Genomic DNA, 54,384 nt, shown 5'->3' with positions numbered 1-54,384 from the left:
CCACCCTCGTCCGAACGGCCGCTCATGAGCGGCCGTTCGGACGAGGGTGGGGCGGGGGACCGGGACGCGGCGCTCAGACCGCGGCGGCCGGCTGCGCGAACACGGGCCGAGCGGGCGTGCCGGCCGACACGGTCAGCACTTCGTAGCCGGTTTCGGTGACGAGCACCGTATGCTCCCACTGCGCGGAAAGGCTGCGATCGCGCGTCTTGACCGTCCACTGGTCGGGCATCGTCCGGATGTCGCGCTTGCCCGCGTTGATCATCGGCTCGATCGTGAAGATCATCCCCGGCTTCAGCTCGATGCCGGTGCCCGGCCGGCCGTAATGGACGACCTGCGGCTCCTCGTGGAACACCGTGCCGATGCCGTGCCCGCAGTATTCGCGCACGACGCTGTAGCCCTGCGCTTCCGCGTGCTTCTGGATCGCATGGCCGATGTCGCCGAGATGCGCGCCGGGCTTGACCTGGTCGATGCCGAGCCACATGCACTCGTAGGTGGTCTGCACGAGGCGCTTCGCGAGGATCGAGCCCTCGCCGACGATGAACATCCGGCTCGTGTCGCCGAAATAGCCGTTCTTGATCACGGTGATGTCGATGTTCAGCGCGTCGCCGTTCTTGAGCACCTTCTCGCCGGGAATGCCGTGGCAGATCACGTCGTTGACCGAGATGCAGGTGGCCTTCGGGTACGGCGGATAGCCGGGCGGCTGATAGTTCAGCGGCGCGGGGATCGTGCCTTGCTCGTTGACCATGTATTCGTGGCAGAGGCGGTCGAGTTCGGCGGTCGTGATCCCTGCGACGACGTGCGGCGTGATGAAATCGAGCACTTCGCTCGCCAGACGGCAGGCGATGCGCATCTGGGCGATGTCGTGTTCGTTTTTGAGCGTAATAGCCATCGAGGTGAGCCTGGAATGCGGTGAATTGACGGATTATCGCACCTTATGGCGGCCGTCGCAGCCCCTTGCGGCCGCGCCGATGCGGGTTTTCGCCGATTGTCCGGCCGCGCGCCGCACGGCAGGCGGAAGTGGTGCGCGACTTGAGAGCCGACAAATCGGCGTGCTATACTCTCTGGCTAAGTCGACATCCAAATGCCGGATTTCCCGATCGCCGGGAAGCGGCATCGCGGTGGAAGGCTTGCGGCACGCGCAGTTCGCACGTGCCGAATCGCAAGCCGGCGCAACCAGGGTGCCGGCCGCGCGGAGCAGGCGACCTTTCGGGGCGCGTTCGCGCGGCGGGTACGGCAGCCGGCTTAAGACCCAACCCTCGTGGAGAATTTACATGGCAGTCACGATGCGCCAAATGCTGGAAGCGGGTGTCCACTTCGGTCACCAGACGCGCTTCTGGAACCCGAAGATGGCTCCGTTCATTTTCGGTCACCGCAACAAGATTCACATCATCAACCTCGAAAAGACGCTGCCGATGTACAACGACGCACTGAAGTACGTGCGTCAGCTGGCAGCGAACCGCGGCACGATCCTGTTCGTCGGCACGAAGCGCCAGTCGCGCGACACGATCGCGCAGGAAGCGCAGCGTGCGGGCATGCCGTTCGTGAACGCACGCTGGCTCGGCGGCATGCTGACCAACTTCAAGACGCTGAAGGTATCGATCAAGCGCCTGAAGGACATGGAAGCGGCAGTCGAGGCGGGCGAGCTCGAGAAGATGAGCAAGAAGGAAGCGCTGCTGTTCGAACGTGAAATCGCCAAGCTGCAGAAGTCGATCGGCGGCGTGAAGGACATGGGCGGCATTCCGGACGCGATCTTCGTCGTCGACGTCGGCTACCACAAGATCGCCGTCACCGAAGCGAACAAGCTCGGCGTGCCGGTCATCGCCGTGGTCGACACGAACCACTCGCCGGAAGGTGTGGACTACGTGATCCCGGGCAACGACGACTCGAGCAAGGCAGTTGCGCTGTACGCGCAAGGCGTGGCCGACGCGATCCTCGAAGGCCGTGCGAACGCGGTCAACGAAGTGGTCCAGGCGGTGCGCGGCGACGACGAATACGTCGAGGAGAACGCGTAACCGGCCCCGAGCCGGCGCAAAAAGGGGGCTCTCAACAGGCCCCCTTTTTTTAAGCTTGTGCGCCGGACCTGATCGCGCCGTCGCGGCGCGGGTCCGGAAACGAATCTCGGCCGTTCGCGTCCAAGCGGGCGGCGTTGTGAATACAGACTCAAGGAGCGAATGATGGCGGCAATTACCGCAAGCATGGTGGCAGAACTGCGCGCAAAGACCGACGCACCGATGATGGAGTGCAAGAAGGCGCTGACCGAAGCCGACGGCGACATGGCCAAGGCTGAAGAGCTGCTGCGCGTGAAGCTCGGCAACAAGGCGAGCAAGGCGGCATCGCGCGTGACGGCCGAAGGCGTCGTCGCATCGTTCGTCGGCGGCAATGCCGGCGCGCTCGTCGAGCTGAACTGCGAAACCGACTTCGTCGCGAAGAACGACGATTTCAACGCGTTCGCGAAGCAAGTCGCGGAACTCGTCGCGACGAAGAACCCGGCCGACGTCGCTGCGCTGTCGGCGCTGCCGCTCGACGGCAAGACGGTCGACGAAGTGCGCCTCGCGCTCGTCGGCAAGATCGGCGAAAACATCTCGATCCGCCGCTTCGTCCGTTTCGAGACGGCGAACAAGCTGGCGACCTACCTGCACGGCAGCCGCATCGGCGTGATGGTCGAGTACACGGGCGCGGACGAGCAGGTCGGCAAGGACGTCGCGATGCACGTCGCGGCGATGAAGCCGGTTTCGCTGTCGGCCGACGAAGTCCCGGCGGACCTGATCGAGAAGGAGCGTCGCGTCGCCGAGCAGAAGGCGGCCGAATCGGGCAAGCCGGCCGAGATCGTCGCGAAGATGGTCGACGGCAGCGTCCAGAAGTTCCTGAAGGAAGTGTCGCTGCTGAACCAGCCGTTCGTGAAGAACGACAAGCAGACGATCGAGCAGATGCTGAAGGCCGCGAATGCCGCAGTGCAGAAGTTCGCGCTGTTCGTCGTCGGCGAAGGCATCGAAAAGCGCCAGGACGATTTCGCCGCCGAAGTGGCCGCGCAAGTCGCAGCAGCAAAGCAGCAGTAAGCCATTGCAGTATCCGCGGCGGGCGTCCGTTCCGCCGCGGCCGGCGGCGCTGCCGGCGGCCGGGAAGCCCGGTCCGGCCGGCGGCGCTTGCCCGAATCAGTATTTCGCCCCTACAGTTCGTGGTTGTCATCCTCTCGTCGCTCGGAAGCCCCTATGTCCAATGCCTATAAACGCGTCCTCCTCAAACTCTCCGGCGAAGCGCTGATGGGCGACGATGCCTTCGGCATCAATCGCGCGACGATCGAACGGATGGTGGCCGATATCGCCGAAGTCGTGCGTCTGGGCACGCAGCTCGCGGTCGTGATCGGCGGCGGTAACATTTTCCGCGGTGTCGCGGGCGGCGCGGCGGGCATGGACCGCGCGACGGCCGACTACATGGGGATGCTCGCGACGATGATGAACGCGCTGGCGCTGCAGGATGCGATGCGTCACGCAGGCATCGAGGCGCGCGTGCAGTCCGCACTGCGCATGGACCAGGTCGTCGAGCCGTACATCCGGCCGCGCGCGATCCGCCAGCTCGAGGAAGGCCGCGTCGTGATCTTCGCGGCCGGCACCGGCAACCCGTTCTTCACGACGGACACCGCCGCCGCGCTGCGCGGCTCGGAAGTGGGCGCCGAGGTCGTGCTGAAGGCGACCAAGGTCGATGGCGTATATTCTGCCGATCCGAAGAAGGATCCGTCGGCCACGCGCTATACGACGATCAGCTTCGACGAGGCGATCAGCCGCAACCTGCAGGTGATGGACGCGACCGCGTTTGCGCTGTGCCGCGACCAGAAGCTGCCGATTCGCGTGTTTTCGATCAACAAGCCGGGCGCGCTCAAGCGCATCGTGCTGGGCGAGGACGAGGGTACGCTCGTCCACGTGTAAACTCCCGCGGATGCGGGCAAGCGGCGTGGGCAACCGGCTGCGGCGCGCGCTGCGCGCGCCGGGCGGCCCGCGTTCTTTGAAGGTTTGAAGGTTCGGAGGTTGAAATGAGTGTCGCTGATATCAAGAAGGGCGTCGAGCAGAAGATGCAGCGCTCGATCGAAGCGTTCAAGAACGATCTGGCGAAGATCCGCACGGGCCGCGCGCACACCGGTCTGCTCGATCACGTGCAGGTCGACTACTACGGATCGATGGTGCCGATTTCGCAGGTCGCGAACCTGACGCTCGTCGATGCGCGCACGATCGGCGTGCAGCCGTGGGAAAAGAACATGGTCGCGAAGGTCGAGAAGGCGATCCGCGAAGCCGATCTGGGCCTGAACCCGGCGACGGCCGGCGACCTGATCCGCGTGCCGATGCCGCCGCTGACGGAAGAGCGCCGCCGCGAGCTGACCAAGGTCGTGAAGGGCGAAGGCGAGACCGCGAAGGTCGCGATCCGCAACCTGCGCCGCGACGCGAACGAAGCGCTGAAGAAGCTCGTGAAGGACAAGGAAATCTCGGAAGACGACGAGCGCCGTGCCGGCGACGACGTGCAGAAGCTCACCGACAAGCACGTCGCCGAAATCGACAAGCTCGTGCAGACCAAGGAAGCCGAGATCATGACGGTCTGACGACCGTCGTCGCGCGCCGCCTCCTTCCCGCATCCCTGTCTCAACGGCCATGACCTATACCAGCTCTACCGTTCGCGTGCCTGACGTCGGCGTCGTGCCGCGTCATATCGCGATCATCATGGACGGCAACGGCCGTTGGGCGACCGAACGCCGCTTGCCGCGCGTCGCCGGGCATACGCGCGGCGTCGACGCCGTGCGGGCCGTGGTCGAAGGCTGCGCGCGCGCGGGCGTCGAATATCTGACGCTGTTCGCGTTGAGCTCGGAAAACTGGCGGCGCCCGTCCGACGAAGTGTCGTTCCTCATGCGGCTGTTCATCACCGCGCTCGAGCGCGAGATCGGCAAGCTGCATGCGAACGGCATCCGGCTGCGCGTAGTCGGCGATCTCGAGCGCTTCGAGCCGCGCATCCGCGAACTGATCCGCCGCGCCGAGACCAAGACGGCGCGCAACACGCGCCTCACGCTGACGATCGCCGCGAACTACGGCGGCCGTTGGGACATCCTGCAGGCGACGAAGAAGCTCGTCGAGCAGGCGGCGCGCGAGGGTCGCGAGGTCGAAGTGACCGAAGAGTCCTTTGCGCCGCACCTGGCGATGGCGTACGCGCCGGAGCCCGATCTGTTCATCCGCACGGGCGGCGAGCAGCGCGTCAGCAACTTCCTGCTGTGGCAGCTCGCCTACGCCGAGTTCTATTTCACGAACAAATACTGGCCGGATTTCGACGGCGCGGCGCTCGCCGAAGCGCTCGCGTCGTATACCGAGCGCGAGCGCCGCTTCGGCCGCACCAGCGCGCAGCTCGAGCCGCAGTCGCAGAACGCCGACTCCCTTTCATGCTGAAAACCCGTGTGATCACGGCGATCGCGATGCTGGCAGTGCTGCTGCCGGTGACGCTGTACGCGCCGCTTGCCGCGTTCGGCGCGCTGATCGCCGTCGTGCTGGTGTTCGCCGCGTGGGAATGGGCGCGCCTGCTCAAGCTGCCGGGCGCCGGCCCGGTCGTCTATGCGGTGGTCGCGGCGCTGGCGCTCGCGGCGACCGCGCCGCTCGGCATCGATGCGGCCGCATCCCGTCCCCTTTTTGCCGCCGCCGGCGTGTTCTGGCTGCTGGTGGGCGCGTTCGTGCTGCGCCGCAAGCCCGAGCTCGCCGGCCGCGTATGGCGGCCGTTTCTGCTTGCGGCCGGCCTCGTGATTTTCGCCGCGTGCTGGCATGCGCTCGTCGCGGCGCGCGCGCAGGGCGTGCCGTTCGTGCTGTCGCTGCTGCTCGTGGTGTGGCTCGCCGATATCGGCGCATATTTCGCGGGCAAGGCCTTCGGAAAGCGTAAACTGGCCGTCACGATCAGTCCCGGCAAGAGCTGGGAAGGGGCGGTGGGCGGCTGGCTCGCGGTGATGGTCGTGTCCGGCATCGCGATGGCTGCGCACCGGTTCGAGCCGACCCTGTTTTCCGCGTATGCCATGCACTACGGCATGGCCGGCGCGTGGGCTGCGCTGACGCTGCTGGTCGTGTACAGCGTGATCGGCGACCTGTTCGAATCGCTGCTCAAGCGTCAGGCCGGCGTCAAGGACTCGAGCGGCCTGCTGCCGGGGCACGGCGGCGTGCTCGACCGCGTCGACGCGCTGCTGCCCGTGCTGCCGCTCGCGATGCTGCTGCTTGGTTAAACCATTATTTCTGTTATGCAAAAACGTCTGACACTGCTCGGTTCCACGGGCTCGATCGGAGACAGCACGCTCGACGTCGTCGCGCGCCACCCCGAGCGTTTCTCGGTCTACGCGCTGACCGCGCACCGCAACGGCGACAAGCTCGTCGAACAGTGCCTGCGCTTCGCGCCCGAAGTCGCGGTGGTCGGCGACGCGGCGACCGCCGCGCACGTCGAGGCGCGGCTGCGCGCGGCGGGCAGCCGGACGACCGTGCTGTACGGGCCGCAGGCGCTCGTCGACGTGTCGAAGAGCGACGGCTGCGACACGGTCGTCGCGGCGATCGTCGGCGCGGCCGGTCTCGCGCCGAGCCTCGCGGCCGCGCGCGCCGGCAAGCGGATCCTGCTCGCGAACAAGGAATCGCTGGTGATGTCGGGCGCGATCTTCATGGACGCGGTGCGCGATCACGGCGCGATCCTGCTGCCGGTCGACAGCGAGCACAACGCGATCTTCCAGTGCATGCCGCGCGACGCGGCCGAGCACGGCGGGATCGCGAAGATCATCCTGACCGCGTCGGGCGGCCCGTTCCGCACGCGCGAGCCGGCGACGCTCGTCGACGTGACGCCGGACGAGGCCTGCAAGCACCCGAACTGGGTGATGGGCCGCAAGATTTCCGTCGATTCGGCGACGATGATGAACAAGGGCCTCGAGGTGATCGAGGCGCACTGGATCTTCGGCCTGCCGGGCGACCGGATCGACGTGCTGATCCACCCGCAGAGCGTGATCCATTCGCTCGTGTCGTATCGCGACGGTTCGGTGCTCGCGCAACTGGGCAATCCCGACATGCGCACGCCGATCGCGCATGCGCTCGCGTTTCCGGAGCGCGTCGACGCCGGCGTCGAGCAGCTCGACCTCGCGCAGATCGCGCAGCTGTCGTTCGAGAAGCCCGACTACGCGCGCTTCCCGTGTCTCGCGCTCGCGCTGAAGGCGCTGGCCGAAGGCGGTATCGCGAGCGCCGCGTTGAACGCGGCCAACGAAGTCGCGGTCGAAGCGTTTCTCGAGCGCCGAATCGGCTTCATGGCGATCGCGGCGACGGTCGAAGCGGTGCTCGACGCGCTGCCGAACCGCGCGCCCGACGGGCTCGACGACGTCCTCGCGGCCGATGCCGAAGCGCGCCGCCTCGCCGCCGAGATCATTGCGAAAGCGCCTGCGCGACGCGTGGAGCGCACTGTCTGAATGAGGTGCTCATGAACGTGCTGGTCGAACTGATCGCGTTTGCGGTGGCGATCGGGGTGCTGGTCGTCGTGCATGAGTACGGTCATTACCGCGTCGCGCGCTGGTGCGGCGTGAAGGTACTGCGTTTCTCGATCGGCTTCGGCCAGCCCGTCGCACGCTGGGTCAGCCGCCGCACGGGCACCGAGTGGACGCTGTCCGCGCTGCCGCTCGGCGGCTACGTGAAGATGCTCGACGAGCGCGAGCCGGGGCCCGGCGTGAAGCCGGAAGAGCTCGGCCAGGCGTTCAACCGGCAGTCGGTCGGCAAGCGCATCGCAATCGTCGCGGCCGGTCCCATTGCCAACTTCCTGTTGGCGATCGTCCTGTTCTCCGCGGTTTTCGCCACCGGCGTGACCGAGCCGGCCGCGATCCTCGCGCCGCCGGCCGCGGGTACCGTGGCCGCGCGGGCCGGCTTCGACGGCAACGAGACGATCGTGTCGATGCGCGATGCGCAGGGCGGCGAGTCGGAGCCCGTGCGCTCATGGTCGGACCTGCGCTGGAAGCTGCTGTCGGCCGCGTTCGATCGCCGCGAGGTCGTGCTCGCCGCACGCGACGGCGACGCGACGTTCGATTTCCGCGTCGACCTGCGTCACGTTCCCGAAAGCGAGCTCGACGACGATTTCATGATGCATCTCGGCTTCGAGACCGGCGGCGGCACGTTGTCGGTTGCGTCGGTGCAGCCCGGCAGTGCGGCGCAGCAGGCAGGGCTGAAGGCCGGCGACAAGCTGCTCGCGATCGACGGCGCGCCGATCGGCGGCGCCGCGCGGTTCATCGATGCAGTGAAGCACGATGCGGGCAAGACGGTTGCGCTGCAGATCGAGCGCAACGGCGCCGTGCAGACCGTGTCGATCGTGCCGCAGCCGCAGCGCGACGAGGAAACCGGGCAGCAGATCGGCCGCATCGGCGCGGCGCTGTCGATGCACACGCCGAGCGTCGACGTGCGCTACGGGCCGATTGAAAGCGTGCGGCTCGGCGCGCAGCGCACGTGGGACATCGCCGTGTATTCGCTGCGCATGTTCGGGCGGATGATCGTCGGCGACGCGTCGCTGAAGAACCTGTCGGGCCCGGTGACGATCGCCGACTACGCGGGCAAGAGCGCGCGGCTCGGCCCGTCGGCGTTCCTGTCGTTCCTCGCCCTTGTCAGCATTAGCCTCGGGGTGCTGAACTTGTTGCCGATTCCCGTTTTGGACGGGGGGCATCTGTTATATTATCTGGTTGAAGCCGCGACCGGGAAAGCCGTTTCGGAGCGCTGGCAACTGATTCTACAAAGAGCCGGGCTGATCTGCATCGTCGCACTGTCGGCGATCGCGCTGTTCAACGACCTGGCTCGGTTAATCCATTTCTGAAGCATCAGGCGGCCGCCGCAACGCAGCCGCCTGATTTGATGCAGCTACATATTGGGGATGCATGTTGTTCAAACCTCATCGCTTTGTACCTAAGACAGTTGCAGCGGCCGCGCTCGCCGCGCACGGCTTCGCGGCCCACGCAGCGGCACCGTTCGTGGTGCAAGACATCAAGATCGAGGGGCTGCAGCGCGTCGAACCGGGTTCCGTATTCGCATATCTGCCGATCAAGCAAGGCGACACGTTCACCGACGACAAGGCATCCGAAGCAATCCGCGCGCTCTACGCGACGGGCTTTTTCAACGACGTTCGCATCGCCACGCAGGGCAACGTCGTGATCGTGCAGGTGCAGGAGCGTCCGGCCATCGCGTCGATCGACTTCACCGGCACGAAGGAATTCGACAAGGACAACCTCACCAAGGCGCTGCGCGCAGTCGGTCTCGCCGACGGCCGCTACTACGACAAGGCGCTCGTCGACAAGGCCGAGCAGGAGCTCAAGCGCCAGTATCTGACGCGCGGCTTCTACGCGGCCGAAGTGAAGACGACGGTCACGCCGGTCGACGCGAACCGCGTGTCGATCCTGTTCGCGGTGGCCGAAGGTCCGAGCGCGAAGATCCGCCAGATCAACTTCATCGGCAACAAGGCGTTCAGCACGAGCACGCTGCGCGACGAGATGCAGCTGTCGACGCCGAACTGGTTCTCCTGGTACACGAAGAACGACCTGTACTCGAAGGAAAAGCTCACCGGCGACCTCGAAGCCGTGCGCTCGTACTACCTGAACCGCGGCTATCTCGAGTTCAACATCGAGTCGACGCAGGTGTCGATCTCGCCGGACAAGAAGGACATGTACCTGACGGTCACGCTGCACGAAGGCGAGCCGTACACGGTGTCGGGCATCAAGCTGTCGGGCAACCTGCTCGATCGCGAAGCCGAACTGAACAAGCTGATCAAGATCAAGCCGGGCGATCGTTTCTCGGCCGAGAAGCTGCAGCAGACGACGAAGGCGATCGTCGACAAGCTCGGCGAATACGGCTACGCGTTCGCGACCGTCAACGCGCAACCGGACATCGACCAGGCGAACCACAAGGTGAACCTGAACCTCGTCGTCGATCCGAGCCGCCGCGTGTACGTGCGCCGCATCAACGTGGTCGGCAACACGCGCACGCGCGACGAAGTCGTGCGTCGCGAAATGCGTCAGCTCGAAAGCTCGTGGTTCGACTCGAACCGCCTCGCGCTGTCGAAGGATCGCGTGAACCGTCTCGGCTACTTCACGAACGTCGACGTGACGACCGTGCCGGTCGAAGGCACGAACGACCAGGTCGACGTGAACGTGAAGGTCGACGAAAAGCCGACCGGCGCGATCACGCTCGGCGCCGGTTTCTCGTCGACGGACAAGGTCGTGCTGTCGGCCGGCGTGTCGCAGGACAACGTGTTCGGCTCGGGCACGAGCCTCGCGGTCAACGTGAACACCGCGAAGAGCTACCGTACGCTGACGGTCACGCAGGTCGACCCGTACTTCACGGTCGACGGGATCAAGCGGATCACCGACGTCTACTACCGCACGTACCAGCCGCTCTACTATTCGACGAACTCGAGCTTCCGGATCATCAGCGCCGGCGGCAACCTGAAGTTCGGCATTCCGTTCTCGGAAGTCGATACCGTGTACTTCGGCGCGGGCTTCGAGCAGAACCGCCTCGACATCGATTCGAACACGCCGCAGAGCTACCAGGATTACGTGAACCAGTTCGGCCGCGTGTCGAACACGGTGCCGCTGACGGTCGCGTGGTCGCGCGACGCGCGCGACAGCGCGCTGATCCCGAGCCGCGGCTACTTCACGCAGGCGAACATCGAATACGGCGTGCCGGTCGGCAAGATCCAGTACTACAAGGCCGACTTGCAGGCGCAGTACTACTATTCGTTCTCGCGCGGCTTCATCCTCGGGCTGAACCTGCAGGGCGGCTACGGTAACGGTATCGGCAACCCGTACCCGATCTTCAAGAACTACTACGCGGGCGGTATCGGCTCCGTGCGCGGCTACGAGCCGAGCTCGCTGGGCCCGCGCGACTCGAAGACGAACGACCCGATCGGCGGCTCGAAGATGGTCGTCGGCAACATCGAGCTGACGTTCCCGCTGCCGGGCACCGGCTATGACCGCACGCTGCGCGTGTTCACGTTCCTCGACGGCGGTAACGTGTGGGGCAACGCGCCGGGCGGCACGAGTACCGGCGCGAACGGCCTGCGCTACGGCTACGGTATCGGTCTCGCGTGGATCTCGCCGATCGGCCCGCTGAAGCTGAGCCTCGGCTTCCCGCTGCAGAAACACGAAGGCGACCAGTACCAGAAATTCCAGTTCCAGATTGGGACGGCGTTCTGATCGAACGCATGACAACAGCAACGAGAGGGTAATTTTGCTAACCGGTAAGTTTTCGAAACGAGTGATGTGCGCGTTGACCGTTGCGCTGGCGCTGGGCGCCGCGACGGCGCACGCACAGGACGTCGCCCGCATTGCGGCGGTCAATTCGGATCGGATCCTGCGCGAGTCGGCGCCCGCCAAGGCGGCGCAGACGAAGCTCGAAGCCGAGTTCGCGAAGCGCGACAAGGATCTGCAGGACATGGCGGCACGCCTGAAGTCGATGTCCGACTCGCTCGACAGGAACGGCGCGTCGCTGTCGGCGGCCGATCGCGCGCAGAAGCAGCGCGATCTCGCCCAGCTCGACACCGACTTCCAGCGCAAGCAGCGCGAGTTCCGCGAAGACCTGAACCAGCGTCGCAACGAGGAACTGGCCGCCGTGCTGGACAAGGCGAACAAGGTGATCAAGCAAATCGCCGAACAGCAGAATTACGATCTGATCGTGCAGGAAGCCGTGTACGTCAGCCCGCGCATCGACATCACCGACAAGGTGCTCAAGGCACTCGCGTCCGGCTCGACGAACTGACGGAGCAGACGACGAATGGCATTGACGCTTGAGGAACTCGTAAAGCGGTTCGGCGGCGAGATCGCCGGCGACGCGCAATGCAAGGTCGCCGGCCTCGCGCCGCTCGACCAGGCCGGCCCCGGGCAGCTCGCGTTTCTCGCGAATCCGAAATACCTGTCGCAGGTCGAGACGACCGGCGCCGGCGCGGTGCTGATCGCGCCGAAGGATCTGGAAAAGCTGGGCGCGGCCGCAAGCGGCCGCAATTTCATTGTGACGCCGAATCCGTACGCGTATTTCGCGCGCGTCGCGCAGATGTTCATCGATCTCGCCGCGCCGCCGCGCGCGGCCGGCGTGCATCCGAGCGCGACGATCGATCCGGCCGCGCGCGTCGCCGACAGCGCAGTGATCGGCCCGCACGTGACGATCGAGGCGGGCGCCGTGATCGAAGATGGCGTGCAGCTCGACGCGAACGTGTTCGTCGGCCGCGGCACGACGATCGGCGCAGGCTCGCATCTGTACCCGAACGTCGCCGTCTATCACGGCTGCAAGATCGGTCCGCGTGCGATCGTGCACGCGGGCGCGGTGATCGGCTCCGACGGCTTCGGCTTCGCGCCGGACTTCGTCGGCGAAGGCGAGGCGCGCACCGGCACCTGGGTCAAGATTCCGCAGGTCGGCGGCGTGTCGATCGGCCCGGACGTCGAGATCGGCGCGAACACGACGATCGATCGCGGCGCGATGGCGGACACCGTCATCGAGGAATGCGTGAAGATCGACAACCAGGTCCAGATCGGCCACAACTGCCGGATCGGCGCGTATACGGTGATCGCAGGCTGCGCGGGCATCGCGGGCAGCACGACGATCGGGCGCCACTGCATGATCGGCGGCGCGGTCGGGATTGCCGGCCACGTGACGCTCGGCGACTACGTGATCGTCACCGCGAAATCGGGCGTGTCGAAATCGCTGCCGAAGGCCGGCATCTATACGAGCGCATTCCCGGCCGTCGATCACGGCGAATGGAACCGCAGCGCGGCGCTCGTGCGCAACCTCGACAAACTGCGCGATCGCATCAAGGCGCTCGAAACCGCGCTCGCCGCGCAGCGCGGCGACACGGACGCCTGACGCGCGATGCGACCGATGAACCGGGCACGGCCAGCGCATCCGGCCCGGTTCGCCAGACAGGGCCGCGTCGCGGCCCGTTTCAGCTTTTGCTTCACCACCGCGCAGCCTCTGCGTGAGACGAACCATCATGAGCACTGAAAAAATCAATCTCGACATCCACAAGATCCTCACGCTGCTGCCGCATCGCTATCCGATTCTGCTCGTCGACCGCGTGCTCGAACTCGAACCGCACAAAGGCATCAAAGCGCTGAAGAACGTGTCGATCAACGAGCCGTTCTTCCAGGGCCATTTCCCGAAGCGGCCGGTGATGCCGGGCGTGCTGATCCTCGAGGCGCTCGCGCAGGCCGCCGCACTGCTGACGTTCTCCGAAGAGCAGCCGAAGGATCCGGAGAACACGCTGTACTACTTCGTCGGCATCGACGGCGCGCGTTTCAAGCGTGTCGTCGAACCGGGCGACCAGCTGATCCTGAACGTGACGTTCGAACGCTACATCCGCGGGATCTGGAAGTTCAAGGCAGTGGCCGAAGTGGACGGTAAGGTTGCGGCGGAAGCCGAGCTGATGTGCACGGTCAAGACGGCCGACGCGGCGCCCTGAGCGGCGCGGTACGCATCCGCAACGTAACGCGACACATCATTTCGAGAGGCAACGGCGCATGACCAGGATTCATCCCACCGCGATCGTCGAACCGGGCGCGCAGATCGACGAGTCGGTCGAAATCGGCCCGTACGCGATCATCGGCCCGCACGTCACGATCGGCGCGCGCACGACGATCGGTTCGCACAGCGTGATCGAAGGTCACACGACGATCGGCGAGGACAACCGCATCGGCCATTACGCATCGGTCGGCGGCCGTCCGCAGGACATGAAGTACAAGGACGAGCCGACGAAGCTCGTGATCGGCAACCGCAACACGATCCGCGAATTCACGACGATCCACACGGGCACCGTGCAGGATGCCGGCGTGACGACGCTCGGCGACGACAACTGGATCATGGCCTACGTGCATATCGGCCATGACTGCCGCGTCGGCAACCACGTGATCCTGTCGAGCAACGCGCAGATGGCGGGCCACGTCGAAATCGGCGACTGGGCGATCATCGGCGGCATGTCGGGCGTGCACCAGTTCGTGCGCATCGGCGCGCACGCGATGCTCGGCGGCGCGTCGGCGCTCGTCCAGGACGTGCCGCCGTTCGTGATCGCGGCCGGCAACAAGGCCGAGCCGCACGGCATCAACGTCGAAGGGCTGCGCCGGCGCGGTTTCTCGCCGGACGCGATTTCGGCGCTGCGCAGTGCGTACCGGCTGTTGTACAAGAACGGCCTGTCGCTCGAAGAGGCGAAGACGCAGCTGCGCGAGCTCGCGCAGGCGGGCGGCGACGGCGATGCACCGGTCAATGCGCTCGTCGCGTTCATCGACGCGTCGCAACGCGGCATCATCCGCTAAGCGATGCCGCTGCCGACCACTCAGCTCCGGCTCGCGATGGTGGCGGGCGAACCGTCCGGCGATCTGCTCGCGGCGTCGTTGCTCGGCGGATTGCGCGAGCGGCTGCCCGCGTCGACCCACTATTACGGGATCGGCGGCGCGCGGATGATCGCGCAGGGCTTCGACTCGCACTGGCAGATGGACAAGCTGACGGTGCGCGGCTATGTCGAGGCGCTCGGCCAGATTCCGGAGATCCTGCGCATACGCGGCGAGTTGAAGCGCCAGCTGCTCGCGGAGCGGCCCGACGCGTTCATCGGCGTCGACGCGCCCGACTTCAACTTCAACGTCGAACAGGCGGCGCGCGACGCGGGCATTCCGTCGATCCACTTCGTCTGTCCGTCGATCTGGGCGTGGCGTGGCGGGCGGATCAAGAAGATCGCGAAGTCCGTCGACCACATGCTCTGCCTGTTCCCGTTCGAGCCGGCGATTCTCGACAAGGCGGGCGTCGCATCGACGTACGTCGGCCATCCGCTCGCCGACGAGATTCCGCTCGAACCCGACACGCACGGCGCGCGCATCGCGCTCGGCCTGCCGGCCGACGGCCCCGTGATCGCGGTGCTGCCCGGCAGCCGCCGCTCGGAGATCGCGCTGATCGGCCCGACCTTCTTCGCGGCGATGGCGCTGATGCAGCAGCGCGAGCCGGGCCTGCGCTTCGTGATGCCGGCGGCGACGCCCGCGTTGCGCGAGTTGCTGCAGCCGCTCGTCGACGCGCATCCGCAGCTTGCGCTGACGATCACCGACGGCCGCTCGCAGGTCGCGATGACGGCCGCCGACGCGATTCTCGTGAAGAGCGGCACCGTCACGCTCGAAGCGGCGCTGCTGAAAAAGCCGATGGTGATCTCGTACAAGGTGCCTTGGCTGACGGGGCAGATCATGCGCCGGCAGGGCTATCTGCCGTACGTGGGCCTGCCGAACATTCTCGCCGGCCGCTTCGTCGTGCCCGAGCTGCTGCAGCATTTCGCGACGCCCGAGGCGCTCGCCGACGCCACGCTCACGCAGCTGCGCGACGACGCGAATCGCCGCACGCTGACCGAAGTGTTCACCGAGATGCACGTGTCGCTGCGGCAGAACACCGCCGCGAAGGCGGCCGAGGCCGTCGCGCGCGTGCTCGACCAGCGCAAGAGGCGCGCATGACGGCGGGCCGCATCACGTTCGCCGATATGCAGGCGGGCTTCGATTTCAACCGCCCGGACGAGATCGTCTGCGGCGTCGACGAAGCGGGGCGCGGGCCGCTTGCCGGGCCCGTCGTCGCGGCCGCGGTGATTCTCGATCCCGCCCGGCCGATCGACGGGCTCGACGATTCGAAGGTGTTGTCCGCGAAGAAGCGCGATGCGCTGTACGAGTTGATCGTGTCGAATGCGCGTGCGTATTGCGTCGCATCGGCGAGCGTCGACGAAATCGACTCGCTGAACATCCTGCATGCGACGATGCTCGCGATGAAGCGTGCGGTCGAAGGGCTGTCGGTGCTGCCGACGCTCGCACAGATCGACGGCAACCGCTGCCCGACGCTGTCGGTGCGCGCGGAGGCGATCGTCAGCGGCGATGCGCTCGTGCCGAGCATCTCGGCCGCATCGATCCTCGCGAAAGTCACGCGCGACCGCATGCTCGTCGATCTGCACGAACGTTTTCCCGTCTACGGTTTCAACGTGCACGCAGGCTACGGCACCCCGCAACATCTTGCCGCGCTGCGCGAGCACGGCCCGTGCGAAGCGCATCGGCGTTCGTTCGCGCCCGTGCGCGAAGCGCTCGATCTGATTCGATGAAAGTCATTACGTCAAGGGACAACCCGCTCTACAAGCGCCTGAAGGCGCTTGCGGGTTCGACGCCCCATCAGCGCCGCAGCGGGCAGGCGCTGCTCGAAGGATTCCACCTCGCGAGCGCCTATCTCGATACGGGCGCGATACCCGAGCTGTGCGTCGCGACCGAAGGCGCGCTCGGCCATGCGGAAGCGCAGGCGATCGTCGCACGCATCGACGCGCAGCGCATCGTGACGCTGCCCGATGCGCTGTTCGGACAGTTGTCGAACGTCGTCAACGGCGTCGGTTTTCTGCTGCTCGTCGATCGCCCGTCGCAGCCGCTGCCGGCGCGCGTCGCGCACACGTCGGTCGTGCTCGACGGCGTGCAGGACGCCGGCAACGTCGGCTCGATCCTGCGCAGTGCGGCGGCGGCCGGCGTGCGGCACGTGTTCTGCGCGCCCGGCACCGCCTATGCGTGGTCGTCGAAGGTGCTGCGTGCCGGCATGGGCGCGCATTTCCTGCTGTCGATCCACGAGGATGTCGCGCCCGACGCGCTCGCGGCGCGGCTCGACGTGCCGGTCGCGCTGACCGATTCGCACGGCGCGCAGGCGATCTACGACTGCGACCTGTCGCAACCGGTCGCGTGGGTGTTCGGCAACGAAGGCGCGGGCGTGTCGGCGTTCTGGCGCGACATCGCCGCCCATCGCGTGACGATTCCGCAGCCGGGCGGCATGGAGTCGCTGAACGTCGCGGCGGCTGCCGCGGTATGTCTGTTCGAGCAGGTCCGGCAGCAGCGGCGCGCGTGATCTCGCGCGCAGATCGCCCCATCAGGGCGAGAACGAAAAAAGGCCGCGTCGAACGCGGCCTTTTTGCTTCGGGCGGGACGATCCGCCGCGACGATCAGTACGACTGCCGCTCGAGACGGATCTCCTGCAGGATCGTCGTCGCGATTTCCTCGATCGACTTGTGCGTCGACGACAGCCACTTGATGCCTTCGCGCCGCATCATCGCTTCGGCCTCGTTGATCTCGTAGCGGCAGTTTTCGGGCGCCGCGTACTTGCTGCCCGGACGCCGCTCGTTGCGGATCTCCGACAGACGCTGCGGATCGATCGACAGCCCGAACAGCTTGTCGCGGTGCGGCGCGAGCGCCGACGGCAGCTTGCCGCGCTCGAAGTCTTCCGGAATCAGCGGATAGTTCGCGGCCTTCACGCCGTACTGCATCGCGAGATAGAGGCTCGTCGGCGTCTTGCCGCTGCGCGACACGCCGACCAGGATCACGTCCGCTTCCGACAGGTTGCGGTTCGACTGGCCGTCGTCGTGCGCGAGCGAGAAGTTGATCGCCTCGATGCGCGTCTTGTATTCCTCGGTGTCCGCATTCTGGTGGCCGCGGCCCATCGCGTGGCTCGACTTCAGCTGCAGTTCCTGCTCGAGCGGTTCGACGAAGCGCTGGAACATGTCGAGCACGAGCGCGTTCGAGCGCTTGACGATCTCGTTGGACTCGCTGTCGACGAGCGTCGTGAACACGATCGAGCGGCGGCCGTCGTGCACGGCGGCTTCGTTGATCTTCTCGACGGTCGCGTACGCCTTGTCGAGCGAATCGACGAACGGCACGCGCACGAGGCGGAACTTCTGGTCGAACTGGGAGAGGATCGAGTGCGCGAAGGTTTCGGCAGTAATCCCCGTGCCGTCGGAGACGATGAAAACGGTAGGCAGCATGAATCTGGACGTCGAACGTGAAGGGCGGTTGCGCGGGCGGCTCGAGGCCGCCCTCCAGACGCAGTGACAAGGTCGTGCCACATCCTGCAGCCGGCACGGTAGAATAGCGGCAACCTGTTGGATAAGCAATTGCGGGGGCGGGGCGCGTACGGTGCCCGAGGCTTGCCGCGAGCGATTCAAAACTCCCGGCAAGTTCGGCGATTCATCTGCAAAATTCGCCCTTCTGCCGGGATTTTTGTAATCGGGTCGGAAGCTTTCGCGTCGGCGATTGTTTATCTAACAGGTTGCGCAAGACGCGCCGCGCCTTTTTGCAAGCGCCCGCGTTCAAGCCCACTTGCGCGATCGAGCATTTTTTTCACACTTAGGGGCTTGTATGACTAACGCAGCAAACGTCGCAAAGGACCAGGCGTATGTAATTCCGTTCGAGCAGTTGCGGATGACCGATGTGGAAATCGTGGGCGGCAAGAATGCGTCGCTCGGCGAGATGATCAGCCAGCTTGCCGAGGCAGGCGTGCGCGTTCCCACCGGTTTCGCCACGACCGCGCTCGCATTCCGCGATTTCCTCAAGCACAACGACCTCACCGACCGCATCGCGAAGCGTCTCGAGTCGCTCGACATCGACGACGTGAAGGCGCTCGCCGAAGCCGGCGCCGAGATCCGCAAGTGGATCGTCGATGCGCCGCTGCAGCCGCGCCTCGAGCAGGAAATCCGCGCGCAGTTCGAAGTGCTGCAAAGCGGCTCGCCGGGCGAGCTGTCGTTCGCCGTGCGTTCGTCCGCCACGGCCGAAGATCTGCCCGACGCCTCGTTCGCCGGTCAGCAGGAGTCGTATCTGAACGTCGTCGGCATCGAGGACGTGCTCGACCGCATGAAGCACGTGTTCGCGTCGCTGTACAACGACCGCGCGATCTCGTATCGCGTGCACAAGGGCTTCACGCATGCCGAAGTCGCGCTGTCGGCCGGCGTGCAGCGCATGGTCCGTTCGGACGTCGGCGCGGCCGGCGTGATGTTCACGATCGACACCGAGTCGGGCTTCAAGGACGCCGTGTTCATCACGTCGAGCTACGGTCTCGGCGAAACGGTCGTGCAGGGCGCCGTGAACCCGGACGAGTTCTACGTGTTCAAGACCACGCTCGCACAGGACAAGTACCCGATCATCCGCCGCTCGATCGGCTCGAAGCTGATCAAGATGGAATTCACGCAGCCGGGCGAGCCGGGCCGCGTGAAGACGGTCGACGTGCCGCACGAGCAGCGCAACCGCTACTCGATCACCGACGACGACGTGATCGAGCTCGCGAAGTACGCGGTCATCATCGAGAAGCACTACCAGCGTCCGATGGACATCGAGTGGGGCAAGGACGGCCGCGACGGCAAGATCTTCATCCTGCAGGCGCGTCCGGAGACGGTGAAGAGCCAGGCGAGCGGCAAGGCCGAGCAGCGCTTCAAGCTGAAGGGCCAGTCGCAGGTGCTCGCGACCGGCCGTGCGATCGGCCAGAAGATCGGTGCGGGCCCCGTGCGCGTGATCCAGGATCCGTCCGAAATGGAACGCGTGCAGCCGGGCGACGTGCTCGTCGCCGACATGACCGACCCGAACTGGGAGCCGGTGATGAAGCGCGCGTCGGCGATCGTCACGAACCGTGGCGGGCGCACCTGCCACGCGGCGATCATCGCGCGTGAGCTCGGCGTGCCGGCCGTGGTCGGTTGCGGCGACGCGACCGACGTGCTGAAGGACGGCGCGCTCGTCACCGTGTCGTGCGCGGAAGGCGACGAAGGCAAGATCTACGACGGGCTGCTCGAGACGGAAGTCACCGAAGTGCAGCGCGGCGAACTGCCGGAAATTCCGGTGAAGATCATGATGAACGTCGGCAACCCGCAGCTCGCATTCGACTTCTCGCAGCTGCCGAACGCCGGCGTCGGCCTCGCGCGTCTCGAGTTCATCATCAATAACAACATCGGTGTGCACCCGAAGGCGATCCTCGAGTATCCGAACGTCGATCAGGATCTGAAGAAGGCCGTCGAGAGCGTCGCGCGCGGTCATGCGTCGCCGCGTGCGTTCTACGTCGACAAGCTGACCGAAGGCGTCGCGACGATTGCCGCGGCGTTCTATCCGAAGCCCGTGATCGTGCGTCTGTCCGACTTCAAGTCGAACGAGTACAAGAAGCTGATCGGCGGTTCGCGCTACGAGCCGGACGAGGAAAACCCGATGCTGGGCTTCCGCGGCGCGTCGCGCTACATCGCCGACGACTTCGCGCAGGCGTTCGAGATGGAGTGCCGTGCGCTCAAGCGCGTGCGCGACGAGATGGGCCTGACCAACGTCGAGATCATGGTGCCGTTCGTGCGCACCGTGAAGCAGGCGGAACGCGTCGTCGGCCTGCTCGAGAAGTTCGGCCTGAAGCGCGGCGAGAACGGGCTGCGCCTCGTGATGATGTGCGAGGTGCCGACCAACGCGATTCTCGCGGAAGAGTTCCTGCGGTACTTCGACGGGTTCTCGATCGGCTCGAACGACCTCACGCAGCTCACGCTCGGCCTCGATCGCGATTCGGGCATGGAGCTGCTGGCCGTCGATTTCGACGAGCGCGATCCGGCAGTCAAGTTCCTGCTGAAGCGCGCGATCGATACGTGCCGCAAGATGGGCAAGTACGTCGGCATCTGCGGTCAGGGCCCGTCCGATCATCCGGATTTCGCGCAGTGGCTGACCGACGAAGGCATCGTGTCGATCTCGCTGAACCCGGACACGATCATCGATACCTGGCAGGCGCTCGCGAACCGGAAGTAACGGTCGATCGCGTCGCTTCGACGAAAGGGCGGCTCGGCCGCACTTTCGTTGAAGGCAAAATGCAAGGTTCATGCTATAAACACCCCGGTAGATCCGGGGTGTTTTCGTTTGCAGGAGACCGTAATGATGTCGGCGCAGTTGTTCTGGTGGGTCGGAGTCGGCGTGCTCGTCGTGGCCGAGCTGCTGACGGGGACGTTCTATCTGCTGATGATCGCGCTCGGCTTCGTCGCCGGCGGACTGCTGCAGCTCGCCGGCTTTGCGCCGCACGTGCAAATCGGCGCGGCCGCCGCCATCGCGCTTGTCGCGATGATCGCGCTGCGCCGCTCGGGGCTCGGGCGCAAGCAGAAGCGCGATACGTCGACGAATCCCGACGTCAACCTCGATATCGGCGCGACCGTCACGGTCGGCGCGTGGCATGACGGCCGCGCGCGCGTCCAGTATCGCGGTGCCGAGTGGGACGTCGAGCTGGCGGCCGGCGAGCGCGACGATGCGCGCGTCTATCAGGTCAGCGCCGTGCGCGGCAACTGCCTCGTGGTCGTCGCGAAACCTGCGGGCTGACCGTCCGTGCCCATGCATACAACAAGGAGGAAATGTCGATGGATTCGCTGATCATCTGGGTCGTTCTGCTCATCATCGCGATCGTGATCGTATCGAAGACGGTGAAGATCGTGCCGCAGCAGCACGCGTGGGTGCTCGAGCGCTTCGGCCGCTATCACGCGACGCTGTCGCCGGGGCTGAACATCGTGCTGCCGTTCGTCGACCGCATCGCGTACCGGCACGTGCTGAAGGAGATTCCGCTCGACGTGCCGAGCCAGGTCTGCATCACGCGCGACAACACGCAGCTGCAGGTCGACGGCGTGCTGTATTTCCAGGTCACCGATCCGATGAAGGCGTCGTACGGGTCGAGCAACTTCGTACTCGCGATCACGCAGCTCGCGCAGACGACGCTGCGCTCGGTGGTCGGCAAGCTCGAGCTCGACAAGACGTTCGAGGAGCGCGACTTCATCAATCACAGCATCGTGTCGGCGCTCGACGAGGCCGCCGCGAACTGGGGCGTGAAGGTGCTGCGCTACGAGATCAAGGACCTGACGCCGCCGAAGGAAATCCTGCACGCGATGCAGGCGCAGATCACGGCCGAGCGCGAGAAGCGCGCGCTGATCGCCGCGTCCGAAGGGCGCAAGCAGGAGCAGATCAACCTCGCATCGGGTGCGCGCGAGGCCGCAATTCAGAAGTCCGAAGGCGAGCGGCAGGCCGCGATCAATCAGGCGCAGGGCGAAGCGGCCGCGATTCTCGCGGTCGCCGAAGCGAATGCGCAGGCGATTCAGAAGATCGCGAGCGCGATCCAGTCGCAAGGCGGGATGGACGCGGTGAATCTGAAGGTCGCCGAGCAATACGTCGGCGCGTTCTCGAATCTCGCGAAGCAGGGCAATACGCTGATCGTGCCGTCCAATCTGTCCGATCTTGGCACGGCGATCGCGTCCGCGCTGACGATCGTCAAGCGCGCGACGCCGGCCGCGGCCGACGTGCCGCGCGGCAACGGCTGACGCGCACGCATCGTCGCGTCGACAAAGAAATACGGCCCGCTCGAAGCGGGCCGTATCGTTTCAGGCGATGCGCACGCGCCGCGTCAGGCGCCGGCCCGCATGATGCGCGCCTTCTCGCGTTCCCAGTCGCGCTTCTTCTCGGTTTCGCGCTTGTCGTGCAGCTTCTTGCCTTTCGCGAGCGCGATGTCGCACTTCACGCGGCCGCCCTTGTAATGGAAGTTCAGCGGCACGAGCGTATAGCCGCGCTGCTCGACCTTGCCGATCAGCTTCTTGATCTCGTCACGGTGCAGCAGCAGCTTGCGCGTGCGCACGGGATCGGGCTTGATGTGCGTCGAGGCTTCGGGCAGCGGGCTGATGTGCGTGCCGATCAGGAAGATCTCGGCGTTCTTGATCACGACGTAGCCTTCCTTGATCTGCCCGCGCCCGGCGCGCAGCGCCTTGACTTCCCAGCCCTCGAGCACGAGCCCCGCCTCATAGCGTTCCTCGATGTGGTAATCGAAGTGCGCTTTCCTGTTGTCGATGATGCTCATGAAAGGATCGGGCCAACTCGTTTAAAATCACGATTTTAGCAAAGCGGGGCGCGGATCGCCCGGCTTGCTTTCCCACCTTCAGCGATGCCGCGCGATTTATGGCAGATGTCCACAAAACCGTATTGATCCGTCATTCGGCGGAACAGATGTTCGACCTCGTCACCGACGTGGCCGACTACCCCAATTTCCTGCCCTGGTGCGGCGGTGTCGAGATTCGCCGTCAGGACGAGAGCGGGATGGAGGCGCGCATCGACATCAACTTCAAGGGCATCAAGCAGCACTTCGCGACGCGCAATACGCAGCAGCGTCCGACGCGGATCGACATGGACTTCGCGGACGGCCCGTTCAAGAAGTTCACGGGCTCGTGGCGCTTCACCGCGCTGCGCGCCGATGCGTGCAAGATCGAATTCTCGCTGCACTACGAGTTCTCGAGCATCCTGCTCGAAAAGATCATCGGTCCGGTGTTCAACCATATCGCGAACACGTTCGTCGATTCGTTCGTGAAGCGTGCGGACCAGCGCTACGGCAAAGGGTGAGGCGATGCTGTCGATCGAAGTCTGCTATGCGCTGCCCGACCGTCAGACGCTGATTCCGGTATCGCTGCCCGAAGGCGCGACCGTGCGCGCGGCGATCGAGGCGAGCGGCGTGCTCGCGCTGCATCCCGAAATCGATCTCGCGCACGCGAAAACCGGCATCTACGGCAAGCTCGCGTCGCTCGACGCGCCGCTCGCCGATCACGATCGCGTCGAGATCTATCGTCCGCTGATCGTCGATCCGAAGATCGCGCGCCAACGGCGTGTCGACAAGGCGCGCCGCGACGGCTCCGTCGAGGGCCGCAAGTGGATGCACAAGGACGCGCGCTGAGCCGCGTGCGTTTGTTCCATTCGTCCGATCGAAGCGGCCGCGCTCAGTGCGCGGCAGCGTTCGGATCGATCGCGGGGCGCGTCGGCGTGTTGCCGTTGCCGTCCGCATCGCCGTGCCGCCGCACCGACCCGTACACGCCCGCGAGCAGCAGCACGAGCGCCGCGATTTCGAGCACGCGCGGCATGCGCTGATCGAAGATGAACGCATAGAGCATCGCGAACACCGTCTCGAACACGATCAACTGGCCCGACAGCGTGAGCGGCAGCCGCTTCGATGCCGCGTTCCAGAGCCCGTTGCCGAGCCAGGACGCGCCGATCGCGAGGCCGAGGTTCAGCAGCCAGAACAGGTGCCAGCGCGACGCGGGCAGCGCGGCCTGCACGGTGCCGGCCGGCAGCGCGACGATCACGGCCCAGCCGAGTGCGCCGATCGCACCGGTCACGACGCCCCACAGCACGGACCATTCGTTGCCGTCGAAACGATGATGGCGTTGCAGATAGCGCGTGTTGGCGACCGCATACCAGGTCCAGCTCGCGAGCGCGCCGGCCGCGCAAGCGATGCCGGCGAGCTTTTGCGCGAGCGTCGTCGCGTGCGCGGCTTCCGACGTGAACAGATCGACGTTGATGCAGGCGATGCCGGCGACGACGAGCGCGAGCGGTGCGGCAAGCCGCCGCAGTGGCACCGCGCCGCGGTCGCCGAGCCCCGCGAGCGTGACGGTGACGGGCAGCACGCCGACGATCAGCGAGCTCGGCGCGATGCCGATCGAATGCACGGCGGCGGACAGCAGCATGTAGTACGCGACGTTGCCGACGAGCGCGAGCTTCGCGAGCGCGATCAGGTCGCCGCGCGTGAGCCGTGCGAGCAGCGAGCGCGCGGCCGGCAACGCGGCGGCCACCGACACGAGCCCGTACATCGCGTAGCGGCCGACACTCAGCAGCAGCGGCGAGAAGTCGGTCAGCAAACGCGGAACGAGAAAGACCATGCCCCACATGGCGCCTGCGAGGACGCCGTACACCACACCGCGCTGCATTCACTGCTCCGGACGAATCACTGACGAGCGCGCATGGTAGCCGTGCCCGCTCGGTGCGTCTTGTCCATTCCTGCACTCGCGGCGCGGTGCGCGATGCGCGTCAGTCGTCGGTGGATTCGTGTTGCGCGTCGTCCGACGGCGCCGTTCGCGCCGGGCGGCGTACGACGCGCAGCTTGCCGCTGTTGCCGCCGCCGCAGAAAAAGCGCTCGCCGCTGTCCGATTCGAGCCCCGATACGCCGACGCCGTCGGGCAGGTCGAGTTGCTCGAGCACGCGGCCCGACTCGGGATCGATGCGTCGCAGCTCGCTGCGGTCGGCTTCCCAGGTACCGTGCCACAGCTCGCCGTCGACCCAGGTGACGCCGGTCACGAAGCGGTTCGATTCGATCGTGCGCAGCACGGCGCCCGATTGCGGATCGACCTGATGAATCTTGCGTTCGCGGTACTGGCCGACCCACAGCGTGCCTTCGGCCCACGCGAGCCCCGAATCGCCGCCGCCGCCCGGCGCGGGCAGCGTCGCGAGCACGCGGCCCGATTCGGGGTCGATCTTCTCGATGCGGTCTTCGACGATCTGGAACAGATGGCGGCCGTCGAACGCGGTGCCCGCATGCGCGGCGACGTCGATCGTGCGAACCGTCGTGCCGCGCTCCGGATCGAGCGCGTTCAGCTTGTCGCCGGACGCGAACCAGATCCGCTGTCCGTCGAACGTGACGCCGTGCACGCCGTCGACGCCCGGAAACGGGCCGTATTCGCGAAGAATGTCTGCTTTCGATCGTGTCATCGTGATCACCTTGTCGTTCGGTCGGCCGGTCGCCGGGGCGGTTCGTCATGCAGGTCGATCCTAGTCGCCTGCGACCGGCATCGGGAGTAACAACGTCGTCGCGAATCCCGGCAGCGGCGGCGTGGTCCAGCGGCGCGCGCGGCCGCGCCCGAACGCGTGTGCCTTGCCCGCTTCGGCGAGTGCGTCGAGCGCGCGCTGCACGGTGCGCTGGCTCGCGCCGAGCGCGAGCGCGAGGGCGGAGCTCGACCATGCTTCGCCGTCGGCGAGCAGCGCGAGCACGTCGGCATGGCGGTCGTCGACCGGGCGCGCGAGGACCACGACGTCGCGCGGGCCGAGCGGTTCGAGCGCGAATCCGCGCGGCGTCGCGGTGACGTTCGCGAGCGGGCGCAGCAGCCCGCGCAGGCGGCCGATTTCGACGCGCAGCCGCGCGCGATGCGTATCGTCCGGATGCCGTGTGCGAAACGCGGCGGCGATCAGCGCGTCGCGCGGCACGTCGGCCGGCCACGCTTCGCCGAGCGCACGCGCGAGCACGAACAGCACCGGGCGGCGCGCGAGCGGCACTGTCGTGCGCGGATCGCGCACCGTGTATCGGCACGCGTCGACGACGAGCGCGTTGAACGCGAACAGCGCCTCGACGTCGTCGAGCCGCACGGCGCGCGACGTGTGCTGCGCGACGAGCCGCGCGGCGGGCGCGGCCAGCATTCGGCCGGCGGCGTCGATCTCGGCGGTCAGTGCGGCGATGCCGGCAGCGAGCGCGGCCTCGCGTGCGCGTGCGAGCGCCGCGCGTGCCGCGTGCGCGCGTACGCGACGCATTGCGATGCCGGCCGCGATCAGTTCGTGCGCCGCGCGCGATGCGGCCGGCAGCGGCGTCGGGTCGAGCGTCGCGAGCCGGCGTTCGGCTTCGTCGACGCGGCCGATCAGCAGCAGGCGCCGCACGTCGACATGGTGCGCGAGTGCGGCATTGGCGCGATCGCCGTGCGCGTCGAGCGTCGCGCACGCGGCGTCGAGCGCGCGCGACGGCCATCCGAGATCGCGCGCCGCGAGCGCGATTTCCGCTTCCGCGACGACGCAACGCGCACGCGCGACGACTTCCCGCGCGCCGAACGCGCGGGCCGCCGCGCGCACCAGCGCACGCGCACGCTCGAAGTCGCCGAGCTGCGCGAGCGCGATCCCGCGCAAGGCGAGCGCCGGCGCATCGTCGCGCAGCGCGACGCGGTTCAGCGCGCCGAGCGCGTCACCGCCCGCGAGCGCGCGTGCGGCCGCGGTAATCAGCGAATCCATCGGAATCCCGACACACTTGTCACTCCCTCCGGCGATGCGACGGCTCCTAATCTAGCACCACGCACACGGCCGCCGGCCGTGCCCGATACCGATCGACCGGAGGAAGCTGCGATGACGACCCATCTCACCGGAACGCGCGACGAATGGCTGGCCGCGCGCCGTGCACTGCTCGACGCCGAAAAGGCGCTGACGCGGCAAAGCGACGAACTCGCGCGGCGGCGTGCGGCGCTGCCGTGGGTGCGCGTCGACAAGACGTACCGGTTCGATACCGAGGACGGCCAGGCAACGCTCGCGGACCTGTTTCGCGGCCGCTCGCAACTGCTCGTCTATCACTTCATGTTCGGCCCCGACTACAAGGCAGGCTGTCCGTCGTGCTCGGCGCTCGCCGACGGTTTCGACGGATTCGTCGTCCACCTCGCGCATCACGACGTGACGCTGACGGCCGTCTCGCGCGCGCCGCTCGAGAAGCTGCTCGACTATCGGCGGCGAATGGGATGGACGTTTCCGTGGGCATCGTCGGCGGACAGCGATTTCAACTTCGACTTCAACGTGTCGTTCACCGAGGCGCAGCAGCGCACGGGCGACGTCGACTACAACTATGCGCGCGGCACGCACGCGATGGACATGGATCCGCCGCCTGCGCCGGTCGCGCAGTTCGCGGCAACCTGCGGCACCGATGCGCGGACCTACGCGCGCGACCGGCCAGGGATGAGCGCGTTCGTGCGCGAGGACGATGCGATTTATCACACGTATTCGACGTACGCGCGCGGGCTCGACGCGCTGTGGGGCATGTACGCGTGGCTCGATCGTGCGCCGCTCGGACGCAACGAAACCGGCATCTGGTGGCGCCGGCACGACGAGTATGCGCAGCGCTGAGCGCGCGGCGGCGCCGATCGACGACGAGCCCGCGGTGAGCGCGCGCGCGACAGGCCGCGAGCGGCAAGCATTCGGCGCGGTGCTGGCTGCCGTATCGGCAGCGGCCGTGGCCGTGCTGCTGAACCGGCACGCGTCGATGGACGCGATGGGCGGCGGCATCGCGGCGGGCGGCTGGCTTGCGCCGGCCGCGTGGGGCCGCCCGTGCGGATGACGAGCGGACCGTGCGTTCGCCGCGTTCGCCGGAATGTGGGGCGCGATGATCGTCGCGATGATGCTGCCGGTGCTCGCGCCTGCGCTTTGGCATTACCGACAGCTGATCGGCGCGCACGTGCCGGGGCGTGCGCATCGGACGGTGCGCGTCGCAATCGCGGGTGTCGCGTATTTCTCGGTATGGATGGCGATCGGCGTGCTCGTCTGGATCGCGGGCGACGTGCTCGCAGCGGCGGCGCTGCGGTTGCCCGCGCTCGCGTATGCGCTGCCGTTCGCGAGCGGCGCGACGGTCTTCGCGGCGGGCGCGCTGCAGCTGACCGGCTGGAAGCGCCATCGGCTCGATGGTTGCCGCAACGAGCCGGCCGGCACGCCGGCACCGCGTGCCGACGCCACCGATGCATGGCGGCACGGCATGCGCGTCGCGCTGCACTGCGCCGCCTGCTGCGGCAATCTGATGACCGCGGCGCTGGCGGCCGGCGCGATGGACCTGCGCGTCATGGCGGTCGCGACTGCGGCGATCGCGGCCGAGCGGCTGCTGCCGCACGGGCATCGCGTGGCACGGATCGTCGGCGTGGCGATGCTCGTGTGCGGGAGCGCGATGCTGGCGAGCGCGGCTGGCGCGACATAAAGGGGGAGGGGCGTCGCCACGCCTGCGGACGCGACTCGACCGGCGCGCGGCCAGCACGCCGGTCGGTCGATGCGGCCCCGGCCGTCCGATTGCGCGAACGGGGCGATGCGGGGCCGAAACGAAAGGCGATCGAAAACGAAGCGAACGGCGATTCGAACGATTCGGCCCCGGAACGGCGGAAAACGGCTAAGCCGTTGTTCGTGTTGTGAAAATTCGCCGCGCTTCGCGTATAATTCGCTTTTGCGCCCATAGGATTTGCCATGCGTCTGATCCAAAAAGCACTCACGTTCGATGACGTGCTCCTCGTCCCGGCCTTCTCCGACGTTCTGCCGCGCGACACCAGCCTCAAGACCAAGCTGACCCGCAACATCTCCCTGAACATGCCGCTCGTGTCCGCCGCGATGGACACGGTCACCGAAGGTCGCCTCGCGATCGCGATGGCGCAGCAGGGTGGTGTCGGCATCATTCACAAGAACCTCACGCCGGCCGAGCAGGCGCGCGAGGTCGCGAAGGTCAAGCGCTTCGAGTCGGGTGTGGTCCGCGATCCGATCACGGTGCCGCCGCAAATGAAGGTGCGCGACGTGATCGCGCTGTCGCGCCAGCATGGCATCTCGGGCTTCCCGGTCGTCGAAGGTCCGCAACTCGTCGGCATCGTCACGAACCGCGACCTGCGCTTCGAAACGCGCCTCGACGAACCGGTCAAGTCGATCATGACGCCGCGCGAGCGTCTCGTCACCGTCAAGGAAGGCACGCCGCTCGCCGAAGCGAAGGCGCTGATGCACAGCCACCGCCTCGAGCGCGTGCTGGTCGTCAACGACGCGTTCGAGCTGCGCGGCCTGATGACCGTCAAGGACATCACGAAGCAGACCGAGCACCCCGATGCGTGCAAGGACGAGCACGGCAAGCTGCGCGCAGGCGCGGCGGTCGGCGTCGGTCCGGACAACGAAGAGCGCGTCGAGCTGCTCGTGCAGGCGGGCGTCGACGTGATCGTCGTCGATACCGCGCACGGCCACAGCAAGGGCGTGCTCGAGCGCGTGCGCTGGGTCAAGCAGAAGTTCCCGCACGTCGAGGTGATCGGCGGCAACATCGCGACGGCCGCTGCCGCGAAGGCGCTCGTCGAGTACGGCGCGGACGCGGTCAAGGTCGGCATCGGCCCCGGCTCGATCTGCACGACGCGCATCGTCGCGGGTGTCGGCGTGCCGCAGATCAGCGCGATCGCGAACGTCTCGGAAGCGCTGAAGGGCACCGGCGTGCCGTGCATCGCCGACGGCGGCGTGCGTTTCTCGGGCGACGTCGCGAAGGCGCTGGCCGCCGGCGCGAACGCCGTGATGATGGGTAGCATGTTCGCCGGCACCGAAGAAGCGCCGGGCGACGTGTTCCTGTATCAGGGCCGCCAGTACAAGTCGTACCGCGGCATGGGCTCGGTCGGTGCGATGAAGGACGGTGCGGCCGACCGCTACTTCCAGGACAACTCGGCGAACATCGACAAGCTCGTGCCGGAAGGCATCGAAGGCCGCGTCGCCTACAAGGGCTCGGTCAACGCGATCCTGTTCCAGCTGGTCGGTGGCGTGCGCGCGAGCATGGGCTACTGCGGCTGCCGCACGATCGAGGAGTTGCACGAGAAGGCCGAATTCGTGCAGATCACCGCGGCGGGCATGCGCGAGTCGCACGTGCACGACGTGCAGATCACCAAGGAAGCGCCGAACTATCACGTGGACTGATCGCCGATGAAACCGCTGCTGCGAGCCGTGCTGGTCGTCGATGCCGTGCTGCTGCTGGCGTTCGGGCTGCTGTTCGTGCTGACGCCGTGGCATGCGCTGTTCAACGCGCTGCAACTGGCGAACGTCGAACCGGCGATGCTCGGCCAGGCCTTCGGCATTGCGCTGCTCGGCCTCGCGTGGCTCGCGTTTCATGCCGCGGTCAACGGCGATCTGACGGCGCCCGTCGCCCGCGCGATCGGCCATGTGAACTGGCTGACCGGCGTGCTGACGGTCGTCTGGTCGAGCGGCACCGGCAGCGGCCCCGCGCTGGCGGCGGCCGGCAGGGTGCTGTCGGCGATCGCCGGCGTCGTGCTGATCGTGCTCGGCCTCGGCGGTGTGCGACTCGCGTCGGCCGTGCGGCGGCGCGAGCGCGCGCAGGCGCTCGACGCGCGTGCGCCGCAGCGCACGTCGGAGCCCGTCGTCGAGCGCGCGCCGCAGCGGGTCGAGCCCGTCGTCGTCCGGCCGTCCGCGCCGGTGCCGCCGTCGTCGGCCGTTCCGCCCGTCGCGCCGTCGAGGCCCGGCTCGTCGTCCGGCACCGTCGCGTTCGACGAGCGCCCGCCGACGCAGGATTGACCGGCGATGCGTCGCGCGTGCCGTCCGCCGCCCGACGTCGCCGTCCATGCTATTGACGCAGCGCAGGTTCGATCGAACGCGCTGCTTTTCTTATTCTCATCATCCCGTCCGCAGCCATGCACGACAAAATCCTGATTCTCGACTTCGGTTCGCAAGTCACCCAACTGATCGCGCGCCGCGTGCGCGAAGCGCACGTCTACTGCGAAATCCATCCGAACGACGTGTCCGACGAATTCGTCCGCGAATTCGCGCCGAAGGCGGTGATCCTGTCGGGCAGTCACGCGAGCACGTACGAAGACCATCAGCTGCGCGCGCCGCAGGCCGTGTGGGATCTCGGCGTGCCGGTGCTCGGCATCTGCTACGGGATGCAGACGATGGCCGTGCAGCTCGGCGGCAAGGTCGAGTGGAGCGACCATCGCGAATTCGGCTACGCGGAAGTGCGTGCGCACGGCCATACGCGCCTGCTCGACGGCATCGAGGATTTCACGACGGCCGAAGGCCACGGCATGCTGAAGGTCTGGATGAGCCACGGCGACAAGGTCGCCGAGCTGCCGCCGGGCTTCAAGCTGATGGCCTCGACGCCGAGCTGCCCGATCGCCGGGATGGCCGACGAGGCGCGCGGCTACTACGCGGTGCAGTTCCATCCGGAAGTCACGCATACGGTGAAGGGCCGCCAGATGCTCGAGCGCTTCGTGCTGCAGATCGCCGGCGCGAAGCCCGACTGGATCATGCGCGACCACATCGAGGAAGCGGTCGCGAAGATCCGCGAGCAGGTCGGTGACGAGGAAGTGATTCTCGGCCTGTCGGGCGGCGTCGATTCGAGCGTGGCGGCCGCGCTGATCCATCGCGCGATCGGCGATCAGCTGACCTGCGTGTTCGTCGACCACGGCCTGCTGCGTCTGAACGAAGGCAAGATGGTGCTCGACATGTTCGAAGGCCGTCTGCATGCGAAGGTTGTGCACATCGACGCGTCGGAGCAGTTCCTCGGCCACCTGGCCGGCGTGACCGATCCGGAAGCGAAGCGCAAGATCATCGGCCGCGAGTTCGTCGAGGTGTTCCAGGCCGAGGCGAAGAAGCTGTCAAACGCGAAGTGGCTCGCGCAGGGCACGATCTATCCGGACGTGATCGAGTCGGGCGGCGCGAAGACGAAGAAGGCGACGACGATCAAGAGCCACCACAACGTCGGCGGCTTGCCGGAGACGCTCGGCCTGAAGCTGCTCGAGCCGCTGCGCGACCTGTTCAAGGACGAAGTGCGCGAGCTCGGCGTCGCGCTCGGGCTGCCGCCGGAGATGGTGTATCGCCATCCGTTCCCGGGCCCGGGCCTCGGCGTGCGGATTCTCGGCGAGGTGAAGCGCGAGTACGCGGACCTGCTGCGCCGCGCGGACGCGATCTTCATCGAGGAGCTGCGCAACACGGTTGCGACCGCGCAGGATGCGGCGGCCGGCCTGTGCGGCGAAGCGGACGTCGGCAAGAGCTGGTACGACCTGACGAGCCAGGCGTTCGCGGTGTTCCTGCCGGTGAAGTCGGTCGGCGTGATGGGCGACGGGCGTACGTACGACTACGTGACGGCGCTGCGCGCCGTGCAGACGACGGACTTCATGACGGCGCACTGGGCGCATCTGCCGTATTCGCTGCTCGGGCGTGTGTCGAACCGGATCATCAACGAAGTGCGCGGGATCAATCGCGCGGTGTACGACATTTCGGGGAAGCCGCCGGCGACGATCGAGTGGGAGTGAAGTCACGCCCGCTCGAGGACTCTCGCAAAACGCTCGCGACGTGCTGATTCAATGAAAGGCACGTCACGGCTGCTATCGACAACAATCAGCCGCTATCGCCGGCCGGCAGAACAGGCCGGCGATAGCGCTGTCGAAGAACCGAAAGCCGGATCGTCAAGATCGTCCGGTTCACTATCCCCTCAAATCCGTCTTCGACGGTACAGGTCTCCTCTGAGAACCTGTCTCGCGCAATCTCAAGCCCGAGCCCGCGATTGCCCCGGCTTAAGAGGCCAGCGGAACACGCAACGGTCTCACCGACCATTACCTTCCACGTTCGCGATGGCTCCTCCGTTCACCGGCGGCGAGCGGTGTGCCACCAACCCGATCTGCGATGCGATCTTCTCTAGATCGGCCCGCGTCGCCGGGTTGTAGACACACATGCTGAGATCGGTCCGGCCGTCGACCGAGAACGTCGAGTATTCAAACGCAAGCGGCCCGAGCACCGGATGGCGAATGCGCTTGACACGCTCGCCGTGGATTTCGCGGACATCGTTGTCACGCCACATCGCCCTGAATTCGGGACTAAGCCGCGACAGCTCGTCGACGAGCGGTTCCACCTCCGTCGCCGCGCCCGCACGCGCCGCGTCCACGCGGAATGCACCGATGACGTGGCGCGCGACACTCTCCCAGTCATACTGCACGGCGCGCGCACGCGGGTCGAGGAAGATCGTGCGCAGTACATTGCGCTGATGCGGCGGCAGCGATCCATAGTCGCCCAGCATGACAGTCGCCGCCCGATTCCAGGCAAGGACGTTCCAGGTCGCCGTCCGAATCAGGGCGGGGCTCGGATCCAGCGCGTCGAGGACGCGCTGCAGACGCGGCGTGACGCCGTCCGTCTCGCGATAGCGCGCCACCGGAGGCCGCCCAAGCCCGAGCAGGAAAAGATGCTCGCGCTCGACGTCCGTCAGCATCAGGGCCTGCGAAATGCGGTCGAGCACGTCGGCCGACGGCGCGCCGCCGCGACCCTGTTCCAGCCAGGTGTACCAGGTGGGACTGATATTCGCGCGCTGCGCCACTTCCTCGCGGCGCAGCCCCGGCGTGCGCCGGCGCCCCGCGGGAAAGCCGAGCGCGACGGGATCGAGCTTCATGCGCCGGTCCCGTAGATACGTCCCGAGCAGGTTTTCGTTCGCCTGTTCCACGTCGATCCTGTTAATCAATTTAATATGATAACGTCACTACTTTACCAGGATAGTCTCTGCGCCTAGATTTGTCTCCCAAGCAAACCTGGAGAGCAAATCATGCGTGTTTTCGTTACCGGCGCCACCGGATTTGTTGGCCTTCCCACCGTCAAGGAACTGATCGCCGCCGGACATCGCGTCCTCGGTCTGGCGCGTTCGGAGGAGGGGGAGAAATCGCTGGCCGCCATTGGCGCGGACGTCCATCGCGGTTCGCTCGAAGATACCGAGAGCCTGCGGGCGGGCGCAGCGGCGGCCGACGCCGTCCTTCATCTCGGCTTCGTTCACGACTGGTCGAACTTTGCACAGTCCTGCGAGATCGATCGCCGCGCCATCGAAGCGCTGGGTTCGGTCCTCGCGGGTTCGGACAGGCTTCTGATCGTGACGGCAGGCACGGCGGGATTGGCCGCCCCGGGCCGGCTCGCGACCGAGGACGACGATGTACCGCCTGATTTCCCGTTTCCGCGCGTGTCGGAGCAGACGGCGCGCGCGCTGAAGGGTGTGCGCGCCGCGGTCGTGAGGCTTCCGCAGGTCCACGACACGGTGCGGCAAGGGCTTCTGACCTACGCCGTCGCCGTCGCGCGGGAGAAGGGGGTGTCCGCGTACGTCGGCGAAGGACGCAACCGATGGGCAGCGGCGCACATCTCGGATGTCGCGCGTCTTTACCGGCTGGCGCTGGAAAAGAACGAGGCCGGCGCGAAATATCATGCCGTGGCGGAAGAAGGCATACCGATGCGGGATATTGCGGAAGCGATCGGTCGTGCGCTGAAAGTGCCTGTCGCGTCCCTGTCCGCGGAAGAGGCGCCTGCGCATTTCGGTTGGCTGGCGGCATTCGCGGGCCACGATCTCGTGGCCTCGAGCGAAAAGACGCGCAAGGTGCTCGGCTGGAATCCGACGGGGCCTGGGTTGATCGCCGATCTCGAGCGAATTGAGGCGTCCTGACTAGCGTAGGCGTGCGATCGACGCGCAATTGGACGCACATCGTCTCGCAGCAAAAGCAGCACCGGGCGCCGCAGCGCGATGCCGATGGCGCGCGATTTGCCGATGATCGATTGGCGATAAACCCCCGACCATAAGTCCGCATCGCTTACCGATCGTACGTTTCGACGACACCGATGCCCGGCCGCTCAACCGGCCGGGCATCGCTTTTTCCGCCGCAAGCGGCGCGTCGTTCGATTGACGATAATGGACGCTTGTCCATCGGCATATCGCTAATCGCGCCGTGACCCAACTGACTCTGCCGGGCATCGAAGCGCCGCGGCTGCATCATCGGCTGTTTTTTGCGGTGCAGCCCGATTCCGACACCGCTGCGCGGATTGCCGATGCGGCGCGCCGTCTGTGGCCGGACGCCGCTGGCACCGGGCACTGGGTCGATACGGCGCGCCTGCATGTGACGCTGCATTCGCTCGGCGAGTTCATGCACGTACCGCCGGACGTGATTGCCCGTGCCCGCGAGGCGGCACAGCGCGTCCGCGCGCGGCCGTTCGACGTGTCGTTCGACCGCATCGTCAGCTTCAGCGGCCGCACCGACGGTCGGCCCTGGGTGCTGACCGTGTCCGACGTTTCGCATGAGCTGGTCGACCTGCAGCGGCAACTCGTCGAAGCACTGAAAAGGACGGGCCTTCGACCGCCGCGCACGAGCTTTACGCCGCATGTCACGCTGCGCTACGACCGCAGCCGGCGCGCGCCGCACACGATCGAGCCGATCGCGTGGACGGTCGGCGAGTTCGTGTTGATCGACAGTTGGCTCGGCAAGACGCACCATGACGTGATCGGTCGCTGGCCGCTCGATCGAACAACGCCGATCTGACGGCATCACGCAAACGGTCCCGATACCGGTTCAGCGGCGAGGCCGTTCGGCGAGCGCCGATGCCCGCTCGACGGCCCGCCGCGCGACATCGACGACGCCCGCACTCATCGGCAGATCGTTTCGACGCTCCAGTTCATCCAACGCGAACCAGCGCGCATCGAGCGCATCGTCGCCGGCCGACGGTGCGCCGCGCAGCCATCGGCACAGCACCGCGACCATCACGAAGTGCTGGCGCAGCGTGCCGTCGTCGTCGCGACCGAATGCGTCCAGTGCAGTGAAGACGTCGACTGCCTCGACTTCCACCGCCGCTTCTTCCGCCAGTTCGCGCACCACGGCATCGGCGATCGGCTCGCCCGCTTCGATCTTGCCGCCGGGAAAGCCCCAGCGGCCCGCGTCGGGCGGATTCGCGCGACGTACGAGCAGCACGTCGCGGCCGCGGAGAACGACGCCGATCACGGCGGGAACGACGCGCACGTTGTTCGTGGCGTCGGCGGCGGAAGAGGACGATGTCGGCATGATCTGAACCCGATACGAACGCGCAAACGGCCTTCGTGCATTCATCGCGCGCTATAAACGATCGCATGCGGGGCGCGGCGACCGCCACGGGCTCGCGTGTCCGTGTGCCGCGCGCGATGAATGGCCAAGGCCTGCACTCGCCAGTATCGCAGCGTTCGCGCCCGCATGTCGCCGCACGGCGGTGCGATATGCATCGACACATCCGCGCAGCGAAAGGGTCAGACGTCCGCGCACGACGCATCGATCGGCGCGTTCTCCCCGTCATCCCGCAGTTCAGCCAGATACGTCCACGGATAAATGCCGCGCGCATGCCCGTCGCCGAACGCGACGCAGATGCCGTAGCCGACCGGCTCCACGCCGGCCAGCGTCAGATCGGCCGGCGCGACGACGACCATGCCGCGACGGCGCAGCGCGCGGCACGCGGCGCACGGACAGGCACGGCGCAGCCGCGCATAGTCGATGCGCTGCGTGCCGCCGTCGGCCCAGCGCAACGTCAGCGCGCGCGTCGCATGATCGAGCACGAGTTCGGTCGGCGCGGTCATTGCGCGTCCTCGATCTGCCGGATCGCAATGCGCACGGCCTTGCGCACTTCCGGATCGCGATCGTCGAGCGCCGCATGCAGCGCGGGCAGCGACGCCGAATCGCGCAGTTCGCCCAAGGCGAGCGCGGCTTCCTTGCGCAGATTGCTGATCGAGTGCGCGAGCAGCGCCGCGACGGCCGGTGCCGCAGCGGCGTCGCGCAACTGCCCGAGCGCGCGTGCGGCACGCAGGCGCACCTGCCAGTAATCGTCGTCGAGCGCGGCGACGAGCGGCGCGCGCGCGGCTGCGATCCGCAGCTTGCCGAGCGTCGCGGCCGCTTCCTCGCGTACTTGCCATTCGCGGTCGCGCAGCGCGGCAAGCAGCGCGTCGGCAACGGCGGCGTCGCCGGATGCCGCGAAACCGAGCGCGCCGACCGCGAGCCGCCGCACGGCGGCATCGGCATCGGCGGTCGAGATACGCGCGAGCGGCGCGAGTGCGCGCGCATCCTTGAGCCAGCCCAGCACCGCGACGGCCTCGGCGCGCACGGCCGCGGTGCCGTCCTCGAGCGCGCGCAGCGCGGGCGCATACGCGTCGGGATCGCGCAATTCGCGCAGCCCGCGCAGGACGGCCGCGCGCACGGACGGCTCGGGCCGATCGGCCCAGCGGCACAGCACGGCGCCGGACGCGCGTTCCTTCAGTTCGGACAGGCTCTGCGCCGCACTCGCGCGCACGTCGTCGTCGCGATCGAGCAGCGCCGCGCACAGTGCGTCGACGACGTCGGCCCGTTCCCACGCGCCGAGCACGCGCGCGGCTTCGCAGCGCACGTCGGCGGACGGATCGTCGCGCAGCACGGCGACGAACGCGGGCACGAGCGCCGCATCTTCGAGATCGGCGAGTTCGAACAGTGCGACGCGACGCACCGATGCGTCGGAGGCGGCGAGCCGCGCGAGTAGCGCGGCGTGGTCGCCATCATCGGCGTCGTAGGCGTCGGACGGCGGAAAGGCAGAAGCGGAGGAGGTCATGGATGAAAACCGGATCGGTGAAGGGGCGGGCGCCGCGCAATCATCTCGCGTCTCGCAGCAAGGCGAGGCAGCGGCGCTTGATGTCGACGAAGGTGGGTTCGGTCGTGCTGTCGTCGGTGCGCGGTCGCGCGAGCGGCACGCGAATGTCGGCGACGATGCGTGCGGGCCGCGGCGACAGCATCACGATGCGATCGCCGAGAAACAGCGCTTCCTCGATGTCGTGCGTGACGAACAGCACGGTCGTGCCGATGCGCGACCAGATGTCGAGCAGCAGCGTCTGCATCATCCGGCGCGTCTGCGCGTCGAGCGCGCCGAACGGTTCGTCCATCAGCAAAATGCGCGGCCGGTTGATCAGCACGCGCGCGATTTCGACGCGCTGCTGCATGCCGCCGGACAGTTGCGCCGGATAGTGCGCACCGAACGCGCCGAGTCCGACGAGTTCGAGCAGTTCGGCGGCCTCGCGGCGGCGCTCGCGTGCGGGTACGCCTTTCATCTTCAGGCCGAACGCGACGTTGTCGATCACGCGCTTCCATGGAAACAGCGTGTGCTGCTGAAACACGAGCCCGCGATCGGGATGCGGGCGATCGACGCGTTCGCCGTCGACGACGATCTCGCCGCGCGTCGCCGCGACGTGTCCGGCGAGTGCGCCGAGCAGCGTCGATTTCCCGCAGCCGGACGGTCCGAGCACGCAGACGAATTCGCCGGGCGCGACGTCGAGCTCGAGCGAATCGAGCGCCGCGAAACGCGCGTGCGGCGGACCGAGTTCGATCGTCAGTGCGCGCACGCCGACGCGGCCGGGCGCGGCCGATGCCGATGCGGCGGCGCTCATCGCCGGCCTCCGCGCGGTGCATACCACGGCGTGAGCGCGCTGCCGATCCGCTTGACGAGCAGGCTGCTGCCCATGCCGAGCAGTCCGATCAACGCCATGCCGACGACGATGTCGGGATAGTTCTGCAGCGTGTACGACGCCCAGGTGAAATAGCCGATGCCGTACTGGCCGGCGATCATCTCGGCCGTGACGAGGCAGAACCACGCGGTGCCCATGCCGATCGACAGCCCCGTGAAGATCGCCGGTGCCGCGCCGGGCAGGATCACTTCCGCGTAGAGCGCGAAGCCGCGCGTGCCGAGGCTGCGCGCAGTCGCGACGAGGCGAGGGTCGACGGCTTCCGCGCCGTGCACGGTGTTCAGCAGGATCGGGAACAGCGCGCCGACGAACGTGATGAACATCATGCTGAGCTCGGACGACGGAAACATCAGGATCGCGAGCGGAATCCACGCGACGGCCGGAATCGGCCGCAGCACCTCGAGCGGCGGCAGCAGTACGTCTTCGAGCGCGCGATAGCGGCCGATCGCGAGGCCGAGCCCGACACCCGTCACCGCCGCCGCGGCGAAGCCGGCGAGCACGCGCGCAACGCTTGCAAACAGGTGCATCGGCAGCTTCGGCGAATGCAGTAGCGCCCACAGCGCGGGGCCGACATCGGCCGGGGCGGGGACGTTCGCGAACGTGACGACGCCGAGCGACAGCCGCCAATGAACGGCGGCCTGCCACAGCGCGATGCACGCGACGAGCGACGCGAGCCGCGCGGCACGACGGCGCAGCAGCGGCGGCGCACCGCGTGCGGCGGCATGGGCGGCGCGCACGTCGCCGGCGCGGGACGGTTCGGAGAGACGGCGTTTGGCAAGCTCGAAGGTCGCGGCCATGCGGATATCCGTATCGATGAGGGGAGAGGCGCGCCGTTCAGCGCGCGGCGAGCGCCGCGGCGGAGCCGGTCCGCGCGGCCGCATAGTCGACGACCGAACCGGACACGCGCTGCGCGTAGGCGTCGGCGCCCGACTTCAGCAGGAACGCGGTGAGCGTGCCGTGCGCGTCCTTCACGTACCAGGCCTGGTCGGCGAACAGCTTGAGCCCGCTTGCATGGTCGTGCACGAAGACCGCACGCACCTTCGCGGACGGGCCGAGCTTCGCGAGCGCCGCAAACGCCGACGCCGGATTCGCGTAATGACGCACGGCTTCGTCGCCGGCCGGCCAGACTTGCGCGACGTCGTTGAAATCGCGGATCGGCTTGCCGGTCGACGCATCGTTCGCGACGAGCGGCTGCCGGCCGTAGTGCTTCAGCGCCGCGTCGTAGTCGAGCCCTGACGCTGCGAACGCCGCGCGGATGTAGCGGTCGTCGATGAACGTCGCGGGATCGGGCGCGGTGTCGGTCTTCTTCAGCAGTTTCAGCGTGTCGATCGCGGTCGCGACGGCCTGCCGGTATTCGGGCTTCCACGTGAGGTCGCGCGTCTGGATGCCGAGCGGACCGTGATACAGATAGTCGACCGGCGCCTCGATCCCGGTGACTTTCTCGATCAGCAGGCTGTACTTCTCCGGGTTCTGCGCGAGCAGCCGGTTCGCTTCGATCGCCGCGCGCAGATACGCGACGACGATTTCCGGATAGCGCTGCGCATACGCGGCATCGACGAGCGCGCCGTGGAAGGTCGGTGCGTGGGTCTGCGCGCCGTCGAAGATCTTGCGTGCGATGCCGCGATACGGGAACAGGTCGGCGAACGGCACGAAATCGGCGTGCGCGTCGATCTTGCCGGCCTTCAGCGCGCTGCCGGCCACTTCGGGCGCCTGCGTGACGATGTTCACGTCGGTGTCCGGGTTCCAGCCCTGCGCACGGACCGCGCGCAGCAGCATGCCGTGCGCCGTCGATGCGAACGGCACCGAGATCGTCTTGCCCTTGAGGTCAGCGAACGTGCGCACCGGCGAATTCGTCGGCACGACGATGCCGTTGCCGCTGCCGTCGATGCTGCCGTCGAGCACCGCGATGAACGCGCTTGCGCGGCCGGCCTTGCGGAACGCGGCGCCGTTCAGCGCGCCGGGGAAGTCGGCCATCGCGCCGAAGTCGAGCTTGCCGGCGACCATCTCGTTGGTGAGCGGCGCGCCGGACGTGAAGTCCTTCCACTGCACGTCGTATGTGACGTCGCGATACTTGCCGGTGTGCGGCAGATACTTGTCGAGCAGGTGCAGTTCGCGGATCAGCAGGCCGCCGGTCGCGCAATTGATCGTCGTGTCCTGCGTGCCGATCGCGACGCGGATCGTTTCGGCGTGCGCGGCGCCTGCGGCCGCGAGCGCGAGCGACGCGGCCAGCAGGCGCAGCGTCCGTAGCGTGGTGTTCATCTGTCGTCAGTCCGGTAGAGGGGAATCGATGGGCAACCGATGCGCGCTCAGCGCAGCAGATACGGGATGTCGACCTTCACGGCGCCGGTCGGGCAGTCGCGTTCGCACGGCATGCAGTACCAGCACTCGTCGAACTGCATGTATGCCTTGCCTTTGCTGACGTCGATCGCCAGCAGATCGAGCGGACAGACGTCGACGCAGACGGTGCAGCCCTTGTCGGCGATGCAGCGTTCCTCGTCGATCGTGACCGGCGCGCTGCTGCGCAGGAAGATCTCGTGCGGGGTATGGGACACGGGCGGGCTCCTCAGAGGGCGGCCGCGACGGCGGCCGGTTCGCGGATGCGCAATTGCGCGTAGGCGGTGCGCTCGTCGTCGGCGAGCGGCACGATGTACGGTTCGACGGGCCGCTTCTCACTGCGCATCGTGCCGTCAGCGTGCTTGCGCAGCCACGTATGGCAGAACCATTCGGCATCGTTGCGATGCGGATAGTCGACGCGATGGTGATACAGCCCCCAGCGGCTCTCGGTGCGAAACAGCGACGCGCGCGCGGCCATTTCCGCGCAGTCGCGGATCGCACGCACTTCGGCGGCGCGCATCAGCTCGTGCGGATGCGTGGCCTTGATCGCTTCGATATCCTCAGCGATGTCGGCAAAACGCTGCAGCCCGATTTCCATCTTGCGTGTGACCTTCGGCGGCTGCAGATAGTCGTTCACCATCCGGCGCAGCTTGTATTCGACCTGCGCGGGCGCGAGGCCGTGCTCGCGCGCGAGCGGCGCGAACACACGCGCGCGTTCGGTCTCGACCTGCGCGGCATCGACGGGCGCGAGTTCGCGGCCCGCGACGTAGTCGGCCGCGTTCTGTCCGGCGAACCAGCCGTACGTGAATGCGCCGAGCATGTAGTTGTGCGGGACCGCCGCCATGTCGCCGGCCGCGTAGAGGCCCGGCACGGTCGTCTCGGCGCGCGCGTTGACGTACACGCCGGAGGCGCTGTGGCCGCTGCAGAAGCCGATCTCCGAGATGTGCATCTCGACCATCTGCTGCCGATAGTCGGTGCCGCGCCCCGCGTGGAAGCGTCCGCGGCTCGGCCGTTCGTTCGTATGCAGGATCTGCTCGATCGTCCGGATCGTTTCTTCGGCGAGATGGTCGAGCTTCAGGAACACGGGGCCGTTGCCGCTTTGCAGTTCCTGATAGAACTCCCACATCATCTGGCCGCTCCAGTAATCGCACTCGATGAAGCGTTCGCCCTTGCCGTTCGCGGTGAAGCCGCCGAGCGGGCCCGTCACGTATGCGCAGGCCGGACCGTTGTAGTCCTTGATCAGCGGATTGATCTGGAAGCATTCGAGATTCGCGAGCGCGGCGCCCGCGTGGTACGCCATCGCATAGCCGTCGCCTGCGTTCGTCGGGTTCTCGTAGGTGCCCATCAGATAGCCGGACGCAGGCAGCCCGAGCCGGCCGGCCGCACCGCAGCACAGAATCACGGCCTTTGCGCGGATCACGTGGAACTCGGCGGTGCGGCAGTCGAAGCCGAGCACGCCGCTCGCGTTGCCGTGCGCGTCGGTCAGCACGCGCGTCGCGACGATGCGGTTCGTGATCGCGATGCGCGCGCGCTTCAGCTGCCGATACAGCACCTTCTTGATGTCGTGACCTTCGGGCATCGGCAGCACGTACGACCCCATGTGGTGAACCTTCTTCACCGCATAGTCGCCGGTGCCGTCCTTCTCGAACTTCACGCCCCAGCGGTCGAGCTGCTCGATCGTCGCGAAGCTGTGCGTCGCATACGCATGGACCGCTTCCTGATCGACGATGCCGTCGTTCGCGATCGTGATCTCGCGCGTGTACTGTTCGGGCGTCGCGTGGCCCGGAATCACCGCGTTGTTCAGTCCGTCCATCCCCATCGAGATCGCGCCGCTGCGCTTCACGTTTGCCTTCTCGAGCAGCAGCACGCGCAGCGACGGGTCGCGTTCCTTCGCCTTGATCGCGGCCATCGGGCCGGCCGTGCCGCCGCCGACCACGACGATGTCGTATTCGAGTACATGGGTGTTCATCGCGGATTCCTTGCAGGTTTGCGCGCCTTGTGCCGCTGCCGGTCGATGCGCAGCCGGTACTGGAAGGCGTCGCCTCGGAAGTAGAGGTGTTCGTAATCGATCGGCGCGCCCGACGCGTCGTGCGTGAGCCGTTCGATGCGCAGCACGGGGCTGCCTTCTTCGACGCGCAGCGCATCGACGATTTCGTCGTCCGCGAGAATCGCGTCGATCGCCACGTCGGCATGGCCGAGCGGCACGCCGCAGTCGTTCTCGAGGATCAGGAAGATGTCGCGCGTCGCGAGATCGGCGCTCGCGATGCGCTTGCCGAGCGCTTCGGGCAGCCACGTGCGCTCGAGCGACACGGGTTCGCGGTTCAGCAGCCGCACGCGATGAATCTCGACGAGCGGCGCATGCTCGGGTACGTTCAGCTTCGCGGCGAGGTGACGGTCGGCCTTGACGATGCGCAGGCTGCGCAGCTGGTTCACGATCTCGTAGCCCATCGACGACATCGCTTCGGCGAAGCCCTGCAGCGACGTCACGTTCTGGAACGCCTTCGGTTTCGATACGAAGGTGCCCTTGCCGTGCAGCTTGAACAGCAGGCCTTCCTTCTGCAGATCGCCGAGCGCCTGGCGGACGGTGATGCGGCTCACGTCGAACATCGCGCAGAGTTCGTGTTCGGACGGCATCCGGCTGTGCGGCGCATAGGTGCCGTCGAGAATCCGCGCGCGCAGCGTGTCCTTGATCTGCACGTAGAGCGGGGCGGGCGACAGCGGTACGACGTTCGGAGCAGGCATCGGCTGACTTGTTATGACAAGAAGGCTCGAGTGTAGTCAGCGCGCTCGCCCGGCCCAACGAAGCATTTCTGCTTTTCACTTTCCGATTTCGGAAAAGCGGCGGGCGTTCCCGCCGTGCGGCGCGATGCGGTCGACGAAAAAAAACCGCAGCGGTGTCGCGGCGGATGTCGATTTCGCGTGGCGTCGTTCGTCGTGTTCAGGTCGCCGCGGTGCGCGGCCGCAGCGATCGACCGTTGCACCGCGCCGCTCGGCGCGGCTTTTGCTTTCGATCCGATACGACAAGGAGACGTGACATGCCGGAATCCCGATACCGCTGGGTGATCGTCGCCGCGGGTGCGCTGATGGGCTGCATCGCGGTCGGCGCGATGTTTTCGCTGCCCGTGTTTCTTCGTCCGATCGCGCGCGATACGGGCTGGTCGATGACCGGCATTTCCGCCGCGATGACGATCGGCTTTCTCGCGATGGCGTTCGCGAGCATCGCGTGGGGCAGCCTGTCCGACCGCATCGGCACGCGCGCGGTGGTCGTCGCGGGCGCGATCCTGCTGCCCGCGAGCCTCGCGCTCGCGAGCCGCGCGCCGTCGCTCGTCGCGTTTCAGGCGATCTTCGGGCTGGCGGCCGGCGGCGCGACGGCCGCGATGTTCGCGCCGATGATGGCGTGCGTGACGGGCTGGTTCGACACGCACCGTAGCCTCGCGGTGTCGCTGGTGTCGGCCGGCATGGGCATGGCGCCGATGACGATGTCGCCGCTTGCCGCCTGGCTCGTGTCGACGCACGACTGGCGCTCGTCGATGCTGACGATCGCGGCGGTTGCGGCCGCGACGATGATCCCCGCATCGCTGCTCGTGCGTCGCGCACCGGCACTGGCCGGTACGGACGGCGCGCAGGGTGCACCGGCCGCCGCGGGCGGCGCGGAAGCGCCGATGACGGTCGCGCACGCGCTGCGCTCGCCGCAGTTCGCACTGCTGCTGCTGACCAACTTCTTCTGCTGCGCGACGCATTCGGGGCCGATCTTTCATACGGTCAGCTATGCGATGACCTGCGGAATCCCGCTGATCGTCGCGGTGTCGATCTACAGCGTCGAAGGGCTCGCGGGGATGGGCGGCCGGATCGTGTTCGGCGTGCTCGGCGATCGCGTCGGCGCGAAGCGGATGCTGGTCGCCGGGCTGCTGGTCCAGGCGCTCGGCGCGCTGGCTTACGCGTTCGTGCGCACGCTCGACGGCTTTTACGCGGTCGCGACGCTGTTCGGCTTCGTCTATGCGGGCGTGATGCCGCTTTATGCGGTGCTCGCGCGCGAAAACTTTCCGCTGCGGATGATGGGCACCGTGATCGGCGGCAGCGCGATGGCCGGCAGCCTCGGGATGGCGGCAGGGCCGGTCGCCGGCGGGCTGATCGTCGATACGTTCGGCGGCTATGGCTGGCTTTATGTCGGCTCGTTCGCGATCGGCGTCGGCGCCTGTCTGATTGCGACGATGTTCCGTCCGTTTCCTGCCGCGCGGCCCGACGCGGTGACCGCGTGATCGCCCGCGCGGGCGGCATCGCGCGGCGGGCATGCCGGCGGCTGGCGTCGCGCGCGGCGGGCGCCACACGCCACACGCGTAGCGGCCGCACGCCTGCGCGGAACGCGCGCCGATCGGCCGGTATGCGCGGCGATTCCGGCCCTAAAAACCACAATATCGAGCATATGCTCGAAGGGGCCTGTCATACGGGCGTCACCCTGCTAGAATTCGGCTGCCGCATTGTTCCGATTGACTGATGAGACTGCTTGACGCTCTGGTCGAACAGCGTATTGCCGCCGCCGCCGCGCGGGGCGAGTTCGACGATTTGCCGGGTACCGGCGCGCCGCAGGCGCTCGACGACGACCTGCTCGTGCCCGAGGAGGTGCGGGTGGCCAACCGTATCCTGAAGAACGCGGGGTTCGTGCCGCCGGCCGTCGAACAGCTGCGCGCCTTGCGCAATCTGCAGGACGAACTGCAGGCGGTCAGCGACCGCACCGCGCGGTGCCGGCTGCAGGCGAAGATCCTCGCGCTCGACATGGCGCTCGAATCGCTGCGCGGCGGCCCGATGGTGATGCCGCGCGAATACTGCCGGCGCATCGCGGAACGTCTGTGCGAGCGCGGGCTCGACGAGGTGTCCGCCGAAGCGGGGCCGATGTGAGCTCCGACACGCTGCACGACGCAGCGGCCGATTCCCTTCCGACAGCAGCCGCGCCGGCCTCGGCGCGCGACGTGCATTTCATGCGCCTCGCGCTCGCCGCGGCCGAAGAGGCGCGCGCGGCCGGCGAAGTGCCGGTCGGGGCGGTGCTCGTGCGCGGCGACGAAGTGCTCGCGCGCGGCTTCAACCATCCGATCGGCGGCCACGATCCGTCCGCACACGCCGAAATGGCCGCGCTGCGCATGGCCGCGCAGCATCTGCAGAACTACCGCATGCCGGGCTGCGAACTGTACGTCACGCTCGAGCCGTGCCTGATGTGCGCGGGCGCGATCATGCATGCGCGCATCGCGCGCGTCGTATTCGGCGCCGCCGATCCGAAAACCGGCGTATGCGGCAGCGTGATGGATGCGTTCGCGAATCCGCAACTGAACCACCATACGGAAGTCGTCGGCGGCGTACTCGCGCACGAGTGCGGCGCCGCGCTGAAGTCGTTCTTCGCCGAACGCCGGCGTGCGCTGCGCGACGCGCGGCTCGCGCGCGACGCGGCCGGCGGCGAGTCGTAGCCGGCACGGCCCGCGCGGCTGCCTCCGTGAACCGGCGCCGGTTCGGTCCCTCTAAGCAGTTCCACGATCCCGACACCTTTCGCCATGTCCTTTCAGCCCGCCGCGTCCTACACCATCCGCCTGCTTGCACCGTCCGGCTATCCGCACGATCCGGACGCGATCAATCGCGCGCTCGAGCGGCTCAGCGTCGCGCAACAGCGCATCGAGAACATCGAGGCGACGCAGCGCCGTTTCCAGCGCTTCGGCGGCACCGACGGCGAGCGCGCCGGCGACCTGAACCGGCTGGCGGATCCGGCACGGCCGCTGCCCGACATCGCGCTCGCGGTGCGCGGCGGCTACGGCGCCGCACGAATCCTGCACGGCCTCGACTATCGCGGGCTCGAACGGCGGCTGCGCGATCAGCCGATCGCGCTCGTCGGCCACAGCGATTTCACCGCGATCCAGCTCGCGCTCTACGCGAAGGCGCGGATCAAAAGCTTCGGCGGCCCGATGCTGTCCGCGGACTTCGGCGCGGAAACGCCGAGCGATTTCACGATGCAGCACTTCTGGCAGACGCTGACGCAGCCCACCACGACGATCGTCGCCGACGCGCCGCAGGTGCAGCCCGTCAACGTGACGGGCACGCTGTGGGGCGGCAACCTCGCAATCCTCGCGTCGCTGGTCGGCACGCCGTACATGCCGGACATCGAAGGCGGGATCCTGTTCATCGAAGACGTCAACGAGCAGCCGTTCCGGATCGAACGGATGATCTACCAGCTGCATCTGTCGGGCGTGCTCGCGCGCCAGCAGGCGCTCGTGCTCGGCCAGTTCACGGGCGCGCGGCCGTTCGAGTACGACAACGGCTACGACATGCAGGCGATGATCGACCAGGTGCGCGCGGTGATCGGCATTCCGGTCGTCACGGGGCTGCAGTTCGGCCACGTGCCCGATCTGCTGACGCTGCCGTTCGGTGCGCGTGCGCAGCTCGTCGCGAACGCGCACGGGTTCCGGCTGACGCTGTCGGATTATCCACATCTCGGCTGAGCGGCGGCGCGGAGTGGACAAGGCGGGGCGTCCCGCCTTTTTCTTTGAGCAACTACGCAACTAACGGCCGTATTTTTCAGCGCCCGAAGCGGGAAGGTGAATAGCCCGTGCACCAATTTTGTCGACAAAATGGCGGGCAGGGTATACGACGAGAGCCGCCTAAAACGGGCTTGAACGCCTTGTCTCGCTTCGTTTTGATGCACGATGCACCGGTTTCGCGCGGCGCGATGCGCCTGAAGTGTGCGCAATCCCGGAAAAGAATTGTTGACAATCTTTATGTCCGTTCTACGATAAGGACCATCACACGATGCAGATCATGAACGAGCCCGATTCCACCCCGTCCGCGGCCGCCGGCCACGAAGCGATCGCCGAACGGATCCGCACCGCGATCCTCGAGCATCGGCTCGCGCCCGGCGCGAAGCTGACGGAGGCGCAGCTGTGCGAGGTGTTCGGCGTGAAGCGCGGGACGATCCGGCAGGCGCTCGCGCAGCTCGCGACCGACAAGCTCGTCGACCTCGAGCCGAACCGCGGCGCGTTCGTCGCGAGCCCGACACTGCAGGACGTGCACGAAGTGTTCGAGATGCGCCGCATCATCGAGCTGGCCGTCGTCGAGCGGATCGCCACAGGCCCGAGCGCGAAGCGGCTCAAGGGCATCGCGGCGCTGATCGACAAGGAGCGCAAGGCGTTCGAGCGGCACGACTTCGCCGCGTGGATCCGGCTGTCGGGCGAGTTTCATACGGCGCTCGCCGCACTGACCGGCAACGCGACGCTCGGCGAGTGCCTCGAAGGGCTCGTCGCGCGCTCGACGCTGATGTCCGCGCTGTACGAGTCGCATGGACGCAGCCCGTGCTCGTTCGACGATCACGGCGAGATTCTGGCGGCGCTCGAGACGGGCGACGCGAAGCGGGCGGCCGCGCTGATGGCGCAGCACCTGCAGCATGTCGAATTGAAGATGCTCGACCGGCCCGCGCAAGGCCAGGTCGATTTGCGCGAAGTGTTCGGCGGCGCCTGAACGGCGACCCGGGCTCGGCGACGCGCCACACCACAGAGCAATGCAGGTCCGCGGCTCGCGCCGCGGGCCGCGGGTCCGACTCCGGACGACGATCCGGGGCGTTATCGATGACGGTGGAGCGGCCATCCGGCCGCGTCAAGGAGAAGTCATGGCTCAGTTCAGTGTGGCGCACGACAGCGCCTATCCGGCGCAAGAAGGCGGCGAGGGCGGCGGCCCCGCATTGCCGGGCGGTTATAGCGAGCGTCTGTACAACGAAGATTTGGCACCCCTGAAGAATCAAACCTGGGGCTCGTACAACATCTTTGCGTTCTGGATGTCCGACGTGCACAGCGTCGGTGGCTACGTGTTCGCGGGCAGCCTGTTCGCGCTCGGGCTCACGAGCTGGCAGGTGCTGATCGCGCTGATCGTCGGCATCAGCCTCGTCAACGTGCTGTGCAACCTGATCGCGCGGCCGAGCCAGCAGATCGGCGTGCCGTATCCCGTCGCGTGCCGCGCGACGTTCGGTGTGCTCGGCGCGAACGTCCCGGCCGTGATTCGCGGGCTGATCGCGATCGCGTGGTACGGGATCCAGACGTATCTCGCGTCGAGCGCGCTCGTGATCGTCGTGCTGAAGTTCTTCCCGCAGTGGCTGCCGTATGCGGACGTTCATCGCTACGGCTTCCTCGGCCTGTCGGCCGTCGGCTGGGCCGGCTTCATGCTGCTGTGGGTGCTGCAGGCGCTGGTGTTCTGGAACGGGATGGAGACGATCAAGAAGTTCATCGACTTCGCGGGCCCGGCCGTCTACGTCGTGATGTTCATCCTCGCCGGCTACATGGTGTGGCGCGCGGGCTGGCGCAACATCGGGATCAACCTCGGCGGCGTCAAGTATCACGGCGCGGAAGTGATCCCGGTGATGATCACGGCCATCTCGCTCGTCGTGTCGTACTTCTCCGGGCCGATGCTGAATTTCGGCGACTTCTCGCGGTACTGCCGGTCGTTCGGCGAAGTGAAGCGCGGCAACTTCTGGGGGCTGCCCGTGAACTTCCTCGCGTTCTCGCTCGTCACGGTCATCACGACGGCCGCGACGCTGCCGGTGTTCGGCGAGCTGATCACCGATCCGGTCGAGACGGTCGGCCGCATCGATCATCCGACCGCCGTGATTCTCGGCGCGCTGACCTTCACGATCGCGACGATCGGCATCAACATCGTCGCGAACTTCGTGTCGCCCGCATTCGATTTCTCGAACGTCGCGCCGCGGCTGATCAGCTGGCGCGCGGGCGGAATGCTCGCGGCGGTCGCCTCGGTGTTCATCACGCCGTGGAATCTCTTCAATAATCCGGCCGTGATCCATTACACGCTCGACGTGCTCGGCGCATTCATCGGCCCGCTATACGGCGTGCTGATCGCCGACTTCTATCTCGTCAAGCGCGGCCGGCTCGTGCGCGACGATCTCTACACGATGTCGGAGAGCGGCACGTACTGGTACACGGGCGGCGTGAACCGCCGCGCGCTCGCCGCACTGCTGCCGGCCGCGGTAATCGCGATCGTCTGCGTGATGATGCCGGGCTGGCAGGGCGTTGCGAACTTCTCGTGGTTCATCGGCGCGGCACTCGGCTTCGTGTTCTACCGCGTGCTCGCCGGCACGCAGCGTTGAGGAGCACGCCATGAAGATCAAGCTGATCAATCCGAATACGACGCAGCGGATGACCGACGCGATGGGCCGCTGCGCGCGCGAAGTCGCGGCGCCCGGCACGCAGATCGTCGCGGTGAGCCCGACGATGGGCCCGCCGTCGATCGAAGGTTATTACGACGAGGCGCTCGCGACGCCCGGCCTGCTTGCCGAGATCGCGCAGGGCGAACGCGACGGTGTCGACGCGTACGTGATCGCCTGTTTCGGCGATCCGGGCCTCTACGCCGCCCGCGAACTCGCGCGCGGCCCCGTGATCGGGATCGCCGAAGCCGCGATGCATGCGGCGAGCGTGCTTGCGCCGGGCTTTTCGGTCGTCACGACGCTCGCGCGCACGTGCGGCATGGCGTGGCACCTGGCGGAGCGCTACGGGATGAAGCGGTTCTGCCGCAACGTGCGCGCGACCGACGTCGCGGTGCTCGAGCTCGACCGGCCCGGCTCGGCCGCGCGCGCCATCATCGTCGACGAATGCCGGCGCGCGCTCGACGAGGACGGCGCGGACGCGATCGTGCTCGGCTGCGCGGGCATGGCCGAGTTCGCGCACGAGATCGAACAGCAGATCGGCGCACCGGTCGTCGAGGGCGTGACCGCGGCCGTCAAGTGGGCCGAGGCGCTCGTCGCGCTGCGCCTCGCGACGGCCAAGCGCGGCGACTATGCGCGCCCGCTGCCGAAGCGCTACGACGGCGAATTCGCACGCTTCAGTCCGCCGGACGACGCGCGCGCGGCGTCGCCGGCCGCCGCCGGCGCGCGAAGCGGGGCGGCCGCAGCGGAACCGGCGCCCGATTTGCCGCAACCGCACATACACGCCGTCTGACATGCACTATCTGCGCCGCTGTATGGGCGCGTATGGGCGTTTTCGCTACACTGGGCCGTCGTCGCATCGGCCCGTGCAGCCGGCTTCCGGCGCTGCGCGGGCGGTGCGAACCCATTATTTCAGCAAGCTTTCGTCGCACTTCGAACCATGGCATACGATTCCAACTATCCTCGCGACCTGATCGGCTACGGCCGTCATCCCGTGCAGGCGAACTGGCCGGGACGCGCCCGTGTCGCCGTGCAGTTCGTGCTGAACTACGAGGAAGGCGGCGAGAACTGCGTGCTGCACGGCGATCCGGGCTCCGAGCAGTTCCTGTCCGAAATCGTCGGCGCGGCCGCGTATCCGGACCGTCACATGAGCATGGAGTCGATCTACGAATACGGTTCGCGGGTCGGCGTATGGCGAATCCTGCGCGAGTTCGAGAAGCGCGGGCTGCCGCTGACGGTGTTCGGCGTCGGGATGGCGATCGAGCGTCATCCGGAAGTCGCGCGCGCATTCGTCGAGCTCGGCCATGAAATCGCGTGCCACGGCTGGCGCTGGATCCATTATCAGAACGCGACGCCGGAACTCGAGGCCGAGCACATGCGGCTCGGCATGGAAGCGATCGAACGCGTGACGGGCGTGCGCCCGCTCGGCTGGTACACGGGCCGCGACAGCCCGAACACACATCGCCTCGTCGCCGAATACGGCGGCTTCCTGTACGACTCCGACTACTACGGCGACGATCTGCCGTTCTGGATGGACGTCGCGGTGTCGAACGGTGGCACGACGCCGCAGCTGATCGTCCCGTACACGCTCGACACGAACGACATGCGTTTCGCGACGCCGCAAGGCTTCAACACGGCCGACCACTTCTTCCACTATCTGCGCGACGCGTTCGACGTGCTGTACGAAGAGGGCGACGAAGCGCCGAAGATGATGTCGATCGGCATGCACTGCCGCCTGCTCGGCCGGCCGGGCCGGTTCCGTGCGCTGCAGCGCTTCCTCGATCACATCGAAAAGCACGACCGCGTATGGGTGACGCGCCGTGTCGATATCGCGCGTCACTGGCGTGAACATCATCCGTATCAGCCCAATCATCAAAACGAAGGGAAAGCATGAAGGCGATGCGTTACACGTTGGAACAACTGAACACGATGGCGCCGGGCGCATTCGTCGCGGCGCTGTCGGGGATCTTCGAGCATTCGCCGTGGGTCGCCGAAGCGGTCGCGGCCGACCGTCCGTTCGAGAGCATCGACGCGCTGCACAAGGCGATGTCGGGCGCGGTCGAAGCGGGCGGCGACGCACGCCAGCTCGCGCTGATCAACGCGCACCCGGAGCTCGCCGGCAAGGCGGCCGTGCGCGGCGAACTGACGGCCGAGTCGACGCGCGAGCAAAGCGGTGCGGGCCTCGACCAGTGCACGCAGGAAGAATTCGACAAGCTCCAGACGCTGAACCGCACGTATCGCGAGAAGTTCGGCTTCCCGTTCATCCTCGCGGTGCGCGGCTACGATCGGCACGGGATCATCGCGAACTTCGAAAAGCGCGTGAATCATTCGCGCGACGAGGAACTGCGCACGAGTCTCGACCAGATCTACCGGATCGCGCGCTTCCGCCTCGACGACCTGATCGACGCCTGACACCGCAACACGGCCTGCTGCGTGGCAGCGGCCTCTAGGTATCACCAGCATCACTGGCATCACTGACAAGGAAACATCATGGCCCTCCCGCTTCTCGATCCCGATGCACCCGATTTCACGCGGCGCTACGTGAATCTCGCCGATCCGCGTCTCGGTGCGCAGGCGCTCGAGGCCAGCGACGATTTCTTCGCGCCGAAGGAGCGCATGCTGAACCCCGAGCCGGCGGTGTTCATCCCCGGCAAATACGACGATCACGGCAAGTGGATGGACGGCTGGGAAACGCGCCGCAAGCGCACGACCGGCTACGACTGGTGCATCGTCAAGCTCGCGCGGCCCGGCGTGATCAAGGGCGTCGACATCGACACGAGCCATTTCACCGGCAACTTCCCGCCGGCCGCATCGATCGAGGCCGCGTACGTGGCCGACGGCGCGCCGACGCATGCGACCGAATGGGTCGAGATCGTCGCGTCGACGGCGCTGCAGGGCAACAGCCACCACTACGTCGAAACGACCGACGTGCGCGCGTTCACGCATCTGCGCGTGAACATCTATCCGGACGGCGGCATCGCACGGCTGCGTGTCTATGGTCAGCCGCAGCTCGATTGGGCCGGCGCGAGCGCGACCGAGCAGTTCGATCTCGCGGCGATGGAAAACGGCGGCTACGTGGTGGCCGCGAACAACCAGCACTTCGGCGCCGCATCGAACATGCTGCTGCCGGGACGCGGCGTGAACATGGGCGACGGCTGGGAAACGCGGCGCCGCCGCGAGCCCGGCAACGACTGGGCGATCATCGCGCTCGCGCAGCCGGGCGTGATTCGCCGCATCGAAGTCGATACGGCGTTCTTCAAGGGCAACTATCCGGACCGCTGCTCGATCCAGGCCGCGTACGTGTCGGGCGGCACCGACAGCTCGCTGATCACGCAGTCGATGTTCTGGCCGGTGCTGCTCGGCGAGCAGAAGCTGCAGATGGACAAGCAGCACTACTTCGAACAGGAAATCGCGTCGCTCGGGCCGATCACGCACGTGCGGCTCAACATCATTCCGGACGGCGGCGTGTCGCGCCTGCGCCTGTGGGGGACGCTCGACAAATGAAGACGCTGACCATCGAACCGCTGACCAAGGAAGCGTTCGCGCCGTTCGGCGACGTGATCGAGACGGAAGGCGCCAGGCAGATTCCGATCAACCTCGGCACGACGATCCGCTTTCACGATCTCGCGAAAGTCGACGTCGAGGACGAAGGCGGGCGCACGCTGATCAACCTGTTTCGCGGGCAGCCACGCACGCTGCCGTTCGAAGTGAAGATGCTCGAGCGGCATCCGCTCGGCAGCCAGGCCTTCGTGCCGCTGAGCGACCGGCCGTATCTGGTCGTCGTCGCGCCCGCAGGCGATCTCGACGAGTCGAAGATTCGCGCGTTCGTGACGAGCGGATGGCAGGGCGTGAACTATGCGAAAGGCGTCTGGCATCATCCGCTGATCGCGCTCGGCGAAGTGAGCGATTTCATCGTCGTCGATCGCGGCGGTGACGGGCTGAATCTGAACGAGCAGGATCTGCGCGAATCGCTTTGGCTTACCGAGGAGGCGCTCGACGCAGTGATGGCCTGAGTGGTTTGTCGATCGTAGTGCGATACATGGACCCGCGCGATTCGCGCGGGTTTTTTTATGTGTGCTGTGTGGCGTTATGGTGCGACGGACGATTCCTCGTTCGGATGGGCGTATCTCATGGTCGCGATCGTGCGGCACGATGGCGAGGCGCGTGAGCTGCTGCATCGCGCGCCTTGCAATGTGAATTGCGATGTCGGCGGCGTGATGTGATCGCATCGGTTGTCAGGAATCGCTGCAGCCGGCGTGGCCCTTTTCGATGAGGGCCGCTGCATCGCGTTACCGGATTCGAGTTACATCGTGCAGGTGGCGACGAAGAGCGCAGCGGCCGTCTCGGGCCGCTGCGGACGATCGGGCGTGCATCGCGGACAGCCGGCTCGTGTGCCGGTTCGACTTGAGTATGGCGGTGGCGCCGGCGCCGCGTATCGCGTCGTGTATCCGGAGCGCTCGTTTGGGGGGTGTCAGGATTTCCGTGTTCAAGGCGGGTTGAGTAATTACACGGAAG

Annotated in this window: 55 protein-coding genes and 1 pseudogene; 40 read left to right on the top strand and 16 right to left on the bottom strand. The window is 67.0% G+C overall.

Annotation, left to right across the window (positions count from 1 at the left end):
* Positions 1-73: 73 nt before the first annotated feature.
* On the bottom strand, positions 74-889 hold the full coding sequence (map, locus tag ACSHSS_RS19930) for a type I methionyl aminopeptidase (protein WP_006402644.1): 816 nt from the start codon (positions 887-889) through the stop codon (positions 74-76).
* 382 nt (positions 890-1,271) lie between these two features.
* Between map and rpsB the strand changes: the two genes are divergently transcribed.
* From rpsB to ACSHSS_RS19850, 16 genes are all read left to right on the top strand, one after another.
* Positions 1,272-2,012 (top strand): 30S ribosomal protein S2, encoded by a 741-nt coding sequence (gene rpsB / locus ACSHSS_RS19925; protein WP_006402646.1) that lies wholly within the window; start codon positions 1,272-1,274, stop codon positions 2,010-2,012.
* A gap of 162 nt (positions 2,013-2,174) precedes the next feature.
* Positions 2,175-3,056 carry a translation elongation factor Ts gene (gene tsf / locus ACSHSS_RS19920; protein WP_006402647.1) on the top strand — a complete coding sequence of 294 codons (882 nt, stop codon included), beginning with the start codon at positions 2,175-2,177 and terminating at the stop codon, positions 3,054-3,056.
* Between the two features lie 153 nt (positions 3,057-3,209).
* Positions 3,210-3,923, top strand: a complete 714-nt coding sequence (gene pyrH / locus ACSHSS_RS19915) for a UMP kinase (RefSeq protein WP_006402648.1) — start codon at positions 3,210-3,212, stop codon at positions 3,921-3,923.
* Positions 3,924-4,027: 104 nt separating this feature from the next.
* Positions 4,028-4,588, top strand: a complete 561-nt coding sequence (gene frr, locus ACSHSS_RS19910; RefSeq protein WP_006402649.1) for a ribosome recycling factor — start codon at positions 4,028-4,030, stop codon at positions 4,586-4,588.
* 49 nt (positions 4,589-4,637) lie between these two features.
* A complete protein-coding gene (gene uppS, locus ACSHSS_RS19905; protein WP_445545437.1) occupies positions 4,638-5,420 on the top strand; it encodes a polyprenyl diphosphate synthase in 783 nt (260 codons plus the stop codon).
* The gene (locus ACSHSS_RS19900) at positions 5,414-6,235 is read left to right on the top strand and encodes a phosphatidate cytidylyltransferase (protein ID WP_445545436.1); all 822 of its coding nucleotides are present in this window, start codon (positions 5,414-5,416) and stop codon (positions 6,233-6,235) included. The genes uppS and ACSHSS_RS19900 overlap by 7 nt, the downstream gene beginning before the upstream one ends.
* A 15-nt stretch (positions 6,236-6,250) precedes the next feature.
* Complete coding sequence (locus ACSHSS_RS19895; RefSeq protein WP_006407705.1) at positions 6,251-7,447, top strand: 1-deoxy-D-xylulose-5-phosphate reductoisomerase; 1,197 nt, start codon at positions 6,251-6,253, stop codon at positions 7,445-7,447.
* 11 nt (positions 7,448-7,458) lie between these two features.
* Positions 7,459-8,829 carry an RIP metalloprotease RseP gene (gene rseP / locus ACSHSS_RS19890; RefSeq protein WP_059783387.1) on the top strand — a complete coding sequence of 457 codons (1,371 nt, stop codon included), beginning with the start codon at positions 7,459-7,461 and terminating at the stop codon, positions 8,827-8,829.
* Between the two features lie 61 nt (positions 8,830-8,890).
* The gene (bamA, locus tag ACSHSS_RS19885) at positions 8,891-11,200 is read left to right on the top strand and encodes an outer membrane protein assembly factor BamA (RefSeq protein ID WP_006402654.1); all 2,310 of its coding nucleotides are present in this window, start codon (positions 8,891-8,893) and stop codon (positions 11,198-11,200) included.
* Positions 11,201-11,264: 64 nt separating this feature from the next.
* Positions 11,265-11,762, top strand: coding sequence for an OmpH family outer membrane protein (locus ACSHSS_RS19880; RefSeq protein ID WP_006402655.1), 498 nt, complete (start codon positions 11,265-11,267; stop codon positions 11,760-11,762).
* 15 nt (positions 11,763-11,777) lie between these two features.
* Positions 11,778-12,860, top strand: a complete 1,083-nt coding sequence (gene lpxD, locus ACSHSS_RS19875) for a UDP-3-O-(3-hydroxymyristoyl)glucosamine N-acyltransferase (RefSeq protein WP_059783389.1) — start codon at positions 11,778-11,780, stop codon at positions 12,858-12,860.
* A gap of 127 nt (positions 12,861-12,987) precedes the next feature.
* The gene (gene fabZ / locus ACSHSS_RS19870; protein ID WP_006402657.1) at positions 12,988-13,455 is read left to right on the top strand and encodes a 3-hydroxyacyl-ACP dehydratase FabZ; all 468 of its coding nucleotides are present in this window, start codon (positions 12,988-12,990) and stop codon (positions 13,453-13,455) included.
* Between the two features lie 58 nt (positions 13,456-13,513).
* Positions 13,514-14,302 (top strand): acyl-ACP--UDP-N-acetylglucosamine O-acyltransferase, encoded by a 789-nt coding sequence (gene lpxA / locus ACSHSS_RS19865; RefSeq protein WP_006402658.1) that lies wholly within the window; start codon positions 13,514-13,516, stop codon positions 14,300-14,302.
* A 3-nt stretch (positions 14,303-14,305) separates the two neighbouring features.
* Complete coding sequence (lpxB, locus tag ACSHSS_RS19860; protein WP_035951116.1) at positions 14,306-15,475, top strand: lipid-A-disaccharide synthase; 1,170 nt, start codon at positions 14,306-14,308, stop codon at positions 15,473-15,475.
* Positions 15,472-16,104, top strand: coding sequence for a ribonuclease HII (gene rnhB, locus ACSHSS_RS19855; RefSeq protein ID WP_006402660.1), 633 nt, complete (start codon positions 15,472-15,474; stop codon positions 16,102-16,104). The genes lpxB and rnhB overlap by 4 nt, the downstream gene beginning before the upstream one ends.
* Positions 16,101-16,883: a TrmH family RNA methyltransferase gene (locus ACSHSS_RS19850; RefSeq protein WP_445545435.1), complete on the top strand. Its 783-nt coding sequence runs from the start codon at positions 16,101-16,103 to the stop codon at positions 16,881-16,883. Before rnhB ends, ACSHSS_RS19850 begins: the two co-directional genes overlap by 4 nt.
* A gap of 94 nt (positions 16,884-16,977) precedes the next feature.
* Here ACSHSS_RS19850 and ppsR read toward each other — a convergent pair whose 3' ends face one another.
* Positions 16,978-17,793 carry a posphoenolpyruvate synthetase regulatory kinase/phosphorylase PpsR gene (gene ppsR / locus ACSHSS_RS19845; RefSeq protein ID WP_006402662.1) on the bottom strand — a complete coding sequence of 272 codons (816 nt, stop codon included), beginning with the start codon at positions 17,791-17,793 and terminating at the stop codon, positions 16,978-16,980.
* A 373-nt stretch (positions 17,794-18,166) separates the two neighbouring features.
* Here ppsR and ppsA point away from each other — a divergent pair, with 373 nt between their 5' ends.
* The 3 genes from ppsA (at position 18,167) to ACSHSS_RS19830 (ending at position 22,110) form a co-directional block, all read left to right on the top strand.
* Positions 18,167-20,566 carry a phosphoenolpyruvate synthase gene (gene ppsA, locus ACSHSS_RS19840; protein WP_445545434.1) on the top strand — a complete coding sequence of 800 codons (2,400 nt, stop codon included), beginning with the start codon at positions 18,167-18,169 and terminating at the stop codon, positions 20,564-20,566.
* A 123-nt stretch (positions 20,567-20,689) separates the two neighbouring features.
* The gene (locus ACSHSS_RS19835) at positions 20,690-21,124 is read left to right on the top strand and encodes an NfeD family protein (RefSeq protein ID WP_006407698.1); all 435 of its coding nucleotides are present in this window, start codon (positions 20,690-20,692) and stop codon (positions 21,122-21,124) included.
* A 38-nt stretch (positions 21,125-21,162) separates the two neighbouring features.
* Positions 21,163-22,110 carry an SPFH domain-containing protein gene (locus tag ACSHSS_RS19830; protein ID WP_105854083.1) on the top strand — a complete coding sequence of 316 codons (948 nt, stop codon included), beginning with the start codon at positions 21,163-21,165 and terminating at the stop codon, positions 22,108-22,110.
* A gap of 83 nt (positions 22,111-22,193) precedes the next feature.
* On the opposite strand, the gene smpB is transcribed toward ACSHSS_RS19830, so the two are convergent.
* On the bottom strand, positions 22,194-22,640 hold the full coding sequence (gene smpB, locus ACSHSS_RS19825) for an SsrA-binding protein SmpB (protein WP_006402666.1): 447 nt from the start codon (positions 22,638-22,640) through the stop codon (positions 22,194-22,196).
* 98 nt (positions 22,641-22,738) lie between these two features.
* On the opposite strand from smpB, the gene ACSHSS_RS19820 reads away from it, so the two are divergent.
* Both ACSHSS_RS19820 and ACSHSS_RS19815 read left to right on the top strand, forming a co-directional pair.
* Positions 22,739-23,176, top strand: a complete 438-nt coding sequence (locus ACSHSS_RS19820) for a type II toxin-antitoxin system RatA family toxin (protein ID WP_105854082.1) — start codon at positions 22,739-22,741, stop codon at positions 23,174-23,176.
* Positions 23,177-23,180: 4 nt separating this feature from the next.
* The gene (locus ACSHSS_RS19815) at positions 23,181-23,504 is read left to right on the top strand and encodes an RnfH family protein (protein WP_006402668.1); all 324 of its coding nucleotides are present in this window, start codon (positions 23,181-23,183) and stop codon (positions 23,502-23,504) included.
* A 43-nt stretch (positions 23,505-23,547) separates the two neighbouring features.
* Here the strand turns inward: ACSHSS_RS19815 and ACSHSS_RS19810 are convergent, their stop codons facing one another.
* From ACSHSS_RS19810 to ACSHSS_RS19800, 3 genes are all read right to left on the bottom strand, one after another.
* Positions 23,548-24,531, bottom strand: a complete 984-nt coding sequence (locus tag ACSHSS_RS19810) for a DMT family transporter (protein ID WP_060041510.1) — start codon at positions 24,529-24,531, stop codon at positions 23,548-23,550.
* Between the two features lie 100 nt (positions 24,532-24,631).
* A complete protein-coding gene (locus ACSHSS_RS19805) occupies positions 24,632-25,309 on the bottom strand; it encodes a Vgb family protein (RefSeq protein ID WP_445545433.1) in 678 nt (225 codons plus the stop codon).
* 60 nt (positions 25,310-25,369) lie between these two features.
* Positions 25,370-26,590: a helix-turn-helix domain-containing protein gene (locus ACSHSS_RS19800; RefSeq protein ID WP_445545432.1), complete on the bottom strand. Its 1,221-nt coding sequence runs from the start codon at positions 26,588-26,590 to the stop codon at positions 25,370-25,372.
* A gap of 111 nt (positions 26,591-26,701) precedes the next feature.
* On the opposite strand from ACSHSS_RS19800, the gene ACSHSS_RS19795 reads away from it, so the two are divergent.
* From ACSHSS_RS19795 to guaA, 5 genes and pseudogenes are all read left to right on the top strand, one after another.
* A complete protein-coding gene (locus ACSHSS_RS19795; RefSeq protein ID WP_059783404.1) occupies positions 26,702-27,466 on the top strand; it encodes a DUF899 domain-containing protein in 765 nt (254 codons plus the stop codon).
* Positions 27,453-28,304: pseudogene (locus ACSHSS_RS19790) on the top strand (DUF2182 domain-containing protein). Before ACSHSS_RS19795 ends, ACSHSS_RS19790 begins: the two are co-directional and overlap by 14 nt.
* Positions 28,305-28,564: 260 nt before the next feature.
* Entirely contained in the window at positions 28,565-30,025 is a 1,461-nt protein-coding gene (guaB, locus tag ACSHSS_RS19785; RefSeq protein ID WP_006402674.1) for an IMP dehydrogenase, read from the top strand.
* Between the two features lie 6 nt (positions 30,026-30,031).
* Positions 30,032-30,637 carry a hypothetical protein gene (locus ACSHSS_RS19780; RefSeq protein ID WP_445545431.1) on the top strand — a complete coding sequence of 202 codons (606 nt, stop codon included), beginning with the start codon at positions 30,032-30,034 and terminating at the stop codon, positions 30,635-30,637.
* A gap of 116 nt (positions 30,638-30,753) precedes the next feature.
* Positions 30,754-32,373, top strand: coding sequence for a glutamine-hydrolyzing GMP synthase (gene guaA, locus ACSHSS_RS19775; protein ID WP_006402676.1), 1,620 nt, complete (start codon positions 30,754-30,756; stop codon positions 32,371-32,373).
* A 290-nt stretch (positions 32,374-32,663) separates the two neighbouring features.
* Here guaA and ACSHSS_RS19770 read toward each other — a convergent pair whose 3' ends face one another.
* Positions 32,664-33,551: a helix-turn-helix transcriptional regulator gene (locus ACSHSS_RS19770; RefSeq protein WP_006402677.1), complete on the bottom strand. Its 888-nt coding sequence runs from the start codon at positions 33,549-33,551 to the stop codon at positions 32,664-32,666.
* 99 nt (positions 33,552-33,650) lie between these two features.
* Here ACSHSS_RS19770 and ACSHSS_RS19765 point away from each other — a divergent pair, with 99 nt between their 5' ends.
* Together ACSHSS_RS19765 and thpR are read left to right on the top strand one after the other, a co-directional pair.
* A complete protein-coding gene (locus ACSHSS_RS19765) occupies positions 33,651-34,529 on the top strand; it encodes an SDR family oxidoreductase (RefSeq protein WP_253575598.1) in 879 nt (292 codons plus the stop codon).
* A 280-nt stretch (positions 34,530-34,809) separates the two neighbouring features.
* The gene (gene thpR / locus ACSHSS_RS19760) at positions 34,810-35,397 is read left to right on the top strand and encodes an RNA 2',3'-cyclic phosphodiesterase (protein ID WP_445545430.1); all 588 of its coding nucleotides are present in this window, start codon (positions 34,810-34,812) and stop codon (positions 35,395-35,397) included.
* 30 nt (positions 35,398-35,427) lie between these two features.
* Here thpR and ACSHSS_RS19755 read toward each other — a convergent pair whose 3' ends face one another.
* From ACSHSS_RS19755 to ACSHSS_RS19715, 9 genes are all read right to left on the bottom strand, one after another.
* On the bottom strand, positions 35,428-35,913 hold the full coding sequence (locus tag ACSHSS_RS19755) for an NUDIX hydrolase (RefSeq protein WP_445545429.1): 486 nt from the start codon (positions 35,911-35,913) through the stop codon (positions 35,428-35,430).
* 218 nt (positions 35,914-36,131) lie between these two features.
* Complete coding sequence (locus ACSHSS_RS19750) at positions 36,132-36,455, bottom strand: gamma-butyrobetaine hydroxylase-like domain-containing protein (protein ID WP_059875095.1); 324 nt, start codon at positions 36,453-36,455, stop codon at positions 36,132-36,134.
* On the bottom strand, positions 36,452-37,453 hold the full coding sequence (locus ACSHSS_RS19745; RefSeq protein ID WP_445545428.1) for a HEAT repeat domain-containing protein: 1,002 nt from the start codon (positions 37,451-37,453) through the stop codon (positions 36,452-36,454). Before ACSHSS_RS19745 ends, ACSHSS_RS19750 begins: the two co-directional genes overlap by 4 nt.
* A gap of 40 nt (positions 37,454-37,493) precedes the next feature.
* Positions 37,494-38,282, bottom strand: a complete 789-nt coding sequence (locus tag ACSHSS_RS19740; RefSeq protein ID WP_105780212.1) for an ABC transporter ATP-binding protein — start codon at positions 38,280-38,282, stop codon at positions 37,494-37,496.
* Positions 38,279-39,154 (bottom strand): ABC transporter permease, encoded by an 876-nt coding sequence (locus ACSHSS_RS19735; RefSeq protein WP_445545427.1) that lies wholly within the window; start codon positions 39,152-39,154, stop codon positions 38,279-38,281. The genes ACSHSS_RS19740 and ACSHSS_RS19735 overlap by 4 nt, the downstream gene beginning before the upstream one ends.
* 37 nt (positions 39,155-39,191) lie before the next feature.
* Complete coding sequence (locus tag ACSHSS_RS19730) at positions 39,192-40,616, bottom strand: ABC transporter substrate-binding protein (protein ID WP_445545426.1); 1,425 nt, start codon at positions 40,614-40,616, stop codon at positions 39,192-39,194.
* Between the two features lie 47 nt (positions 40,617-40,663).
* Positions 40,664-40,909 carry a 4Fe-4S dicluster domain-containing protein gene (locus ACSHSS_RS19725; RefSeq protein ID WP_006402687.1) on the bottom strand — a complete coding sequence of 82 codons (246 nt, stop codon included), beginning with the start codon at positions 40,907-40,909 and terminating at the stop codon, positions 40,664-40,666.
* An 11-nt stretch (positions 40,910-40,920) separates the two neighbouring features.
* Positions 40,921-42,660 carry a fumarate reductase/succinate dehydrogenase flavoprotein subunit gene (locus tag ACSHSS_RS19720; protein WP_069220156.1) on the bottom strand — a complete coding sequence of 580 codons (1,740 nt, stop codon included), beginning with the start codon at positions 42,658-42,660 and terminating at the stop codon, positions 40,921-40,923.
* The gene (locus ACSHSS_RS19715) at positions 42,657-43,433 is read right to left on the bottom strand and encodes a GntR family transcriptional regulator (RefSeq protein ID WP_006402689.1); all 777 of its coding nucleotides are present in this window, start codon (positions 43,431-43,433) and stop codon (positions 42,657-42,659) included. The genes ACSHSS_RS19720 and ACSHSS_RS19715 overlap by 4 nt, the downstream gene beginning before the upstream one ends.
* A gap of 293 nt (positions 43,434-43,726) precedes the next feature.
* On the opposite strand from ACSHSS_RS19715, the gene ACSHSS_RS19710 reads away from it, so the two are divergent.
* The 12 genes from ACSHSS_RS19710 to ACSHSS_RS19655 all read left to right on the top strand — a co-directional run.
* Complete coding sequence (locus ACSHSS_RS19710) at positions 43,727-44,950, top strand: MFS transporter (RefSeq protein ID WP_445545425.1); 1,224 nt, start codon at positions 43,727-43,729, stop codon at positions 44,948-44,950.
* A 235-nt stretch (positions 44,951-45,185) separates the two neighbouring features.
* Positions 45,186-45,587 carry a DnaJ family domain-containing protein gene (locus tag ACSHSS_RS19705; protein ID WP_006402693.1) on the top strand — a complete coding sequence of 134 codons (402 nt, stop codon included), beginning with the start codon at positions 45,186-45,188 and terminating at the stop codon, positions 45,585-45,587.
* Positions 45,584-46,147 carry a tRNA adenosine(34) deaminase TadA gene (tadA, locus tag ACSHSS_RS19700; RefSeq protein ID WP_217061228.1) on the top strand — a complete coding sequence of 188 codons (564 nt, stop codon included), beginning with the start codon at positions 45,584-45,586 and terminating at the stop codon, positions 46,145-46,147. Before ACSHSS_RS19705 ends, tadA begins: the two co-directional genes overlap by 4 nt.
* An 84-nt stretch (positions 46,148-46,231) precedes the next feature.
* Positions 46,232-47,170: a muramoyltetrapeptide carboxypeptidase gene (gene ldcA / locus ACSHSS_RS19695; RefSeq protein ID WP_006413633.1), complete on the top strand. Its 939-nt coding sequence runs from the start codon at positions 46,232-46,234 to the stop codon at positions 47,168-47,170.
* A 307-nt stretch (positions 47,171-47,477) separates the two neighbouring features.
* Positions 47,478-48,182 carry a GntR family transcriptional regulator gene (locus tag ACSHSS_RS19690; protein ID WP_006402696.1) on the top strand — a complete coding sequence of 235 codons (705 nt, stop codon included), beginning with the start codon at positions 47,478-47,480 and terminating at the stop codon, positions 48,180-48,182.
* 148 nt (positions 48,183-48,330) lie between these two features.
* Positions 48,331-49,815: an NCS1 family nucleobase:cation symporter-1 gene (locus ACSHSS_RS19685; protein ID WP_006407672.1), complete on the top strand. Its 1,485-nt coding sequence runs from the start codon at positions 48,331-48,333 to the stop codon at positions 49,813-49,815.
* A gap of 10 nt (positions 49,816-49,825) precedes the next feature.
* Positions 49,826-50,662: an aspartate/glutamate racemase family protein gene (locus tag ACSHSS_RS19680; RefSeq protein WP_006402698.1), complete on the top strand. Its 837-nt coding sequence runs from the start codon at positions 49,826-49,828 to the stop codon at positions 50,660-50,662.
* Positions 50,663-50,809: 147 nt separating this feature from the next.
* On the top strand, positions 50,810-51,763 hold the full coding sequence (gene puuE / locus ACSHSS_RS19675) for an allantoinase PuuE (RefSeq protein WP_006402699.1): 954 nt from the start codon (positions 50,810-50,812) through the stop codon (positions 51,761-51,763).
* Complete coding sequence (gene uraD, locus ACSHSS_RS19670; protein WP_006402700.1) at positions 51,760-52,281, top strand: 2-oxo-4-hydroxy-4-carboxy-5-ureidoimidazoline decarboxylase; 522 nt, start codon at positions 51,760-51,762, stop codon at positions 52,279-52,281. The genes puuE and uraD overlap by 4 nt, the downstream gene beginning before the upstream one ends.
* 78 nt (positions 52,282-52,359) lie before the next feature.
* On the top strand, positions 52,360-53,373 hold the full coding sequence (gene alc, locus ACSHSS_RS19665; RefSeq protein WP_006402701.1) for an allantoicase: 1,014 nt from the start codon (positions 52,360-52,362) through the stop codon (positions 53,371-53,373).
* Positions 53,370-53,882 carry an ureidoglycolate lyase gene (locus tag ACSHSS_RS19660; protein WP_105854068.1) on the top strand — a complete coding sequence of 171 codons (513 nt, stop codon included), beginning with the start codon at positions 53,370-53,372 and terminating at the stop codon, positions 53,880-53,882. The genes alc and ACSHSS_RS19660 overlap by 4 nt, the downstream gene beginning before the upstream one ends.
* Positions 53,883-54,125: 243 nt before the next feature.
* Positions 54,126-54,384: hypothetical protein (locus ACSHSS_RS19655; RefSeq protein ID WP_445545424.1), on the top strand; the 259-nt coding region annotated here is incomplete at its 3' end.

This window comes from Burkholderia sp. BC1 (assembly GCF_052683555.1).
Note: the sequence above shows the minus strand (reverse complement) of the source record. Positions and strands in the feature narration are given on the sequence as shown.

What these genes read in the sequence shown, in the direction of transcription:
- ACSHSS_RS19780 (WP_445545431.1), top strand. Translation starts at nt 30,032, where the DNA reads ATGAAACCGCTGCTGCGAGCCGTGCTGGTCGTCGATGCCGTGCTGCTG.
- map (WP_006402644.1), bottom strand. Translation starts at nt 889, where the DNA reads ATGGCTATTACGCTCAAAAACGAACACGACATCGCCCAGATGCGCATC.
- ACSHSS_RS19795 (WP_059783404.1), top strand. Translation starts at nt 26,702, where the DNA reads ATGACGACCCATCTCACCGGAACGCGCGACGAATGGCTGGCCGCGCGC.
- ACSHSS_RS19765 (WP_253575598.1), top strand. Translation starts at nt 33,651, where the DNA reads ATGCGTGTTTTCGTTACCGGCGCCACCGGATTTGTTGGCCTTCCCACC.
- ACSHSS_RS19735 (WP_445545427.1), bottom strand. Translation starts at nt 39,154, where the DNA reads ATGGCCGCGACCTTCGAGCTTGCCAAACGCCGTCTCTCCGAACCGTCC.
- lpxA (WP_006402658.1), top strand. Translation starts at nt 13,514, where the DNA reads ATGACCAGGATTCATCCCACCGCGATCGTCGAACCGGGCGCGCAGATC.
- rseP (WP_059783387.1), top strand. Translation starts at nt 7,459, where the DNA reads ATGAACGTGCTGGTCGAACTGATCGCGTTTGCGGTGGCGATCGGGGTG.
- uraD (WP_006402700.1), top strand. Translation starts at nt 51,760, where the DNA reads ATGAAGGCGATGCGTTACACGTTGGAACAACTGAACACGATGGCGCCG.
- pyrH (WP_006402648.1), top strand. Translation starts at nt 3,210, where the DNA reads ATGTCCAATGCCTATAAACGCGTCCTCCTCAAACTCTCCGGCGAAGCG.
- guaA (WP_006402676.1), top strand. Translation starts at nt 30,754, where the DNA reads ATGCACGACAAAATCCTGATTCTCGACTTCGGTTCGCAAGTCACCCAA.
- ACSHSS_RS19880 (WP_006402655.1), top strand. Translation starts at nt 11,265, where the DNA reads ATGTGCGCGTTGACCGTTGCGCTGGCGCTGGGCGCCGCGACGGCGCAC.
- ACSHSS_RS19820 (WP_105854082.1), top strand. Translation starts at nt 22,739, where the DNA reads ATGGCAGATGTCCACAAAACCGTATTGATCCGTCATTCGGCGGAACAG.
- ppsR (WP_006402662.1), bottom strand. Translation starts at nt 17,793, where the DNA reads ATGCTGCCTACCGTTTTCATCGTCTCCGACGGCACGGGGATTACTGCC.
- fabZ (WP_006402657.1), top strand. Translation starts at nt 12,988, where the DNA reads ATGAGCACTGAAAAAATCAATCTCGACATCCACAAGATCCTCACGCTG.
- ACSHSS_RS19715 (WP_006402689.1), bottom strand. Translation starts at nt 43,433, where the DNA reads ATGCCTGCTCCGAACGTCGTACCGCTGTCGCCCGCCCCGCTCTACGTG.
- frr (WP_006402649.1), top strand. Translation starts at nt 4,028, where the DNA reads ATGAGTGTCGCTGATATCAAGAAGGGCGTCGAGCAGAAGATGCAGCGC.
- lpxD (WP_059783389.1), top strand. Translation starts at nt 11,778, where the DNA reads ATGGCATTGACGCTTGAGGAACTCGTAAAGCGGTTCGGCGGCGAGATC.
- uppS (WP_445545437.1), top strand. Translation starts at nt 4,638, where the DNA reads ATGACCTATACCAGCTCTACCGTTCGCGTGCCTGACGTCGGCGTCGTG.
- puuE (WP_006402699.1), top strand. Translation starts at nt 50,810, where the DNA reads ATGGCATACGATTCCAACTATCCTCGCGACCTGATCGGCTACGGCCGT.
- ACSHSS_RS19900 (WP_445545436.1), top strand. Translation starts at nt 5,414, where the DNA reads ATGCTGAAAACCCGTGTGATCACGGCGATCGCGATGCTGGCAGTGCTG.
- ACSHSS_RS19805 (WP_445545433.1), bottom strand. Translation starts at nt 25,309, where the DNA reads ATGACACGATCGAAAGCAGACATTCTTCGCGAATACGGCCCGTTTCCG.
- ACSHSS_RS19720 (WP_069220156.1), bottom strand. Translation starts at nt 42,660, where the DNA reads ATGAACACCCATGTACTCGAATACGACATCGTCGTGGTCGGCGGCGGC.
- ACSHSS_RS19740 (WP_105780212.1), bottom strand. Translation starts at nt 38,282, where the DNA reads ATGAGCGCCGCCGCATCGGCATCGGCCGCGCCCGGCCGCGTCGGCGTG.
- ACSHSS_RS19680 (WP_006402698.1), top strand. Translation starts at nt 49,826, where the DNA reads ATGAAGATCAAGCTGATCAATCCGAATACGACGCAGCGGATGACCGAC.
- ACSHSS_RS19705 (WP_006402693.1), top strand. Translation starts at nt 45,186, where the DNA reads ATGAGACTGCTTGACGCTCTGGTCGAACAGCGTATTGCCGCCGCCGCC.
- ACSHSS_RS19660 (WP_105854068.1), top strand. Translation starts at nt 53,370, where the DNA reads ATGAAGACGCTGACCATCGAACCGCTGACCAAGGAAGCGTTCGCGCCG.
- tsf (WP_006402647.1), top strand. Translation starts at nt 2,175, where the DNA reads ATGGCGGCAATTACCGCAAGCATGGTGGCAGAACTGCGCGCAAAGACC.
- lpxB (WP_035951116.1), top strand. Translation starts at nt 14,306, where the DNA reads ATGCCGCTGCCGACCACTCAGCTCCGGCTCGCGATGGTGGCGGGCGAA.
- ACSHSS_RS19830 (WP_105854083.1), top strand. Translation starts at nt 21,163, where the DNA reads ATGGATTCGCTGATCATCTGGGTCGTTCTGCTCATCATCGCGATCGTG.
- ACSHSS_RS19750 (WP_059875095.1), bottom strand. Translation starts at nt 36,455, where the DNA reads ATGACCGCGCCGACCGAACTCGTGCTCGATCATGCGACGCGCGCGCTG.
- ACSHSS_RS19895 (WP_006407705.1), top strand. Translation starts at nt 6,251, where the DNA reads ATGCAAAAACGTCTGACACTGCTCGGTTCCACGGGCTCGATCGGAGAC.
- ACSHSS_RS19745 (WP_445545428.1), bottom strand. Translation starts at nt 37,453, where the DNA reads ATGACCTCCTCCGCTTCTGCCTTTCCGCCGTCCGACGCCTACGACGCC.
- smpB (WP_006402666.1), bottom strand. Translation starts at nt 22,640, where the DNA reads ATGAGCATCATCGACAACAGGAAAGCGCACTTCGATTACCACATCGAG.
- ppsA (WP_445545434.1), top strand. Translation starts at nt 18,167, where the DNA reads ATGACTAACGCAGCAAACGTCGCAAAGGACCAGGCGTATGTAATTCCG.
- ACSHSS_RS19815 (WP_006402668.1), top strand. Translation starts at nt 23,181, where the DNA reads ATGCTGTCGATCGAAGTCTGCTATGCGCTGCCCGACCGTCAGACGCTG.
- rnhB (WP_006402660.1), top strand. Translation starts at nt 15,472, where the DNA reads ATGACGGCGGGCCGCATCACGTTCGCCGATATGCAGGCGGGCTTCGAT.
- ACSHSS_RS19810 (WP_060041510.1), bottom strand. Translation starts at nt 24,531, where the DNA reads ATGCAGCGCGGTGTGGTGTACGGCGTCCTCGCAGGCGCCATGTGGGGC.
- ACSHSS_RS19800 (WP_445545432.1), bottom strand. Translation starts at nt 26,590, where the DNA reads ATGGATTCGCTGATTACCGCGGCCGCACGCGCGCTCGCGGGCGGTGAC.
- ACSHSS_RS19755 (WP_445545429.1), bottom strand. Translation starts at nt 35,913, where the DNA reads ATGCCGACATCGTCCTCTTCCGCCGCCGACGCCACGAACAACGTGCGC.
- ldcA (WP_006413633.1), top strand. Translation starts at nt 46,232, where the DNA reads ATGTCCTTTCAGCCCGCCGCGTCCTACACCATCCGCCTGCTTGCACCG.
- ACSHSS_RS19850 (WP_445545435.1), top strand. Translation starts at nt 16,101, where the DNA reads ATGAAAGTCATTACGTCAAGGGACAACCCGCTCTACAAGCGCCTGAAG.
- ACSHSS_RS19730 (WP_445545426.1), bottom strand. Translation starts at nt 40,616, where the DNA reads ATGAACACCACGCTACGGACGCTGCGCCTGCTGGCCGCGTCGCTCGCG.
- ACSHSS_RS19685 (WP_006407672.1), top strand. Translation starts at nt 48,331, where the DNA reads ATGGCTCAGTTCAGTGTGGCGCACGACAGCGCCTATCCGGCGCAAGAA.
- ACSHSS_RS19690 (WP_006402696.1), top strand. Translation starts at nt 47,478, where the DNA reads ATGCAGATCATGAACGAGCCCGATTCCACCCCGTCCGCGGCCGCCGGC.
- bamA (WP_006402654.1), top strand. Translation starts at nt 8,891, where the DNA reads ATGTTGTTCAAACCTCATCGCTTTGTACCTAAGACAGTTGCAGCGGCC.
- ACSHSS_RS19835 (WP_006407698.1), top strand. Translation starts at nt 20,690, where the DNA reads ATGATGTCGGCGCAGTTGTTCTGGTGGGTCGGAGTCGGCGTGCTCGTC.
- ACSHSS_RS19710 (WP_445545425.1), top strand. Translation starts at nt 43,727, where the DNA reads ATGCCGGAATCCCGATACCGCTGGGTGATCGTCGCCGCGGGTGCGCTG.
- guaB (WP_006402674.1), top strand. Translation starts at nt 28,565, where the DNA reads ATGCGTCTGATCCAAAAAGCACTCACGTTCGATGACGTGCTCCTCGTC.
- alc (WP_006402701.1), top strand. Translation starts at nt 52,360, where the DNA reads ATGGCCCTCCCGCTTCTCGATCCCGATGCACCCGATTTCACGCGGCGC.
- rpsB (WP_006402646.1), top strand. Translation starts at nt 1,272, where the DNA reads ATGGCAGTCACGATGCGCCAAATGCTGGAAGCGGGTGTCCACTTCGGT.